Origin of the sequence: Paraburkholderia sp. MM5477-R1 (assembly GCF_050436385.1) — a bacterium.
In the GTDB taxonomy this organism is placed as follows: Bacteria; Pseudomonadota; Gammaproteobacteria; order Burkholderiales; family Burkholderiaceae; genus Paraburkholderia; species Paraburkholderia tuberum.
Genome location: NZ_JBNDMC010000009.1, coordinates 110866 through 166789, shown reverse-complemented (window position 1 = coordinate 166789; position 55924 = coordinate 110866). Strand labels below are relative to the sequence as shown.

The 55924-nt window shown below is 60.6% G+C and carries 58 protein-coding genes, 4 tRNA genes, 2 rRNA genes and 1 pseudogene (2 of these 65 running past the window's edge); 60 read left to right on the top strand and 5 right to left on the bottom strand.

Going from position 1 to position 55924, the window contains the following annotated elements; translation table 11 throughout:
* The 51 genes and pseudogenes from OKW35_RS43785 to dsbD form a co-directional block, all read left to right on the top strand.
* A 23S ribosomal RNA gene (locus tag OKW35_RS43785) occupies window positions 1-2244 on the top strand (it extends 638 nt beyond the left edge of the window).
* Between the two features lie 228 nt (window positions 2245-2472).
* Window positions 2473-2586: ribosomal RNA gene (gene rrf, locus OKW35_RS43780) — 5S ribosomal RNA — on the top strand.
* A gap of 157 nt (window positions 2587-2743) precedes the next feature.
* Window positions 2744-2829 (top strand) — tRNA-Tyr (locus OKW35_RS43775).
* Window positions 2830-2868: 39 nt separating this feature from the next.
* A tRNA-Gly gene (locus OKW35_RS43770) sits at window positions 2869-2942 on the top strand.
* Between the two features lie 16 nt (window positions 2943-2958).
* A tRNA-Thr gene (locus OKW35_RS43765) sits at window positions 2959-3033 on the top strand.
* A 62-nt stretch (window positions 3034-3095) separates the two neighbouring features.
* The gene (gene tuf / locus OKW35_RS43760; protein ID WP_129958904.1) at window positions 3096-4286 is read left to right on the top strand and encodes an elongation factor Tu; all 1191 of its coding nucleotides are present in this window, start codon (window positions 3096-3098) and stop codon (window positions 4284-4286) included.
* Between the two features lie 64 nt (window positions 4287-4350).
* A tRNA-Trp gene (locus OKW35_RS43755) sits at window positions 4351-4426 on the top strand.
* A gap of 34 nt (window positions 4427-4460) precedes the next feature.
* A complete protein-coding gene (gene secE, locus OKW35_RS43750) occupies window positions 4461-4841 on the top strand; it encodes a preprotein translocase subunit SecE (protein WP_184040841.1) in 381 nt (126 codons plus the stop codon).
* A 1-nt stretch (window position 4842) separates the two neighbouring features.
* The gene (gene nusG / locus OKW35_RS43745) at window positions 4843-5400 is read left to right on the top strand and encodes a transcription termination/antitermination protein NusG (protein WP_075303275.1); all 558 of its coding nucleotides are present in this window, start codon (window positions 4843-4845) and stop codon (window positions 5398-5400) included.
* Between the two features lie 161 nt (window positions 5401-5561).
* Entirely contained in the window at window positions 5562-5993 is a 432-nt protein-coding gene (gene rplK, locus OKW35_RS43740) for a 50S ribosomal protein L11 (protein ID WP_008922976.1), read from the top strand.
* A complete protein-coding gene (gene rplA / locus OKW35_RS43735; protein WP_184065453.1) occupies window positions 5994-6692 on the top strand; it encodes a 50S ribosomal protein L1 in 699 nt (232 codons plus the stop codon).
* A 304-nt stretch (window positions 6693-6996) separates the two neighbouring features.
* A complete protein-coding gene (gene rplJ / locus OKW35_RS43730; protein WP_062129470.1) occupies window positions 6997-7500 on the top strand; it encodes a 50S ribosomal protein L10 in 504 nt (167 codons plus the stop codon).
* 63 nt (window positions 7501-7563) lie between these two features.
* The gene (gene rplL / locus OKW35_RS43725; protein WP_018420143.1) at window positions 7564-7941 is read left to right on the top strand and encodes a 50S ribosomal protein L7/L12; all 378 of its coding nucleotides are present in this window, start codon (window positions 7564-7566) and stop codon (window positions 7939-7941) included.
* Between the two features lie 369 nt (window positions 7942-8310).
* Window positions 8311-12417, top strand: a complete 4107-nt coding sequence (rpoB, locus tag OKW35_RS43720; RefSeq protein ID WP_090802173.1) for a DNA-directed RNA polymerase subunit beta — start codon at window positions 8311-8313, stop codon at window positions 12415-12417.
* A 21-nt stretch (window positions 12418-12438) separates the two neighbouring features.
* Window positions 12439-16678: pseudogene (gene rpoC / locus OKW35_RS43715) on the top strand (DNA-directed RNA polymerase subunit beta').
* 225 nt (window positions 16679-16903) lie between these two features.
* Window positions 16904-18751 carry a DNA helicase RecQ gene (recQ, locus tag OKW35_RS43710; RefSeq protein WP_184065459.1) on the top strand — a complete coding sequence of 616 codons (1848 nt, stop codon included), beginning with the start codon at window positions 16904-16906 and terminating at the stop codon, window positions 18749-18751.
* Between the two features lie 218 nt (window positions 18752-18969).
* A complete protein-coding gene (gene rpsL, locus OKW35_RS43705; RefSeq protein WP_006053290.1) occupies window positions 18970-19350 on the top strand; it encodes a 30S ribosomal protein S12 in 381 nt (126 codons plus the stop codon).
* Between the two features lie 181 nt (window positions 19351-19531).
* Entirely contained in the window at window positions 19532-20002 is a 471-nt protein-coding gene (rpsG, locus tag OKW35_RS43700) for a 30S ribosomal protein S7 (RefSeq protein WP_006053291.1), read from the top strand.
* 131 nt (window positions 20003-20133) lie between these two features.
* A complete protein-coding gene (fusA, locus tag OKW35_RS43695) occupies window positions 20134-22236 on the top strand; it encodes an elongation factor G (RefSeq protein ID WP_090802169.1) in 2103 nt (700 codons plus the stop codon).
* 48 nt (window positions 22237-22284) lie between these two features.
* Window positions 22285-23475, top strand: a complete 1191-nt coding sequence (gene tuf / locus OKW35_RS43690; RefSeq protein ID WP_129958904.1) for an elongation factor Tu — start codon at window positions 22285-22287, stop codon at window positions 23473-23475.
* A gap of 127 nt (window positions 23476-23602) precedes the next feature.
* Window positions 23603-23914, top strand: a complete 312-nt coding sequence (rpsJ, locus tag OKW35_RS43685) for a 30S ribosomal protein S10 (protein ID WP_006998489.1) — start codon at window positions 23603-23605, stop codon at window positions 23912-23914.
* 201 nt (window positions 23915-24115) lie between these two features.
* Window positions 24116-24775 (top strand): 50S ribosomal protein L3, encoded by a 660-nt coding sequence (gene rplC / locus OKW35_RS43680; RefSeq protein ID WP_090805499.1) that lies wholly within the window; start codon window positions 24116-24118, stop codon window positions 24773-24775.
* Entirely contained in the window at window positions 24775-25395 is a 621-nt protein-coding gene (gene rplD / locus OKW35_RS43675; RefSeq protein ID WP_090802165.1) for a 50S ribosomal protein L4, read from the top strand. Before rplC ends, rplD begins: the two co-directional genes overlap by 1 nt.
* Window positions 25392-25706 (top strand): 50S ribosomal protein L23, encoded by a 315-nt coding sequence (rplW, locus tag OKW35_RS43670; protein ID WP_008923345.1) that lies wholly within the window; start codon window positions 25392-25394, stop codon window positions 25704-25706. The genes rplD and rplW overlap by 4 nt, the downstream gene beginning before the upstream one ends.
* A 2-nt stretch (window positions 25707-25708) precedes the next feature.
* The gene (gene rplB / locus OKW35_RS43665; RefSeq protein WP_184065465.1) at window positions 25709-26536 is read left to right on the top strand and encodes a 50S ribosomal protein L2; all 828 of its coding nucleotides are present in this window, start codon (window positions 25709-25711) and stop codon (window positions 26534-26536) included.
* Window positions 26537-26546: 10 nt separating this feature from the next.
* Entirely contained in the window at window positions 26547-26822 is a 276-nt protein-coding gene (gene rpsS / locus OKW35_RS43660; RefSeq protein WP_006998484.1) for a 30S ribosomal protein S19, read from the top strand.
* Between the two features lie 12 nt (window positions 26823-26834).
* Window positions 26835-27164 (top strand): 50S ribosomal protein L22, encoded by a 330-nt coding sequence (gene rplV / locus OKW35_RS43655; protein ID WP_004199272.1) that lies wholly within the window; start codon window positions 26835-26837, stop codon window positions 27162-27164.
* Between the two features lie 11 nt (window positions 27165-27175).
* A complete protein-coding gene (gene rpsC / locus OKW35_RS43650; protein WP_012434570.1) occupies window positions 27176-27982 on the top strand; it encodes a 30S ribosomal protein S3 in 807 nt (268 codons plus the stop codon).
* A gap of 2 nt (window positions 27983-27984) precedes the next feature.
* The gene (gene rplP / locus OKW35_RS43645) at window positions 27985-28401 is read left to right on the top strand and encodes a 50S ribosomal protein L16 (protein WP_008923342.1); all 417 of its coding nucleotides are present in this window, start codon (window positions 27985-27987) and stop codon (window positions 28399-28401) included.
* A gap of 10 nt (window positions 28402-28411) precedes the next feature.
* Window positions 28412-28606, top strand: a complete 195-nt coding sequence (rpmC, locus tag OKW35_RS43640) for a 50S ribosomal protein L29 (protein ID WP_007180130.1) — start codon at window positions 28412-28414, stop codon at window positions 28604-28606.
* A complete protein-coding gene (gene rpsQ, locus OKW35_RS43635; RefSeq protein ID WP_007180129.1) occupies window positions 28603-28875 on the top strand; it encodes a 30S ribosomal protein S17 in 273 nt (90 codons plus the stop codon). The genes rpmC and rpsQ overlap by 4 nt, the downstream gene beginning before the upstream one ends.
* Window positions 28876-29165: 290 nt before the next feature.
* The gene (gene rplN, locus OKW35_RS43630; RefSeq protein WP_006998478.1) at window positions 29166-29534 is read left to right on the top strand and encodes a 50S ribosomal protein L14; all 369 of its coding nucleotides are present in this window, start codon (window positions 29166-29168) and stop codon (window positions 29532-29534) included.
* A gap of 9 nt (window positions 29535-29543) precedes the next feature.
* Window positions 29544-29852, top strand: coding sequence for a 50S ribosomal protein L24 (gene rplX / locus OKW35_RS43625; protein WP_184035555.1), 309 nt, complete (start codon window positions 29544-29546; stop codon window positions 29850-29852).
* Window positions 29853-29868: 16 nt separating this feature from the next.
* Window positions 29869-30408: a 50S ribosomal protein L5 gene (rplE, locus tag OKW35_RS43620; protein WP_090802163.1), complete on the top strand. Its 540-nt coding sequence runs from the start codon at window positions 29869-29871 to the stop codon at window positions 30406-30408.
* A gap of 7 nt (window positions 30409-30415) precedes the next feature.
* Window positions 30416-30721, top strand: coding sequence for a 30S ribosomal protein S14 (rpsN, locus tag OKW35_RS43615; protein WP_090802162.1), 306 nt, complete (start codon window positions 30416-30418; stop codon window positions 30719-30721).
* A gap of 14 nt (window positions 30722-30735) precedes the next feature.
* The gene (gene rpsH / locus OKW35_RS43610) at window positions 30736-31131 is read left to right on the top strand and encodes a 30S ribosomal protein S8 (RefSeq protein WP_006052216.1); all 396 of its coding nucleotides are present in this window, start codon (window positions 30736-30738) and stop codon (window positions 31129-31131) included.
* Window positions 31132-31149: 18 nt separating this feature from the next.
* Window positions 31150-31680, top strand: coding sequence for a 50S ribosomal protein L6 (gene rplF / locus OKW35_RS43605; RefSeq protein ID WP_018420154.1), 531 nt, complete (start codon window positions 31150-31152; stop codon window positions 31678-31680).
* A gap of 12 nt (window positions 31681-31692) precedes the next feature.
* On the top strand, window positions 31693-32058 hold the full coding sequence (rplR, locus tag OKW35_RS43600) for a 50S ribosomal protein L18 (RefSeq protein ID WP_008923336.1): 366 nt from the start codon (window positions 31693-31695) through the stop codon (window positions 32056-32058).
* A gap of 14 nt (window positions 32059-32072) precedes the next feature.
* Window positions 32073-32591 carry a 30S ribosomal protein S5 gene (gene rpsE / locus OKW35_RS43595; RefSeq protein WP_075303262.1) on the top strand — a complete coding sequence of 173 codons (519 nt, stop codon included), beginning with the start codon at window positions 32073-32075 and terminating at the stop codon, window positions 32589-32591.
* An 11-nt stretch (window positions 32592-32602) separates the two neighbouring features.
* Entirely contained in the window at window positions 32603-32785 is a 183-nt protein-coding gene (gene rpmD / locus OKW35_RS43590; RefSeq protein WP_008923335.1) for a 50S ribosomal protein L30, read from the top strand.
* Between the two features lie 29 nt (window positions 32786-32814).
* Window positions 32815-33249: a 50S ribosomal protein L15 gene (gene rplO / locus OKW35_RS43585; RefSeq protein WP_075303261.1), complete on the top strand. Its 435-nt coding sequence runs from the start codon at window positions 32815-32817 to the stop codon at window positions 33247-33249.
* A 46-nt stretch (window positions 33250-33295) separates the two neighbouring features.
* Complete coding sequence (secY, locus tag OKW35_RS43580) at window positions 33296-34642, top strand: preprotein translocase subunit SecY (protein ID WP_090802158.1); 1347 nt, start codon at window positions 33296-33298, stop codon at window positions 34640-34642.
* Window positions 34643-34650: 8 nt separating this feature from the next.
* A complete protein-coding gene (infA, locus tag OKW35_RS43575; protein ID WP_004521905.1) occupies window positions 34651-34869 on the top strand; it encodes a translation initiation factor IF-1 in 219 nt (72 codons plus the stop codon).
* Window positions 34870-34889: 20 nt separating this feature from the next.
* Entirely contained in the window at window positions 34890-35006 is a 117-nt protein-coding gene (gene rpmJ / locus OKW35_RS43570; RefSeq protein WP_004199844.1) for a 50S ribosomal protein L36, read from the top strand.
* A 41-nt stretch (window positions 35007-35047) separates the two neighbouring features.
* Entirely contained in the window at window positions 35048-35413 is a 366-nt protein-coding gene (gene rpsM / locus OKW35_RS43565) for a 30S ribosomal protein S13 (protein ID WP_013589830.1), read from the top strand.
* Window positions 35414-35441: 28 nt separating this feature from the next.
* Complete coding sequence (gene rpsK / locus OKW35_RS43560; RefSeq protein WP_006052224.1) at window positions 35442-35846, top strand: 30S ribosomal protein S11; 405 nt, start codon at window positions 35442-35444, stop codon at window positions 35844-35846.
* Window positions 35847-35993: 147 nt separating this feature from the next.
* The gene (gene rpsD / locus OKW35_RS43555; protein ID WP_013090752.1) at window positions 35994-36617 is read left to right on the top strand and encodes a 30S ribosomal protein S4; all 624 of its coding nucleotides are present in this window, start codon (window positions 35994-35996) and stop codon (window positions 36615-36617) included.
* A gap of 124 nt (window positions 36618-36741) precedes the next feature.
* The gene (locus OKW35_RS43550) at window positions 36742-37719 is read left to right on the top strand and encodes a DNA-directed RNA polymerase subunit alpha (RefSeq protein WP_007730697.1); all 978 of its coding nucleotides are present in this window, start codon (window positions 36742-36744) and stop codon (window positions 37717-37719) included.
* Window positions 37720-37911: 192 nt separating this feature from the next.
* Entirely contained in the window at window positions 37912-38304 is a 393-nt protein-coding gene (rplQ, locus tag OKW35_RS43545) for a 50S ribosomal protein L17 (protein ID WP_013090750.1), read from the top strand.
* A 189-nt stretch (window positions 38305-38493) separates the two neighbouring features.
* Entirely contained in the window at window positions 38494-38826 is a 333-nt protein-coding gene (gene cutA, locus OKW35_RS43540; protein ID WP_090802155.1) for a divalent-cation tolerance protein CutA, read from the top strand.
* On the top strand, window positions 38819-40699 hold the full coding sequence (gene dsbD / locus OKW35_RS43535; protein ID WP_429555303.1) for a protein-disulfide reductase DsbD: 1881 nt from the start codon (window positions 38819-38821) through the stop codon (window positions 40697-40699). The genes cutA and dsbD overlap by 8 nt, the downstream gene beginning before the upstream one ends.
* A gap of 123 nt (window positions 40700-40822) precedes the next feature.
* On the opposite strand, the gene hemB is transcribed toward dsbD, so the two are convergent.
* Together hemB and yihA are read right to left on the bottom strand one after the other, a co-directional pair.
* A complete protein-coding gene (gene hemB, locus OKW35_RS43530) occupies window positions 40823-41821 on the bottom strand; it encodes a porphobilinogen synthase (RefSeq protein ID WP_429555302.1) in 999 nt (332 codons plus the stop codon).
* A gap of 278 nt (window positions 41822-42099) precedes the next feature.
* On the bottom strand, window positions 42100-42762 hold the full coding sequence (gene yihA, locus OKW35_RS43525; RefSeq protein ID WP_018420165.1) for a ribosome biogenesis GTP-binding protein YihA/YsxC: 663 nt from the start codon (window positions 42760-42762) through the stop codon (window positions 42100-42102).
* Window positions 42763-42982: 220 nt separating this feature from the next.
* On the opposite strand from yihA, the gene OKW35_RS43520 reads away from it, so the two are divergent.
* The 5 genes from OKW35_RS43520 to msrQ all read left to right on the top strand — a co-directional run bounded on the left by OKW35_RS43520 (window position 42983) and on the right by msrQ (window position 49098).
* Window positions 42983-43636 carry a c-type cytochrome gene (locus OKW35_RS43520; RefSeq protein ID WP_429555301.1) on the top strand — a complete coding sequence of 218 codons (654 nt, stop codon included), beginning with the start codon at window positions 42983-42985 and terminating at the stop codon, window positions 43634-43636.
* A 118-nt stretch (window positions 43637-43754) separates the two neighbouring features.
* Window positions 43755-45965 (top strand): cytochrome c biogenesis protein ResB, encoded by a 2211-nt coding sequence (locus OKW35_RS43515; protein WP_429555300.1) that lies wholly within the window; start codon window positions 43755-43757, stop codon window positions 45963-45965.
* 4 nt (window positions 45966-45969) lie between these two features.
* Window positions 45970-47184 (top strand): c-type cytochrome biogenesis protein CcsB, encoded by a 1215-nt coding sequence (gene ccsB, locus OKW35_RS43510; protein WP_429490367.1) that lies wholly within the window; start codon window positions 45970-45972, stop codon window positions 47182-47184.
* Window positions 47185-47390: 206 nt separating this feature from the next.
* Window positions 47391-48386, top strand: coding sequence for a protein-methionine-sulfoxide reductase catalytic subunit MsrP (gene msrP / locus OKW35_RS43505; RefSeq protein WP_429555299.1), 996 nt, complete (start codon window positions 47391-47393; stop codon window positions 48384-48386).
* 10 nt (window positions 48387-48396) lie between these two features.
* Window positions 48397-49098, top strand: coding sequence for a protein-methionine-sulfoxide reductase heme-binding subunit MsrQ (gene msrQ, locus OKW35_RS43500; RefSeq protein ID WP_429555298.1), 702 nt, complete (start codon window positions 48397-48399; stop codon window positions 49096-49098).
* A 111-nt stretch (window positions 49099-49209) separates the two neighbouring features.
* Here msrQ and lysA read toward each other — a convergent pair whose 3' ends face one another.
* Together lysA and lptM are read right to left on the bottom strand one after the other, a co-directional pair.
* Entirely contained in the window at window positions 49210-50472 is a 1263-nt protein-coding gene (gene lysA, locus OKW35_RS43495; RefSeq protein ID WP_429555297.1) for a diaminopimelate decarboxylase, read from the bottom strand.
* 9 nt (window positions 50473-50481) lie between these two features.
* Window positions 50482-50826: an LPS translocon maturation chaperone LptM gene (gene lptM / locus OKW35_RS43490; RefSeq protein ID WP_090802141.1), complete on the bottom strand. Its 345-nt coding sequence runs from the start codon at window positions 50824-50826 to the stop codon at window positions 50482-50484.
* A gap of 35 nt (window positions 50827-50861) precedes the next feature.
* Between lptM and cyaY the strand changes: the two genes are divergently transcribed.
* Window positions 50862-51182: an iron donor protein CyaY gene (gene cyaY, locus OKW35_RS43485; RefSeq protein ID WP_429555296.1), complete on the top strand. Its 321-nt coding sequence runs from the start codon at window positions 50862-50864 to the stop codon at window positions 51180-51182.
* A 94-nt stretch (window positions 51183-51276) separates the two neighbouring features.
* Here the strand turns inward: cyaY and OKW35_RS43480 are convergent, their stop codons facing one another.
* Window positions 51277-53673: a penicillin-binding protein 1A gene (locus tag OKW35_RS43480; RefSeq protein WP_429555295.1), complete on the bottom strand. Its 2397-nt coding sequence runs from the start codon at window positions 53671-53673 to the stop codon at window positions 51277-51279.
* Between the two features lie 270 nt (window positions 53674-53943).
* Here OKW35_RS43480 and pilM point away from each other — a divergent pair, with 270 nt between their 5' ends.
* The 3 genes in view from pilM to OKW35_RS43465 are tightly spaced (each overlapping or abutting the next) and all read left to right on the top strand, a layout consistent with a single transcriptional unit that may run on beyond the window.
* Window positions 53944-54933, top strand: coding sequence for a pilus assembly protein PilM (gene pilM / locus OKW35_RS43475; protein WP_429555294.1), 990 nt, complete (start codon window positions 53944-53946; stop codon window positions 54931-54933).
* Window positions 54930-55616, top strand: a complete 687-nt coding sequence (locus OKW35_RS43470) for a fimbrial assembly protein (RefSeq protein WP_429408117.1) — start codon at window positions 54930-54932, stop codon at window positions 55614-55616. Before pilM ends, OKW35_RS43470 begins: the two co-directional genes overlap by 4 nt.
* Window positions 55613-55924, top strand: the start of a protein-coding gene (locus OKW35_RS43465; protein ID WP_429555293.1) for a hypothetical protein. The gene runs 627 nt beyond the window's last position; the window shows 312 of its 939 coding nt (coding positions 1-312); it begins with the start codon at window positions 55613-55615; its stop codon lies beyond the right edge, outside the window. The genes OKW35_RS43470 and OKW35_RS43465 overlap by 4 nt, the downstream gene beginning before the upstream one ends.

The following is a 55924-nucleotide window of genomic DNA, read 5'->3' as shown; positions in this document are numbered from 1 at the left end:
CGAACAGGGCGTCCAGTCGCTGGGTGTAGACCCGAAACCAGGTGATCTATCCATGGCCAGGTTGAAGGCACGGTAACACGTGCTGGAGGACCGAACCCACTAACGTTGAAAAGTTAGGGGATGAGCTGTGGATAGGGGTGAAAGGCTAAACAAACCTGGAAATAGCTGGTTCTCTCCGAAAACTATTTAGGTAGTGCCTCGTGTCTCACCTTCGGGGGTAGAGCACTGTCATGGTTGTGGGGTCCATTGCGGATTACTACGCCATAGCAAACTCCGAATACCGAAGAGTGCAATCACGGGAGACAGACATCGGGTGCTAACGTCCGGTGTCAAGAGGGAAACAACCCAGACCGCCAGCTAAGGTCCCCAAATATGGCTAAGTGGGAAACGAAGTGGGAAGGCTAAAACAGTCAGGAGGTTGGCTTAGAAGCAGCCACCCTTTAAAGAAAGCGTAATAGCTCACTGATCGAGTCGTCCTGCGCGGAAGATGTAACGGGGCTAAGCCATATACCGAAGCTGCGGATGCACAGTAATGTGCATGGTAGGAGAGCGTTCCGTAAGCCTGCGAAGGTGCACTGGAAAGTGTGCTGGAGGTATCGGAAGTGCGAATGCTGACATGAGTAGCGATAAAGGGGGTGAAAGGCCCCCTCGCCGTAAGCCCAAGGTTTCCTACGCAACGTTCATCGGCGTAGGGTGAGTCGGCCCCTAAGGCGAGGCAGAAATGCGTAGCTGATGGGAAGCAGATTAATATTTCTGCACCATTGTGAAATGCGATGGGGGGACGGATCGCGGAAGGTTGTCCGGGTGTTGGAAGTCCCGGTCCTTGCATTGGAGAAGGCGCTTTGGCAAATCCGGGCGCAGAATTCAAGGGTGCGAGGCGAGCCACTTCGGTGGCGAAGCAACTGGAAGGGGTTCCAGGAAAAGCCTCTAAGCTTCAGTTTCACAGTGACCGTACCGCAAACCGACACAGGTGGGCGAGATGAGTATTCTAAGGCGCTTGAGAGAACTCGGGAGAAGGAACTCGGCAAATTGGTACCGTAACTTCGGGATAAGGTACGCCCTCATAGCCTGACTGGCCTGCGCCAGAAGGGTGAAAGGGTTGCAATAAACTGGTGGCTGCGACTGTTTAATAAAAACACAGCACTCTGCAAACACGAAAGTGGACGTATAGGGTGTGACGCCTGCCCGGTGCCGGAAGATTAAATGATGGGGTGCAAGCTCCTGATTGAAGTCCCGGTAAACGGCGGCCGTAACTATAACGGTCCTAAGGTAGCGAAATTCCTTGTCGGGTAAGTTCCGACCTGCACGAATGGCGTAACGATGGCCACACTGTCTCCTCCCGAGACTCAGCGAAGTTGAAGTGTTTGTGATGATGCAATCTCCCCGCGGCTAGACGGAAAGACCCCATGAACCTTTACTGCAGCTTTGCATTGGACTTTGAACCGGTCTGTGTAGGATAGGTGGGAGGCTATGAAGTTGGGACGCCAGTCTCAATGGAGCCGTCCTTGAAATACCACCCTGATCTGTTTGAGGTTCTAACCTTGGCCCGTGATCCGGGTCGGGGACAGTGCATGGTAGGCAGTTTGACTGGGGCGGTCTCCTCCCAAAGGGTAACGGAGGAGTACGAAGGTACGCTAGGTACGGTCGGAAATCGTGCTGATAGTGCAATGGCATAAGCGTGCTTGACTGTGAGACTGACAAGTCGAACAGGTGCGAAAGCAGGTCATAGTGATCCGGTGGTTCTGTATGGAAGGGCCATCGCTCAACGGATAAAAGGTACTCTGGGGATAACAGGCTGATACCGCCCAAGAGTTCATATCGACGGCGGTGTTTGGCACCTCGATGTCGGCTCATCTCATCCTGGGGCTGTAGCCGGTCCCAAGGGTATGGCTGTTCGCCATTTAAAGAGGTACGTGAGCTGGGTTTAAAACGTCGTGAGACAGTTTGGTCCCTATCTGCCGTGGGCGCTGGATATTTGAAGGGGGCTGCTCCTAGTACGAGAGGACCGGAGTGGACGAACCTCTGGTGTACCGGTTGTCACGCCAGTGGCATCGCCGGGTAGCTATGTTCGGAAGAGATAACCGCTGAAAGCATCTAAGCGGGAAACTCGCCTTAAGATGAGATATCCCCGGGGCTTCGAGCCCCTTGAAGGGTCGTTCAAGACCAGGACGTTGATAGGTCAGGTGTGCACGTACAGTAATGTACTGAGCTAACTGATACTAATTGCCCGTAAGGCTTGATCCTATAACAGGTGTGTCTCGACCCGCGGTAGTGCTTCAGCACTTACGCGGGTCCGATCCCCGAAGGGGATTGGTGTGAACTCCCGCGGGAGCTCACAGAAACGCCCGGTTGGGATTCAGTGTTGTGCCAGAAACAACACAACCCCCACACACCCGAATCCTTTACGCTTCTTCCCGATTGGCTGTGGCGCAACCGGTTGACTCCAGCCCTGCGACGCAGCAACCCGTCATGCCTGATGACCATAGCGAGTCGGCCCCACCCCTTCCCATCCCGAACAGGACCGTGAAACGACTCCACGCCGATGATAGTGCGGATTGCCCGTGTGAAAGTAGGTAATCGTCAGGCTCCCCCCCCAGTCAGAAACCCCACCCGCCGCGGTGGGGTTTTTGCGTTTACGGACGGCTAACAGTCAATCACTATATAAATGAGAGCGTTGGGATCGGAACGGTCAAGCAGCCCTTGACAAAGAGACATTGTTCCCCCACAATCGTCAGTTCTCTGCGGAGGGGTGCCCGAGTGGCTAAAGGGGGCAGACTGTAAATCTGTTGGCTTACGCCTACGTTGGTTCGAATCCAACCTCCTCCACCAGAATGCAAGATGTAGCAGTTGTTGGGAATCCATGATCCTGCGGGTGTAGCTCAATGGTAGAGCAGAAGCCTTCCAAGCTTACGACGAGGGTTCGATTCCCTTCACCCGCTCCAGCAACACAGAGGTAGCGCCCATGTGGCTCAGTGGTAGAGCACTCCCTTGGTAAGGGAGAGGTCGGCAGTTCGATCCTGCCCATGGGCACCAGAAGTAATCGGTGATTGTTTGCGCCCGGCGCAACGTACGGAAAATCCTCTTAGGAGTCGAAAATGGCCAAGGGTAAATTCGAGCGGACCAAGCCGCACGTGAACGTGGGCACGATCGGTCACGTTGACCACGGCAAGACCACGCTGACGGCAGCGATCACGACGGTCCTGACGCAGAAGTTTGGCGGCGAAGCGAAGGCGTACGACCAGATCGACGCGGCGCCGGAAGAAAAGGCGCGTGGCATTACCATCAACACCGCGCACGTCGAGTACGAAACGGCTAACCGCCACTACGCACACGTCGACTGCCCGGGCCACGCAGACTACGTGAAGAACATGATCACGGGCGCGGCGCAGATGGACGGCGCAATCCTGGTGTGCTCGGCTGCCGACGGCCCGATGCCGCAAACGCGTGAGCACATCCTGCTGGCGCGTCAGGTTGGCGTTCCGTACATCATCGTGTTCCTGAACAAGTGCGACATGGTGGACGACGCCGAGCTGCTGGAACTCGTCGAGATGGAAGTTCGCGAACTTCTGTCGAAGTACGACTTCCCGGGCGACGACACGCCGATCATCAAGGGTTCGGCCAAGCTGGCGCTGGAAGGCGACAAGGGCGAGCTGGGCGAGGTAGCGATCATGAACCTGGCCGATGCGCTGGACACGTACATCCCGACGCCGGAGCGCGCGGTTGACGGTGCGTTCCTGATGCCGGTGGAAGACGTGTTCTCGATCTCGGGTCGCGGCACGGTAGTGACGGGTCGCGTCGAGCGCGGCGTGATCAAGGTTGGCGAGGAAATCGAGATCGTCGGTATCCGCGCAACGGCCAAGACGACCTGCACGGGCGTGGAAATGTTCCGCAAGCTGCTCGACCAGGGTCAGGCAGGCGACAACGTTGGTATCCTGCTGCGCGGCACGAAGCGTGAAGACGTGGAGCGTGGCCAGGTTCTGGCCAAGCCGGGTTCGATCAACCCGCACACGCACTTCACGGCTGAAGTGTACGTGCTGAGCAAGGACGAAGGCGGCCGTCACACGCCGTTCTTCAACAACTACCGTCCGCAGTTCTACTTCCGTACGACGGACGTGACGGGCTCGATCGAGCTGCCGAAGGACAAGGAAATGGTGATGCCGGGCGACAACGTGTCGATCACGGTGAAACTGATCAACCCGATCGCGATGGAAGAAGGTCTGCGCTTCGCAATTCGCGAAGGTGGCCGTACGGTCGGCGCTGGTGTCGTCGCCAAGATCATCGAGTAACGCCAGAGAGTTCTCGATAATCGGTTGTATCGGGGTTGGCGGTGTCGTCAACCCCAAATGGTTTAGGGGTATAGCTCAACTGGCAGAGCGTCGGTCTCCAAAACCGAAGGTTGGGGGTTCGATTCCCTCTGCCCCTGCCAACTATCGCGCCGTAGTGGCGCTTGTTAAGGTGTTATGGCGAATCCTTCCGTCGAAACTGTAAATACATCCGGCGACAAGTTGATGTTGATCGCAGGTGTGTTGCTGGTCTTGGCCGGGTTCGTGGGGTTCTTCTGGCTTAATGGCCAGGAATGGTACATCCGCGGAGCCGCCTTGGCTGTTGGTGCGATCGCGGGTGTCGCAGTCGGTCTTCTCTCGGCGCCTGGCAAGGGTTTCATCGCTTTCGCCAATGACTCATACAAAGAGGTCCGCAAGGTAGTTTGGCCGAGTCGCAAAGAGGCGACCCAAACAACACTCGTGGTCTTCGGCTTCGTAGTCGTGATGGCTATCTTCCTCTGGGTTTGTGATAAATCCATTGAGTGGGCGATTTTCTCGGCGATTCTGGGTTGGAAATGATATGAGTGATACTCCGGCATCCCCGAGCGGCAAACGTTGGTACGTAGTGCACGCATATTCCGGTATGGAGAAGAGCGTGCAACGAGCGCTTCAGGAGCGCATCGAGCGGGCTGGTATGCAGGATCAGTTCGGCCAGATCCTCGTTCCAACGGAAGAGGTTGTTGAGGTAAAGGGCGGTCACAAATCAGTAACCGAACGTCGTTTCTTCCCGGGCTATGTTTTAGTCGAAATGGAAATGACAGACGAAACGTGGCATCTCGTGAAAAATACGGCGAAGGTGACCGGCTTCGTCGGCGGGGCGCGTAATCGGCCGAGCCCGATCTCCCCTAGGGAAGTTGAAAAGATCATGTCGCAGATGCAGGAGGGCGTGGAGAAGCCGCGTCCGAAGACCCTGTTTGAGGTAGGCGAGATGGTGCGCGTGAAAGAAGGCCCGTTCACAGATTTCAACGGCAGCGTCGAAGAAGTGAACTACGAAAAGTCGCGAGTCCGTGTTTCCGTTACAATCTTCGGCCGCGCAACGCCGGTCGAGTTGGAATTCGGCCAAGTCGAAAAGTTGTAGTCTAGATTTTACGGAACGCACCGCTAGGTGCGTTCCGTATTTCGCGCTTACGGTCCGCGTAATGGCCGTTGAGGAGCGTAACTAGCCAGTTTGTCGGCGAACACGCGCTACTACTCACTGAGCGTCCGCCCGTAAGGCGGCGTTCCACAGAGGTTCTCGAAATGGCAAAGAAAATTATCGGCTTTATCAAGCTGCAGATTCCTGCAGGTAAAGCCAATCCGTCGCCGCCGGTTGGTCCGGCGCTGGGTCAGCGCGGCCTGAACATCATGGAGTTCTGCAAGGCGTTCAACGCGCAGACTCAAGCGATGGAACCGGGTCTGCCGATTCCTGTCGTGATCACGGCATTCGCGGACAAGAGCTTCACGTTCGTTCTGAAGACGCCGCCGGCTACGGTTCTGATCAAGAAGGCAGCGAAGCTCGACAAGGGTTCGAGCAAGCCGCATACCGACAAGGTCGGCAAGATCACCCGCGCTCAAGCTGAAGATATCGCCAAGACCAAGATGCCCGATCTGACGGCTGCTGATCTGGACGCAGCGGTTCGTACGATCGCTGGTAGCGCCCGCTCGATGGGCATCACCGTGGAGGGCGTGTAAATGGCTAAGCTTTCGAAGCGTCTGCAAGCATTTGCAGCCAAAGTGGATCGTCAGAAGCTGTACCCGATCGAAGACGCTCTGTCGCTCGTGAAGGAATGCGCAAGCGCGAAGTTCGACGAGTCGATCGACGTCGCCGTGCAACTCGGCATTGACGCAAAGAAGTCGGATCAAGTGGTTCGCGGCTCGGTCGTGCTGCCCGCTGGTACCGGTAAGTCGGTCCGCGTCGCTGTGTTCGCGCAGGGCGAAAAGGCTGAGCAGGCTCGTGCCGCTGGTGCTGACGTCGTCGGTATGGAAGATTTGGCCGAACAGGTCAAGGCCGGGAACCTGAACTTCGACATCGTGATCGCTTCGCCGGACACGATGCGTATCGTCGGTACGCTCGGGCAGATTCTCGGCCCGCGTGGCCTGATGCCGAACCCGAAGGTTGGCACGGTCACGCCGGACGTCGCGACCGCGGTCAAGAACGCCAAGGCTGGTCAGGTGCAATTCCGTGTCGACAAGGCCGGCATTATCCACGCAACGATCGGCCGCGCTTCGTTTGAACCGGTAGCACTGCGCAACAACCTGAATGCGCTGATCGAAGCGCTGCAGAAGGCGAAGCCGGCAACGAGCAAGGGCGTGTATCTGCGCAAGGTCGCTCTGTCGAGCACGATGGGTGTTGGTGTTCGTGTCGACCAGACGTCGATCGCTGCCCAGTAATGAATTTTCGCCGCTCCGGCGCGAGTTGGGGCGGCTTTTAAGGGCTTTGGGCGGTTGCGAGGTGGCAGTCTGCATCGCGCGACCGGTTGTCAAAGACCGTTGGTGGGCACGCAGCAAGTAGGCGGGCCCTTAATGTAAAGCCAACGCAGATGGCGAACCCGAAAAGGTTTTGTAGTGATGAAGCCGTTGGATGTCTGTAGCGATACGGATTTTTGACGGTCGAAATACTCCTGACTGGTCGGACGCCGTTATTGAATGCGGTACACAAGGCGCACGCTGCGTGTATCGAATCTGGAGGTTAACCGTGCCACTAAACAAAGAAAGCAAGCAGGCCGTCGTCGCTGAGGTTGCCGCGCAAGTCGCGAAAGCTCAGACCGTGGTTCTGGCTGAGTATCGTGGAATCGCGGTTGGCGATCTGACCAAGCTGCGCGCGAAAGCGCGTGAGCAACAGGTTTACCTTCGCGTGTTGAAGAACACGCTGGCGCGTCGCGCCGTCGAGGGTACCCCGTTTGCTCCGCTGGCAGAGCAGATGACTGGCCCCCTGATCTACGGCATCTCGGAAGATGCGATTGCTGCTGCTAAGGTCGTCAATGACTTCAGCAAGAGCAATGACAAGTTGGTCATCAAGGCTGGTTCCTACGAAGGCAAGGTGATGGACAAGGCTGGCGTGCAAGCGCTGGCAAGCATCCCGAGCCGCGAAGAACTGCTCTCCAAGCTGTTGTACGTTATGCAGGCACCTGTTTCTGGCTTCGCGCGCGCTCTGGCCGCGCTGGCAGAAAAGAAGCAAGGCGAAGAAGCCGCTGCGTAATGCACTTCAGTCGAGCGTGATTGATCGCTGGCTGTATCCGAATTCAATTTAGGAGTATTTCAAATGGCAATCGCAAAAGAAGACATCCTCGAAGCCGTAGGCTCGATGTCGGTTCTGGAACTGAACGAGCTGGTCAAGGCATTCGAAGAAAAGTTTGGCGTCTCGGCAGCTGCTGTTGCAGTGGCTGGCCCGGCAGGTGCAGCCGGCGGCGCTGCTGCTGCTGAAGAGCAGACCGAATTCACGGTCATCTTGGCTGAAACCGGTGCAAACAAGGTTTCGGTCATTAAGGCTGTTCGCGAACTGACGGGTCTCGGCCTGAAGGAAGCGAAGGATCTGGTCGACGGTGCACCGAAGCCCGTTAAGGAAGCGGTGCCCAAGGCTGCTGCTGAAGAAGCCAAGAAGAAGTTGGAAGAAGCCGGCGCGAAGGTTGAAATCAAGTAAGCTTCAACGCGCTGTGCGAAGGCTGGCGGTTTTTCACCGCCGGCCTTTTTGTGCTTTGTGGAGGACGCGTTTTTGCGGGCGTATGCCGGCAGGAATGTGATTCCCAGAAGCCAAAGAAAAACGCCCACGGTAATTTTGACCGGCATTTCTCTTTGTCTTCTGAAGCGACTGCAGAAGGCAAGTTTGGTCGGGTAGCGGGCAACACAGGCATCCGCTGCCGTCAGCCAGCGGTTGGTAGCGGCCAACCACCAAGCTTCTAGGCTCGTTCAAGCCATCGGACGGCCATCGGGTCTCAGTCGGTGAACACTCGGGTTGTCTCATCAAGGTATCCTGCCTCGACAACTATGCCCGCCGTGATTCGGAGATCGTATGCAATATTCCTTCACCGAGAAGAAGCGTATTCGCAAGAGTTTTGCGAAGCGCCCCATCGTTCACCAAGTACCTTTCCTGCTGGCAACCCAGCTTGAATCATTCAGCACGTTTCTGCAAGCAGATACGTCATCTACGCAACGCAAGCCGGAAGGCTTGCAGGCCGCGTTTACTTCCGTTTTTCCGATCGTTTCGCACAACGGCTTCGCGCGCCTTGAGTTCGTCAGCTACATGCTGTCGCCGCCGGCATTCAACATCAAGGAATGCCAGCAGCGCGGTCTGACGTACTGCTCGGCGCTGCGCGCCAAGGTGCGTCTGGTGCTGCTCGACAAAGAATCACCGAGCAAGCCGGTCGTCAAAGAAGTGAAGGAACAGGAAGTGTACATGGGCGAAATCCCGCTCATGACGCCGACCGGTTCGTTCGTCATCAACGGCACGGAACGTGTGATCGTTTCGCAGCTGCACCGTTCGCCGGGTGTTTTCTTCGAACACGACAAGGGCAAGACGCACAGCTCGGGCAAGCTGCTGTTTTCGGCACGTATCATTCCCTACCGTGGCTCGTGGCTCGACTTCGAGTTCGACCCGAAGGACGTGCTGTACTTCCGCGTCGACCGTCGTCGTAAGATGCCGGTTACGATCCTGCTAAAGGCAATCGGCCTGACGCCGGAACAGATCCTCGCAAACTTCTTCGTGTTCGACAATTTCACGCTGATGCCGGAAGGCGCGCAGATGGAATTCGTGCCGGAGCGTTTGCGCGGTGAAGTCGCGCGCTTCGATATCACGGACCGCGATGGCAACGTGATCGTCCAGAAGGACAAGCGGATCAACGCCAAGCACATTCGCGACCTCGATAACGCGAAGACCAAGTTCATCTCGGTGCCGGAAGATTATCTGCTCGGCCGCGTGCTCGCGAAGAACGTGATCGACGGCGATACGGGTGAAGTCATCGCGAACGCCAACGACGAAATTACCGAATCCGTGCTCGAGAAGCTGCGCGAAGCGAAGATCAAGGACATCCAGACGCTCTACACGAACGATCTGGACCAAGGTCCGTACATCTCGTCGACGCTGCGTATCGACGAAACGGCCGACAAGATGGCCGCACGTATCGCGATCTACCGCATGATGCGTCCGGGCGAGCCGCCGACCGAAGAAGCGGTCGAGGCACTGTTCAACCGTCTGTTCTACAGCGAAGAAGCGTACGACCTGTCGAAGGTGGGTCGTATGAAGTTCAACCGGCGCGTCGGCCGTGATGAAATCGTCGGTCCGATGACGCTGCAGGACGACGACATTCTCGCGACGATCAAGATCCTCGTCGAGCTGCGCAACGGCAAGGGCGAAGTGGACGACATCGACCACCTCGGCAACCGTCGTGTGCGCTGTGTCGGCGAACTCGCTGAGAACCAGTTCCGCGCGGGCCTCGTGCGTGTCGAACGTGCTGTGAAGGAACGCCTCGGCCAGGCCGAAAGCGAAAACTTGATGCCGCACGACCTGATCAACTCGAAGCCGATCTCGTCGGCGATTCGCGAGTTCTTCGGGTCGTCGCAGCTGTCGCAGTTCATGGACCAGACCAATCCGCTGTCGGAAATCACGCACAAGCGTCGTGTTTCCGCACTAGGCCCGGGCGGTCTGACTCGTGAGCGCGCAGGCTTCGAAGTCCGCGACGTGCACCCAACTCACTACGGCCGTGTGTGTCCGATTGAAACGCCGGAAGGTCCGAACATCGGTCTGATCAACTCGCTCGCTCTGTACGCGCACCTGAACGAATACGGCTTCCTCGAAACGCCGTATCGCAAGGTGGCGGACGGCAAGGTGACCGACCAGATTGACTATCTGTCGGCGATCGAAGAAGGCCGTTACGTGATCGCTCAGGCGAACGCGGCGGTGGCCGACGACCGCACGCTGACCGACGAACTCGTGTCGTCGCGTGAAGCGGGCGAAACGCTGATGGTCACGCCGGACCGCATTCAGTACATGGACGTGGCGCCGTCGCAGATCGTGTCGGTCGCAGCTTCGCTGATTCCGTTCCTCGAGCACGACGACGCGAACCGCGCATTGATGGGCTCGAACATGCAGCGTCAGGCCGTCCCGTGTCTGCGTCCGGAAAAGCCGGTCGTCGGTACGGGCATCGAACGCACTGTGGCGGTCGACTCGGGCACGACGGTTCAGGCACTGCGTGGCGGTGTGGTTGATTACGTCGACGCGGGCCGTATCGTGATTCGCGTGAACGACGACGAAGCGGTCGCGGGTGAAGTCGGCGTCGACATCTACAATCTGATCAAGTACACGCGTTCGAACCAGAACACGAACATCAACCAGCGTCCGATCGTGAAGATGGGCGACAAGGTTGCGCGCGGCGACGTGCTGGCTGACGGCGCATCGACCGATCTGGGCGAGCTCGCGCTCGGCCAGAACATGCTGATCGCGTTCATGCCATGGAACGGCTACAACTTCGAAGACTCCATCCTGATTTCGGAGAAGGTCGTTGCGGACGACCGTTACACGTCGATTCACATCGAAGAACTGAACGTCGTTGCACGCGACACGAAGCTCGGACCGGAAGAAATCACGCGCGACATCTCGAATCTCGCCGAAGTGCAGCTTGGCCGTCTCGACGAGTCGGGCATCGTGTACATCGGCGCGGAAGTCGAGGCGGGCGACGTGCTGGTTGGCAAGGTCACGCCGAAGGGCGAAACCCAGCTGACGCCGGAAGAAAAACTGCTGCGCGCGATCTTCGGTGAGAAGGCGTCGGACGTGAAGGACACGTCGCTGCGCGTGCCGTCGGGCATGAGCGGCACTGTGATCGACGTGCAGGTATTCACGCGTGAAGGCATCCAGCGCGACAAGCGCGCGCAACAGATCATCGACGATGAACTGAAGCGCTATCGTCTCGACCTGAACGACCAGCTGCGTATCGTGGAAGGCGATGCGTTCCAGCGTCTCGCACGCATGCTCGAAGGCAAGGTGGTGAACGGCGGTCCGAAGAAGCTCGCGAAGGGCACGAAGATCGACCGCGCTTACCTCGAAGATCTGGACCACTATCACTGGTTCGACATCCGCCTCGCGGATGAAGAAGCAGCGGCCCAGCTCGAAGCGATCAAGAACTCGATCGAAGAGAAGCGTCACCAGTTCGACCTCGCGTTCGAAGAGAAGCGCAAGAAGCTCACGCAAGGCGACGAACTGCCGCCGGGCGTGCTGAAGATGGTCAAGGTGTATCTGGCGGTGAAGCGCCGTCTGCAGCCTGGCGACAAGATGGCAGGCCGTCACGGTAACAAGGGTGTCGTGTCGAAGATCGTGCCGATCGAAGACATGCCGTACATGGCCGACGGCCGTCCGGCTGACGTCGTTCTGAACCCGCTCGGCGTGCCGTCGCGGATGAACGTGGGTCAGGTTCTCGAAGTGCATCTGGGTTGGGCCGCGAAGGGTCTCGGCTGGCGTATCGGCGAAATGCTGCAGCGTCAGGCGAAGATCGCTGAACTGCGCGAATTCCTGATCAAGATCTACAACGAATCGGGCCGCGCCGAAGAGCTGGACAGCTTCAGCGACGACGAAATCCTCGAACTGGCGAAGAACCTGCGCGAAGGCGTGCCGTTCGCAACGCCGGTGTTCGACGGTGCGACGGAAGAAGAAATGTCCCGCGCGCTGGACCTGGCGTTCCCGGACGACATCGCTGAAAACCTCGGCATGACGCCGTCGAAGAACCAGGTGCGTCTGTTCGACGGTCGCACGGGCGAGATGTTCGAACGTACGGTGACGGTCGGCTACATGCACTACCTGAAGCTGCACCACCTGGTCGACGACAAGATGCACGCGCGTTCCACGGGCCCATACTCGCTCGTCACGCAGCAGCCGTTGGGCGGTAAGGCGCAGTTCGGTGGCCAGCGTTTCGGTGAAATGGAAGTGTGGGCGCTCGAAGCGTACGGCGCATCGTACGTGCTGCAGGAAATGCTGACGGTGAAGTCGGACGACGTGACGGGCCGGACCAAGGTTTACGAGAACCTGGTCAAGGGCGATCACGTGATCGATGCCGGCATGCCTGAGTCGTTCAACGTGTTGGTGAAGGAAATCCGGTCGCTGGGTATCGACATCGACCTGGACCGGAACTAATCGGACTACTGGAGAGAAGCGATGAAAGCTTTGCTCGATCTATTCAAGCAAGTCCAACAACCTGAAGTTTTCGACGCGATCAAGATCGGTCTGGCCTCGCCGGACAAGATCCGTTCGTGGTCGTTCGGTGAAGTCAAGAAGCCGGAAACCATCAACTACCGCACGTTCAAGCCGGAGCGCGATGGTCTGTTCTGCGCGAAGATTTTCGGTCCGATCAAGGACTACGAATGCCTTTGCGGCAAGTACAAGCGCCTGAAGCACCGCGGCGTGATCTGCGAGAAGTGCGGCGTCGAAGTGACGCTCGCGAAGGTGCGTCGTGAGCGAATGGGCCACATTGAGCTGGCCTCGCCGGTCGCGCACATCTGGTTCCTGAAGTCGCTGCCGTCGCGTCTGGGCATGGTGCTCGACATGACGCTGCGCGACATCGAGCGCGTGCTGTACTTCGAAGCATACGTGGTGATCGATCCGGGCATGACGCCGCTCAAAGCGCGGCAGATCATGACCGAAGAGGATTACTACAACAAGGTCGAGGAATACGGCGACGAATTCCGTGCCGAGATGGGCGCGGAAGGTATTCGCGAACTGCTGCGCGCGATCAACATCGACGAGCAGGTCGAGCTGCTGCGCACGGAGCTCAAGAACACCGGCTCGGAAGCGAAGATCAAGAAGTACGCGAAGCGCCTGAAAGTGCTCGAGGCGTTCCAGCGTTCGGGCATCAAGCCGGACTGGATGGTCCTCGAAGTGCTGCCGGTGCTGCCGCCGGAACTGCGTCCGCTCGTCCCGCTCGACGGCGGCCGTTTCGCGACGTCGGACCTGAACGACCTGTATCGCCGCGTGATCAACCGTAACAACCGGTTGAAGCGTTTGCTCGAGCTGAAGGCGCCTGAAATCATCGTCCGCAACGAAAAGCGGATGCTGCAGGAAGCCGTCGACTCGCTGCTCGACAACGGCCGTCGCGGCAAGGCGATGACCGGTGCGAACAAGCGTCCGCTGAAGTCGCTCGCGGACATGATCAAGGGTAAGGGCGGTCGCTTCCGTCAGAACCTGCTCGGTAAGCGTGTCGACTACTCGGGCCGTTCGGTGATCGTGGTCGGCCCGACGCTGAAGCTGCATCAGTGCGGTCTGCCGAAGCTGATGGCGCTCGAACTGTTCAAGCCGTTCATCTTCAACAAGCTCGAAGTGATGGGTGTCGCTACCACCATCAAGGCCGCGAAGAAGGAGGTCGAGAACCAGACACCGGTGGTGTGGGACATCCTCGAAGAGGTGATCCGCGAACATCCGGTCATGCTGAACCGTGCGCCGACGCTGCACCGTCTCGGCATCCAGGCTTTCGAGCCGGTGCTGATCGAAGGTAAGGCAATCCAGCTGCACCCCGCTCGTTTGCGCGGCGTTCAACGCCGACTTCGACGGTGACCAGATGGCCGTTCACGTGCCGCTGTCGCTCGAAGCGCAGATGGAGGCGCGCACGCTGATGCTCGCGTCGAACAACGTACTGTTCCCGGCTAACGGCGATCCGTCGATCGTGCCGTCGCAGGATATCGTGCTCGGCCTGTACTACGCGACGCGTGAAGCGGTGAACGGCAAGGGCGAAGGCCTGACGTTCACGGGCGTGTCGGAAGTGCTGCGCGCGTACGAGAACAAGGAAGTCGAACTGGCCTCGCGCGTCAACGTGCGGATCACCGAAATGGTCCACAACGAAGACAAGTCGGAAGGCGGGCCGGCGTTCGTACCGAAGATCACGCTGTATGCGACCACGGTTGGCCGCTCGATCCTGTCGGAAATCCTGCCGCCGGGTCTGCCGTTCTCGGTGCTGAACAAGCCGCTGAAGAAGAAGGAAATCTCGCGTCTGATCAACACCGCGTTCCGCAAGTGCGGTCTGCGTGAAACGGTGATTTTCGCCGACCAACTGATGCAGTCGGGCTTCCGTCTGGCAACGCGTGCTGGTATTTCGATTTGCGTCGACGACATGCTCGTACCGCCGCAGAAGGAAACCATCGTTGGCGACGCCGCGAAGAAGGTGAAGGAATACGACCGTCAGTACATGTCGGGTCTCGTCACTGCGCAGGAGCGCTACAACAACGTGGTCGACATCTGGTCGGCGACGTCGGAAGCGGTCGGCAAGGCAATGATGGAGCAGCTGTCGACGGAACCGGTCACGGACCGCGACGGCAACCAGACGCGTCAGGAGTCGTTCAACTCCATCTACATGATGGCGGACTCAGGCGCTCGTGGTTCCGCGGTTCAGATCCGTCAGCTGGCCGGTATGCGCGGTCTGATGGCGAAGCCGGACGGCTCGATCATCGAGACGCCGATTACGGCGAACTTCCGCGAAGGTCTGAACGTGTTGCAGTACTTCATCTCGACCCACGGTGCACGTAAGGGTCTGGCTGATACGGCACTGAAGACCGCGAACTCGGGTTACCTGACGCGTCGTCTCGTCGACGTGACGCAGGATCTGGTCGTCGTCGAGGAAGATTGCGGTACGTCGAACGGCGTGGCGATGAAGGCGCTCGTGGAAGGCGGTGAAGTGGTCGAAGCGCTGCGTGACCGTATCCTGGGTCGCGTGGCCGTGGCTGACATCGTCAACCCGGAATCGCAGGAAACGCTGTTCGAAGCGGGCACACTGCTCGACGAAGACGCGGTCGAAGACATCGAACGCCTCGGCATCGACGAAGTGCGCGTGCGCACGCCGCTGACCTGCGAAACGCGCTACGGTCTGTGCGCGGCCTGCTACGGTCGCGACCTCGGCCGCGGCTCGATGGTGAACGTCGGCGAAGCGGTCGGCGTGATCGCGGCGCAGTCAATCGGTGAACCGGGCACGCAGCTCACGATGCGTACGTTCCACATCGGTGGCGCGGCGTCGCGTGCGGCGGTGGCATCGTCGGTCGAAGCGAAGTCGAACGGTACGGTGCGTTTCACGTCGACGATGCGTTACGTCACGAATGCGAAGGGCGAGCAGATCGTCATCTCGCGTTCGGGTGAAGCGATGATCACCGACGATCACGGCCGCGAGCGCGAGCGTCACAAGGTGCCGTACGGCGCCACGCTGCTGCAGCTCGACGGTGCGCAGATCAAGGCTGGCACGCAACTGGCCACGTGGGATCCGATGACGCGTCCGATCATCACCGAGTACGGTGGTACGGTGAAGTTCGAGAACGTCGAGGAAGGCGTGACGGTCGCGAAACAGATCGACGACGTGACGGGTCTGTCCACGCTTGTCGTGATCGACGTGAAGCGTCGTGGTTCGCAGGCGTCGAAGACGGTGCGTCCGCAGGTCAAGCTGCTCGATGCGAACGGCGAGGAAGTGAAGATCCCGAACACCGAGCACTCGGTGCAGATCGGCTTCCAGGTCGGCGCTCTGATCACCGTGAAGGACGGTCAGCAGGTGCAGGTCGGCGAAGTGCTCGCACGTATCCCGACCGAATCGCAGAAGACGCGTGACATTACCGGTGGTCTGCCGCGTGTGGCGGAACTGTTCGAAGCACGTTCGCCGAAGGACGCGGGTATCCTGGCGGAAGTCACGGGTACGACGTCGTTCGGTAAGGACACGAAGGGCAAGCAGCGTCTCGTTATCACGGACCTCGAGGGCAACCAGCACGAGTTCCTGATCGCGAAGGAAAAGCAGGTTCTGGTGCACGATGGTCAGGTCGTCAACAAGGGCGAAATGATCGTCGACGGACCGGCGGATCCGCACGACATCCTGCGTCTGCAGGGCGTCGAGGCGCTGTCGCGCTACATCGTGGACGAAGTGCAGGACGTGTACCGTCTGCAAGGCGTGAAGATCAACGACAAGCACATCGAAGTGATCGTGCGTCAGATGCTGCGCCGCGTGCAGATTTCGGACAACGGCGATACGCGTTTCATCCCGGGCGAACAGGTCGAGCGGTCGGACATGCTCGACGAGAACGACCGTATGATCGCGGAAGACAAGCGTCCGGCAACGTACGAAAACGTGCTGCTCGGTATCACGAAGGCGTCGCTGTCGACCGATTCGTTCATCTCCGCGGCGTCGTTCCAGGAAACGACCCGCGTGCTGACCGAAGCGGCGATCATGGGCAAGCGCGACGACCTGCGTGGCCTGAAGGAAAACGTGATCGTCGGCCGCCTGATTCCGGCCGGTACGGGTCTCGCGTTCCACAAGGCGCGCAAGAGCAAGGAACTGGCCGACCGCGAGCGTTTCGATCAGATCGCAGCGGAAGAGTCGTTCGAATTCGGTACGCCGGAAACGCCGGCTGCCGAACAGCAACACTCGGGCGAGTAAGTGCTGGCGGCGCAAGCCGCCTTGCCTCACGAGCCACGAAGGCCGCTCAGTTTCGACTGAGCGGTTTTTTTTTGCTCTTTTTTGCGCGTGCATGGGTGCGACGTGCCGGAGCAGTCCTAGGCCCGATGGCTAACGTTGTCGCAAAGCGCGGGCGCGGCACGAATGGGTTGGTAAAATCCGTCTCACCGCCTGCGTGCCGTTCCTTTCGCCGTCTCTCTCAAATACATGTCCCGACCGCTCGAAATCCTCAATGAAGTCTTTGGTTATCCCGCGTTCAGAGGGCAGCAGGGCGAAATTGTCGAGCACGTCGCCGACGGTGGCGATTGCCTTGTGCTGATGCCGACGGGCGGCGGCAAATCGCTGTGCTATCAGATCCCGTCGCTGGTGCGGCGCGAATGCGGCTTTGGCGCCGGCATCGTGGTGTCGCCACTGATCGCGCTGATGCAGGATCAGGTGGCCGCGCTGACCGAAGTCGGCGTGCGGGCCGCGTACCTGAACTCAACGTTGTCGAGCGCGGAGGCGGTGGCCACCGAGCGGGCGCTCCGCGACGGCGACATCGATCTGCTCTACGTCGCACCGGAGCGGCTGATGACGCCGCGCTTCCAGGAACTGCTCGAACGCACGCGCATCGGTCTTTTCGCGATCGACGAAGCGCACTGCGTGTCGCAATGGGGACACGATTTCCGGCCCGAATATATTCAGTTGTCGGTGCTGCACGAGCGCTTTCCGAATGTCCCGCGCATCGCGCTGACGGCGACCGCCGACGCGATCACACGCGACGAAATCATCCACCGTCTCGCGCTCGAAGACGCGCGCGTGTTCGTGTCGAGTTTCGATCGGCCGAACATCCGCTATCGCATCGCCGAAAAAGACAACGCGCGCACGCAACTGCTCGACTTCATCCGCGCCGAGCATACGAAAGCCGACGGTACGACCGACGCGGGCGTCGTTTATTGCCTGTCGCGCCGCAAGGTCGAGGAAACCGCGGAGTGGCTGAAGGAAAAGGGCATGCGCGCGCTGCCGTACCACGCCGGCATGGAGTTCGAGGTGCGCCAGAAACATCAGGAGATGTTCCAGCGCGAGGAAGGCATCGTGATGTGCGCGACGATTGCGTTCGGCATGGGCATCGACAAACCCGACGTGCGGTTCGTCGCGCATCTGGATTTGCCCAAGAGCGTGGAAGGGTACTACCAGGAGACCGGCCGCGCGGGCCGCGACGGACTGCCGTCGAACGCGTGGATGGCCTACGGGCTCGGCGACGTCGTGCAGCAGCGCAAGATGATCGACGAATCCGAAGCAGACGACGCGCACAAGCGCGTCCAGACAGGCAAGCTCGACGCGCTGCTCGGTTTGTGCGAAACGGCGACTTGCCGGCGGGTGCGCCTGCTCGCGTACTTCGGCGAAACGAGCCAGCCGTGCGGCAACTGCGACAACTGCCTCGAGCCGCCGCCGACCTGGGATGCAACGCGCGAGGCTCAGATGGCGCTGTCGTGCGTGTTTCGCGCGCAGCGTGCGAGCGGCTTTCATTTCGGAGCCGGACACCTGATAGATATTTTGCGTGGCAACCGCAGCGAAAAAATCCTGCAGCGCGGCCACGAGAAGCTGACCACGTTCGGTATCGGCGCGGCGCTCGGTGAGCCGGAGTGGCGTGCGATCTTTCGCCAACTCGTCGCGTTCGGTTACTTGACGGTCGACCACGAGGGCTTCGGTTCGCTCGTGCTGACGGAGGCGAGCAAGCCGGTGCTCAAGGGCGAGCAGAAGGTGACGATGCGTCGCTACGTCAAGCCGACACGCACGCGTCAATCGTCGGGTCGTACGAGCGAGCGCGCCGATCCGACCATTGGCATGGGCCCTCGCGAGCGGGCCCGCTGGGAGCGTCTACGCATGTGGCGCACAGAAACCGCGAAGAGCGACGGAGTGCCGGCTTATGTGATTTTCCATGACGCGACGCTCGCGGAAATCGCCCGTCTCGGCCCCAATTCAATCGACGATCTGCGCGGGATTCCGGGCATGGGGGCGCGTAAACTGGACCGTTTCGGCTACGAATTGCTGCACGTCGTAGCGGCAGACTGACGTCGTCTGGCTGTTTAGCCGGATTGACAGGGGCGAAACACCGCAACCTGTTGACTCCCTTAGTATTTTCGGAATATTATGTTAGGTTCCGGTTCTTGGAATGCCTACGCGCAACTTCAGTTCGTGCGTGAGCGGGCCAGCCGGAAGTTCGATGCGCGGGCGTTTCCGCTTTGCCCGGAAACCGATGCGTCGATTTTGTTCAATTTCAGGAATAATCAATGCCAACCATCAATCAACTGGTTCGCAAAGGCCGCACGTCGGAAACGACGAAGAGCAAGAGCCCGGCTTTGCAGGACTGCCCCCAGCGTCGGGGCGTGTGCACCCGTGTGTACACCACGACGCCGAAGAAGCCGAACTCGGCACTCCGGAAGGTCGCCAAGGTTCGTCTGACGAACGGCTTCGAAGTCATTTCGTACATTGGTGGCGAAGGCCACAACCTGCAGGAACACTCGGTCGTGCTGATTCGCGGCGGCCGTGTGAAGGACTTGCCGGGTGTGCGTTACCACATGGTTCGCGGCTCGCTGGATACCCAGGGCGTCAAGGATCGTAAGCAGGCTCGCTCGAAGTACGGTGCGAAGCGTGCCAAGGCTGGCAAGTAATTTAGCCGGTCGATCGTAGTTTCAGGTCGCCTGCAAAGGCGGTAATAGCGATGGTGCCGGAATCACCGGTGCTATCGAGTAAGTGGTCACCCGACCAGGCTGGTTAGTCTTACGGATGAATCGGGTTAGTTGGTGGCCGCGGGGCTGTAAACAGCTCCAACTGAAAAGTAAAGGAAGAAACATGCCGCGTCGTCGCGAAGTCCCCAAGCGGGAAGTGTTGCCGGATCCGAAGTTTGGCAACGTTGATGTAGCAAAATTCATGAACGTGCTGATGCTCTCCGGCAAGAAGTCGGTTGCCGAGCGTATCGTGTACGGCGCTTTCGAACAGATCCAGACCAAGGGTGGCAAGGACCCGCTGGAAGTGTTCACGGTGGCGCTCAACAACGTCAAGCCGGTGGTCGAAGTGAAGAGCCGCCGCGTTGGTGGTGCGAACTATCAGGTTCCGGTCGAAGTGCGCCCGTCGCGTCGTATGGCATTGGCGATGCGTTGGCTGCGTGAAGCCGCGAAGAAGCGCAGCGAGAAGTCGATGGCCCTGCGTCTGGCAGGTGAGCTCTCCGAAGCGGCCGAAGGCCGTGGCGGCGCGATGAAGAAGCGCGACGAAGTTCACCGGATGGCAGAAGCCAACAAGGCGTTCTCGCACTTCCGTTTCTAAGCTTCCCCACCCCGGGTTTAGCGGAAAACGGAAAGAAATTCCGGGCGGGTGCGCTTCAAAGGCGCCTCGCCCGTTTGTGTTACAGCGCGATGGGCATCTCTCGCATCGCGTCATCCCAATAGAGGATCAAAGTGGCTCGCAAGACTCCTATCGAGCGCTACCGTAACATCGGTATTAGCGCTCACATCGACGCCGGCAAAACGACGACGACCGAGCGCATTCTGTTCTACACGGGCGTGAACCACAAGATTGGTGAAGTTCACGACGGCGCTGCCACCATGGACTGGATGGAGCAGGAACAGGAGCGCGGCATCACGATTACTTCCGCTGCTACCACGGCATTCTGGAAGGGCATGGCGGGCGACCGCGCCGAACACCGCATCAACATCATCGACACCCCGGGTCACGTCGACTTCACGATTGAAGTCGAGCGCTCGATGCGCGTGCTCGACGGCGCGTGCATGGTGTACTGCGCTGTGGGCGGCGTGCAGCCCCAGTCGGAAACCGTGTGGCGTCAGGCTAACAAGTACAAGGTTCCCCGTCTCGCGTTCATCAACAAGATGGACCGTACCGGCGCGAACTTCTTCAAGGTCTACGACCAGCTCAAGCTGCGTCTGAAGGCGAACCCGGTTCCGGTCGTCGTGCCTATCGGCGCGGAAGAGAACTTCACGGGCGTCGTCGATCTGATGAAGATGAAGGCGATCATTTGGGACGACGCGTCCCAAGGCACCAAGTTCTCGTACGAAGACATCCCGGCAGAGCTCGTCGACACATGCAACGAATGGCGTGAAAAGATGGTCGAAGCCGCGGCGGAAGCGAACGAAGACATGATGAACAAGTACCTCGAGTCGGGTGAGCTGACCGAAGAGGAAATCATCAAGGGTCTGCGCGACCGTACGATCGCTTGCGAAATCCAGCCGATGCTGTGCGGCACCGCGTTCAAGAACAAGGGTGTGCAGCGCATGCTGGACGCCGTGCTCGACTTCCTGCCGTCGCCGATCGACATCCCGCCGGTTACCGGCGAGCTGGAAAACGGTGAAAAGGGTGAGCGCCGCGCTGCTGACGACGAAAAGTTCTCGGCACTGGCATTCAAGATCATGACCGACCCGTTCGTCGGCCAACTGATCTTCTTCCGTGTCTACTCTGGCGTTGTGAATTCGGGCGACACCCTGCTGAACGCGACCAAGGACAAGAAGGAACGTCTGGGCCGTATTCTGCAGATGCACGCGAACCAGCGCGAAGAAATCAAGGAAGTGCGCGCAGGCGACATCGCCGCTGCGGTCGGCCTGAAGGACGCGACCACGGGCGACACGTTGTGCGATCCGACGAGCCCGATCGTGCTCGAGCGCATGGTTTTCCCGGAACCCGTGATTTCGCAGGCTGTTGAGCCGAAGACGAAGCCGGACCAGGAAAAGATGGGTCTGGCCCTGAACCGTCTGGCGCAGGAAGATCCGTCGTTCCGCGTTCAAACGGACGAAGAATCGGGTCAAACCATTATTTCGGGCATGGGCGAGCTCCACTTGGAAATTCTGGTCGACCGGATGAAGCGTGAGTTCGGCGTCGAAGCAACGGTTGGCAAGCCGCAGGTGGCTTACCGCGAAACGATTCGCGGCAAGGCGGAAGACGTTGACGGCAAGTTCGTCAAGCAGTCGGGTGGTCGCGGCCAGTACGGCCACGCGGTCATCACGCTCGAGCCGAACGAGCAAGGCAAGGGCTACGAGTTCCTGGACGAGATCAAGGGCGGTGTGATTCCGCGTGAATACATCCCGGCAGTCGACAAGGGTATCCAGGAAACGCTGAAGGCCGGCGTGCTGGCGGGCTTCCCGGTCGTGGACGTGAAGGTTCACCTGACGTTCGGTTCCTACCACGATGTCGACTCGAACGAAAACGCGTTCCGCATGGCCGGTTCGATGGCGTTCAAGGAAGCGATGCGCAAGGCACAGCCGGTCATTCTCGAACCGATGATGGCTGTCGAAGTCGAAACGCCGGAAGACTACATGGGCAACGTGATGGGCGACCTCTCTGGCCGTCGCGGTATTGTTCAGGGCATGGATGACATGGTTGGCGGCGGCAAGATCGTTCGCGCCGAAGTGCCGCTGTCGGAAATGTTCGGCTACTCGACGTCTCTGCGTTCGCTGACGCAAGGCCGTGCAACGTACACGATGGAGTTCAAGCACTATGCTGAAGCTCCGCGTAACGTGTCGGAAGCGATCATCAACGCGAAGTCGAAGTAATCGCGCGGCAAAGTCATTCAACGATTAACTTTCTGAAAGAAGAGAAACATGGCTAAAGGTAAATTCGAGCGGACCAAGCCGCACGTGAACGTGGGCACGATCGGTCACGTTGACCACGGCAAGACCACGCTGACGGCAGCGATCACGACGGTCCTGACGCAGAAGTTTGGCGGCGAAGCGAAGGCGTACGACCAGATCGACGCGGCGCCGGAAGAAAAGGCGCGTGGCATTACCATCAACACCGCGCACGTCGAGTACGAAACGGCTAACCGCCACTACGCACACGTCGACTGCCCGGGCCACGCAGACTACGTGAAGAACATGATCACGGGCGCGGCGCAGATGGACGGCGCAATCCTGGTGTGCTCGGCTGCCGACGGCCCGATGCCGCAAACGCGTGAGCACATCCTGCTGGCGCGTCAGGTTGGCGTTCCGTACATCATCGTGTTCCTGAACAAGTGCGACATGGTGGACGACGCCGAGCTGCTGGAACTCGTCGAGATGGAAGTTCGCGAACTTCTGTCGAAGTACGACTTCCCGGGCGACGACACGCCGATCATCAAGGGTTCGGCCAAGCTGGCGCTGGAAGGCGACAAGGGCGAGCTGGGCGAGGTAGCGATCATGAACCTGGCCGATGCGCTGGACACGTACATCCCGACGCCGGAGCGCGCGGTTGACGGTGCGTTCCTGATGCCGGTGGAAGACGTGTTCTCGATCTCGGGTCGCGGCACGGTAGTGACGGGTCGCGTCGAGCGCGGCGTGATCAAGGTTGGCGAGGAAATCGAGATCGTCGGTATCCGCGCAACGGCCAAGACGACCTGCACGGGCGTGGAAATGTTCCGCAAGCTGCTCGACCAGGGTCAGGCAGGCGACAACGTTGGTATCCTGCTGCGCGGCACGAAGCGTGAAGACGTGGAGCGTGGCCAGGTTCTGGCCAAGCCGGGTTCGATCAACCCGCACACGCACTTCACGGCTGAAGTGTACGTGCTGAGCAAGGACGAAGGCGGCCGTCACACGCCGTTCTTCAACAACTACCGTCCGCAGTTCTACTTCCGTACGACGGACGTGACGGGCTCGATCGAGCTGCCGAAGGACAAGGAAATGGTGATGCCGGGCGACAACGTGTCGATCACGGTGAAACTGATCAACCCGATCGCGATGGAAGAAGGTCTGCGCTTCGCAATTCGCGAAGGTGGCCGTACGGTCGGCGCTGGTGTCGTCGCCAAGATCATCGAGTAACATCGACGATTGCTGTAGCAGTCTGTAGCGCCCGGGCTCGGGCACTCGCTCTGCGCGAGCGTCCGAGCCTACGTTCTTTTTCTAATCGGCGGTGCAATATCGCCTCGCTCTTTTCAAGGAATTTGTCATGCAGAACCAGAAAATCCGCATTCGCCTGAAGGCTTTCGACTATCGCCTGATCGACCAATCGGCAGCTGAAATCGTCGATACGGCAAAGCGGACTGGCGCGATTGTTCGTGGTCCCGTACCCCTGCCGACCCGCATTCAACGCTTCGATATCCTGCGTTCGCCGCACGTCAACAAGACCTCGCGTGACCAGCTCGAAATCCGCACCCACCAGCGTTTGATGGACATCGTTGACCCGACGGACAAGACCGTCGACGCGCTCATGAAGCTGGATCTCCCGGCTGGCGTGGACGTTGAAATCAAGCTGCAGTAAGGCTTCCAGCCGTTGCCCGGCCACCCGGGCAACGCTAAGTCATTGATTGCTTGCGGAAAACGAAAAGGCTCGCTATACTGTTGAGCTTTTCGCGCATTTGCGTAAAAAAGTCGGCGTCCTGCAGCATGGTTTCATGCCCGAAGCGGTGCCGGCATTTTGTAAATTAGCCCCGACCAATCGCAGTCGGGAATGGAGAAAACGATGAGCCTTGGACTCGTAGGTCGCAAGGTTGGTATGACCCGTATCTTCACGGCTGAAGGGGATTCAATTCCCGTCACCGTGCTGGACGTGTCCGACAACCGCGTGACGCAGATCAAGACTGTTGAAACCGACGGCTACACGGCCGTGCAGGTTGCCTTCGGTACGCGCCGTGCATCCCGCGTGACGAAGCCGTTGGCAGGTCATCTCGCCAAAGCCGGTGTTCAAGCCGGTGAAATCCTCAAAGAATTCCAGATCGATGCCGCTAAGGCTGCCGAACTGTCGAGCGGCGCCGTGGTTGGTCCCGAGCTGTTCGAAGTGGGCCAGAAGGTCGACGTGCAAGGCGTGTCGATCGGTAAAGGCTACGCCGGTACCATCAAGCGTTATAACTTCTCGTCTGGCCGTGCATCACACGGTAACTCGCGCTCGCACAATGTGCCGGGCTCGATCGGTATGGCGCAGGATCCGGGTCGTGTTTTCCCGGGTAAGCGCATGACCGGTCACATGGGTGATGAGAAGGTAACGGTGCAAAACCTCGAAATCGCTCGTATCGATGCTGACCGCAAGTTGCTGCTGGTCAAGGGCGCCGTTCCGGGTGCGAAGGGTGGCAAGGTATTCGTTACGCCGGCCGTGAAGACGCGTGCCGTGAAAGGAGCGAAATAATGGAACTTAAGCTCCTGAATGCCAATGGTCAGGAAAGTGCAGGCGTTAGCGCGTCGGACGTCGTGTTCGGCCGCGACTACAACGAAGCCCTGATTCACCAGGTGGTGGTTGCGTACCAGGCGAATGCCCGTAGCGGCAACCGCGCGCAGAAGGATCGTGAGCAGGTCAAACACACGACCAAGAAGCCGTGGCGCCAGAAGGGTACGGGCCGCGCCCGTGCCGGTATGTCGTCGAGCCCGCTGTGGCGCGGCGGTGGCCGTATTTTCCCGAATTCGCCGGAAGAAAACTTTTCGCACAAGGTCAACAAGAAGATGCATCGTGCAGGTCTCTGCTCGATCTTCTCGCAGCTGGCCCGCGAAGGCCGCATCTCGGTGGTCGATGAGTTGACGCTCGAAGCGCCGAAGACGAAGCTGCTGGCCGAAAAATTCAAGGCGATGGGTCTCGATTCCGTGCTGGTGATTACCGACACGGTTGACGAAAACCTGTACCTCGCGTCGCGCAACCTCGCCCACGTGGCGGTTGTGGAGCCGCGTTACGCCGACCCGCTGTCGCTGATCTACTTCAAGAAGATCCTGATCACGAAGGCTGCGGTCGCCCAGATCGAGGAGTTGCTGTCATGAGCGAGATTCGCAAGAACGATCATCGTTTGATGCAGGTCCTGCTCGCGCCGGTGGTCTCCGAAAAGGCGACGCTGGTGGCCGACAAGAACGAACAGGTTGTGTTCGAAGTCGCGCCGGATGCCACGAAGCAGGAAGTGAAAGCTGCAGTCGAGCTGCTGTTCAAGGTGGAAGTCGATTCCGTCAACGTGCTGGTCGCGAAGGGCAAAGCCAAGCGCTTTGGTCGCTTCATGGGCAAGCGCAAGGACGTGAAGAAGGCGTACGTCTGCCTGAAGCCCGGCCAGGAAATCAACTTTGAAGCGGAGGCCAAGTAATCATGGCAATCGTGAAAGTTAAGCCGACTTCGCCGGGTCGCCGCGCGATGGTCAAGGTGGTCAACAAGGAACTGCACAAGGGCAAGCCGTTCGCAGCGCTGCTCGACACGCAGTCGTCGACCGCCGGCCGTAACAACAACGGTCACATCACCACGCGTCACAAGGGTGGTGGTCACAAGCATCACTATCGTGTCGTCGACTTCCGTCGCACGAAGGATGGTATTCCCGCAAAGGTCGAGCGTCTCGAGTACGACCCGAACCGTAGCGCGAACATCGCGCTGGTTCTGTACGCAGACGGCGAGCGCCGCTACATCATCGCTCCGAAGGGTATTGCCGTCGGTCAACAGCTGATGTCGGGTTCGGAGGCGCCGATCCGCGCAGGTAACACGCTGCCGATCCGCAACATCCCGGTCGGTACGACGATTCACTGCATCGAAATGCTGCCGGGCAAGGGCGCGCAAATGGCGCGTTCGGCGGGTACGTCGGCGATGCTGCTGGCTCGCGAAGGCATCTACGCGCAGGTTCGTCTGCGTTCGGGCGAAATCCGCCGCGTTCACGTTGAATGCCGCGCAACGATCGGTGAAGTAGGCAACGAAGAGCATAGCCTCCGTCAAATCGGTAAGGCTGGTGCGAACCGCTGGCGCGGTATCCGCCCGACGGTGCGTGGCGTTGCAATGAACCCGGTCGACCACCCGCACGGTGGTGGCGAGGGCAAGACTGCGGCAGGCCGCGATCCGGTGAGCCCGTGGGGCACGCCGACGAAGGGCTATCGCACCCGCAGCAACAAGCGCACGACGAGCATGATCGTCCAGCGCCGTCACAAGCGTTAAGGAGTAGGCAATGGCACGTTCTATTAAGAAAGGTCCGTTCTGCGACGCCCATTTGCTGAAGAAGGTTGAGGCGGCTGCAGCATCGCGTGACAAGAAACCGATCAAGACCTGGTCGCGTCGCTCGACGATCCTGCCGGACTTCATCGGCCTGACGATCGCCGTTCACAACGGCCGTCAACACGTTCCGGTGTATGTCACGGAAAACATGGTCGGCCACAAGCTTGGCGAGTTCGCACTGACCCGTACGTTCAAGGGACACGCGGCCGACAAGAAGGCCAAGAAATAAGGGGCAATCAAGATGGAAGTGAAAGCAATTCATCGCGGTGCCCGCATCTCGGCGCAGAAAACGCGCCTTGTGGCTGACCAGATCCGCGGTTTGCCGGTCGACAAGGCGCTGAACGTTCTGACGTTCTCGCCGAAGAAGGCTGCGGGGATCGTGAAAAAGGTCGTGCTGTCGGCGATCGCGAATGCGGAGCACAATGAAGGCGCCGATATCGACGAGCTCAAGATCAAGAGCATCTACGTCGACAAGGCAGCATCGCTGAAGCGTTTCACCGCGCGCGCTAAAGGCCGCGGTAACCGCATCGAGAAGCAATCCTGTCACATCACTGTGACGGTCGGGAATTAAGGGGTCATACGATGGGACAGAAAATTCATCCGACTGGCTTCCGTTTGGCCGTCAGCCGCAATTGGGCTTCACGTTGGTACGCGAACAACAACAATTTCGCGGCGATGTTGCAGGAAGACATCGGTGTTCGTGAATACCTGAAGAAGAAGCTGAAGAACGCGTCCGTCGGCCGCGTTGTGATCGAGCGTCCTGCAAAGAACGCGCGTATCACGATTTTCAGCTCGCGTCCGGGTGTCGTGATCGGCAAGAAGGGTGAAGACATCGAACTGCTGAAGTCCGAGCTGCAAAAGCGCATGGGCGTTCCGGTTCACGTCAACATCGAAGAAATCCGCAAGCCGGAAACGGACGCGCAACTGATCGCTGATTCGATCACGCAACAGCTCGAGCGCCGGATCATGTTCCGCCGCGCGATGAAGCGTGCGATGCAGAACGCGATGCGTCTGGGTGCTCAAGGCATCAAGATCATGAGCGCTGGCCGTCTGAACGGTATCGAAATCGCCCGTACGGAATGGTATCGCGAAGGTCGCGTGCCGCTTCATACGCTGCGTGCGGATATCGACTACGCAACGTCGGAAGCAAAGACGACGTACGGCATCATCGGCGTGAAGGTGTGGGTCTACAAGGGCGACACGCTCGGCCGCAACGACGCACCGGTGGTCGAAGAAGTCGCCGAAGAAAAGCGTCCGCGCCGCAATGCACGTCCGGGTGGCGATCGCCGTCCGCGTCGTGATGGCGAAGGTGGTGGCCCGGCAGGTGCACGCCGTGGCGCTCCCCGACGTGCTGGCGGTGCCGGCGGCGACGGGAAGACTGGAGAATAACGATGCTGCAACCGAAACGCAGAAAGTATCGCAAAGAGCAGAAAGGTCGTAACACCGGCGTTGCTACCCGCGGCAACGCGGTGTCGTTCGGTGAGTTCGGCCTGAAGGCTGTCGGTCGTGGCCGTCTGACCGCGCGCCAGATTGAAGCGGCGCGTCGTGCAATGACGCGTCACATCAAGCGCGGTGGCCGCATCTGGATCCGGATCTTCCCGGACAAGCCGATCTCGACCAAGCCGGCGGAAGTGCGTATGGGTAACGGTAAGGGTAACCCGGAGTACTACGTCGCTGAGATTCAACCGGGCAAGATGCTGTACGAAATGGACGGCGTAACCGAAGAACTGGCGCGCGAAGCGTTCCGTCTGGCTGCAGCGAAGCTGCCGCTGAAGACGACGTTTATCGTGCGTCAGCTCGGCGCCTAAGGAGCAAATGATGAAGGCTTCCGAACTTCACCAGAAAGATCAGGCCGCGCTCAACAAGGAGCTGTCGGACCTGTTGAAGGCGCAATTCGGCCTGCGCATGCAACTCGCGACCCAGCAGCTCACGAACACGAGCCAGCTGAAGAAGGTCCGTCGCGACATCGCGCGTGTGCGGACCGTCCTGACTGAGAAGGCGAACCAGAAATGAACGATAGCGTAAAAACCTCGCTCAAGCGGACGCTGGTCGGCAAGGTCGTCAGCAACAAGATGGACAAGACGGTTACCGTGCTGGTCGAGCACCGCGTGAAGCACCCGATCTACGGCAAGTACGTCGTGCGGTCGAAGAAGTACCACGCGCATGACGACGCGAACACGTACAACGAGGGTGACCTCGTTGAAATCCAGGAAACTCGTCCGATTTCGAAGACGAAGGCTTGGGTTGTGGCTCGCCTGGTCGAGGCTGCTCGCGTCATCTAATGTCGCAAAGCTGTAGAAGTAGTTGAAATCGCAGTAAGTTTCGCTTGCAAGACCGAGATTATTTGATATAATTTCGGTCTTCCCTCTTTGTGGGAGCCCCGTCGCGGGCGAAGTTGGTGGGGGAAGCGGTTCGGGCGCCAGCCCAGACCGACGGATTCACCGGATTGCGATGGCGGGTTTCGTTTGCCGTCGCTGCTGTTCTAACCCAAGCAGCCGATCGGCTGACGGGACCAAGACTGACCGGGAAGCGCCATGGTGGCGTGACCGGATTAAGTTGGGAAAGATAAACCATGATCCAGACCGAAACTCGGCTTGAAGTGGCCGACAACACGGGTGCACGTGAAGTCATGTGCATCAAGGTGCTCGGCGGCTCGAAGCGTCGTTATGCCAGCATTGGCGACATCATCAAGGTGACTGTCAAAGAGGCAACGCCGCGCGGGCGCGTGAAGAAAGGCGAAATCTACAACGCCGTGGTGGTTCGCACCGCCAAGGGCGTGCGTCGTCAGGACGGCTCGCTGATCAAGTTCGACGGCAACGCGGCTGTGTTGCTCAACACCAAGCTCGAACCGATCGGTACCCGTATTTTTGGGCCTGTCACGCGCGAGTTGCGTAGCGAACGATTCATGAAGATCGTTTCGCTGGCGCCTGAAGTGCTGTAAGGAGTCGCGATGAACAAGATTCGCAAGAGTGACGAAGTTATCGTCATCACCGGCAAAGATAAGGGCAAGCGTGGCGTGGTGCTGGCCGTTCACGGCGAGACCGTGACTGTCGAGGGCATCAACCTCGTCAAGAAGCACGTCAAGCCGAACCCGATGAAGGGTACGACGGGCGGCGTGGAAGCCAAGACGATGCCGCTGCAAATTTCGAACGTCGCATTGGTGGACGCGAATGGCAAGCCATCGCGTGTAGGCATCAAGGTCGAAGGGGGCAAGAAGGTCCGTTTCCTGAAGACGACCGGTGCCGTACTGAGCGCCTGACGCTGCGGAGTAAAAAATGGCTCGTTTGCAAGAGTTTTACAAAGAGAAGGTTGTACCCGGCCTCATCGAGAAGTTCGGTTACAAGTCCGTGATGGAAGTGCCGCGCATCACCAAGATCACCCTGAACATGGGCCTTGGCGAAGCCGTTGCTGACAAGAAGATCATCGAAAACGCCGTTGGCGATCTGACGAAGATCGCGGGCCAGAAGCCGGTGATCACGAAGGCACGCAAGGCAATCGCTGGCTTCAAGATCCGTCAGGGCTATCCGATCGGTGCAATGGTCACGCTGCGTGGCCAGGCAATGTACGAATTCCTGGACCGTTTCGTGACGGTTGCGCTCCCCCGTGTGCGCGACTTCCGTGGCGTGTCGGGCAAGGCGTTCGATGGTCGCGGCAACTACAACGTCGGTGTGAAAGAGCAGATCATTTTCCCCGAAATCGACTACGACAAGATCGACGCACTGCGTGGGCTGAACATCAGCATCACGACGACTGCGAAGACTGACGACGAAGCAAAGGCTCTGCTCGCCAGCTTCAAGTTCCCGTTCAGAAACTGAGGTTACCGTGGCTAAACTGGCACTGATCGAACGTGAAAAGAAGCGTGCTCGCCTCGCCGCCAAGTACGCTCCCAAGCGTGCAGCATTGAAGGCAATCATTGGCGATACGAGCAAGTCGGAAGAAGAGCATTACGCAGCACGCCTGGAACTGCAGCAACTGCCGCGAAACTCTAACCCGACCCGTAAGCGCAACCGTTGCGCAATTACCGGTCGTCCGCGCGGCACGTTCCGTAAATTCGGGCTGGCGCGTAACAAGATTCGCGAAATCGCGTTCCGCGGCGAGATCCCTGGCCTGACCAAGGCGAGCTGGTAATAGGAGAAACATAAATGAGCATGAGTGATCCTATCGCCGATATGCTGACTCGCATCCGCAATGCGCAGATGGTCGAGAAGGTTTCGGTGACTATGCCCTCGTCGAAAGTCAAGGTTGCGATTGCGCAGGTCCTGAAGGACGAAGGTTATATCGACGATTTCGCAGTGAAGTCCGAAGGTGCGAAGTCGGAATTGAACATCGTGTTGAAGTATTACGCTGGCCGTCCGGTCATCGAGCGCATTGAACGCGTCTCGAAGCCTGGTCTGCGTGTGTACCGCGGCCGTAACGACATCCCCGTGGTCATGAATGGCCTGGGCGTGGCAATCGTGTCGACGCCGAAGGGCGTGATGACGGACCGCAAGGCACGTGCAACGGGCGTTGGCGGCGAAGTCATCTGCTATGTCGCTTAAGGCCGAAAGGAGAGAAACATGTCTCGAGTAGGTAAGAGCCCAATCGCGCTGCAAGGCGCGGAAGTGGCCCTGAGCGCCGACAGCATTACTGTCAAGGGTCCGCTGGGTACGATTTCGCAGGCTGCCAACAGCCTCGTGAAGGTAGTGAACGACAGCGGCACGCTGAAGTTCGAGCCGGTCGATGAAAGCCGCGAGGCGAATGCGATGTCGGGCACGATGCGCGCGCTGGTTGCGAACATGGTGCACGGCGTGACGAAGGGTTTCGAGCGCAAGCTGACGCTGGTTGGCGTCGGTTACCGCGCACAAGCGCAAGGCGACAAGCTGAACCTGTCGCTGGGTTTCTCGCACCCGGTGGTGCACCAGATGCCGGCTGGCGTCAAGGCAGAAACCCCGTCGCAAACCGAAATCGTGATCAAGGGGATCAACAAGCAACAAGTCGGTCAAGTCGCTGCAGAAGTGCGCGGCTACCGTCCGCCGGAGCCCTACAAGGGCAAGGGCGTGCGTTACGCCGATGAGGTTGTGATCCTCAAAGAAACGAAGAAGAAGTAAGGGTGCGCAATCATGGATAAGACTCAATCTCGCCTGCGCCGCGCTCGTCAGACGCGTATAAAGATCGCTGAGCTGCAGGTCGCGCGTCTCGCCGTGCATCGCACGAACACGCACATCTATGCGCAAGTGTTCTCGCCGTGCGGCACCAAGGTGCTCGCTAGCGCGTCGACGCTCGAAGCCGAAGTGCGTGCGCAACTGGCCGATCAATCGGGAAAGGGCGGCAACGTTGCTGCTGCCACCCTGATCGGCAAGCGCATTGCAGAAAAGGCTAAGGCTGCCGGCATCGAATCCGTCGCCTTCGACCGTTCGGGTTTCCGTTACCACGGCCGCGTGAAAGCGCTGGCTGACGCGGCGCGCGAAGCCGGACTCAAGTTCTAAGGGAAGAATTCGTCATGGCAAAGATGCAAGCTAAAGTTCAGGCTGACGAACGCGACGACGGCCTTCGTGAAAAAATGATCGCGGTTAACCGCGTGACCAAGGTCGTGAAGGGTGGCCGTATTCTCGGCTTCGCTGCACTGACCGTGGTTGGCGACGGTGATGGCCGCGTCGGTATGGGCAAGGGCAAGGCGAAGGAAGTACCGGTCGCTGTCCAGAAGGCGATGGAACAGGCTCGCCGCAACATGTTCAAGGTGCCGTTGAAGAACGGTACCTTGCAACACGAAGTGCACGGTAAGCACGGCGCATCGACGGTCCTCCTCGCTCCGGCGAAGGACGGTACCGGCGTCATCGCAGGCGGCCCGATGCGCGCCGTGTTCGACGTGATGGGCGTGCAGAACGTTGTGGCCAAGAGCCACGGCTCGACGAACCCGTACAACCTCGTTCGTGCGACGCTCGATGGTCTGCGCAAGCAGTCCACGCCGGCCGACATCGCTGCGAAGCGTGGCAAGTCCGTCGAAGAAATTCTGGGCTAAAGGTGGACACCATGTCTGATAAAACTGTCAAGGTCCAGCTCGTCAAGAGCCTGATCGGCACCCGTGAATCGCACCGTGCAACGGTGCGTGGCCTGGGCCTGCGCCGACTCAACTCGGTTAGCGAGTTGCAGGATACGCCGGCTGTGCGCGGCATGATCAACAAGGTTTCGTACCTCGTTAAGGTCATCAGCTAAGCGGCTGACCAGGACTCAAGGAGTTGATAATGGAATTGAATAACCTGAAGCCGGCCGAAGGCGCGAAGCACGCAAAGCGCCGCGTTGGTCGCGGCATCGGCTCCGGCCTCGGCAAGACCGCTGGCCGTGGTCACAAGGGTCAGAAGTCGCGTTCGGGCGGCTTTCACAAGGTTGGCTTTGAAGGCGGTCAAATGCCGCTGCAACGTCGCCTGCCGAAGCGTGGCTTCACCTCGCTGACGAAGGAATTCGTCGGTGAAGTACGTCTCTCGGATCTGGAGAAGCTGCCGGTCGACGAAATCGATCTGCTGGCTCTCAAGCAAGCCGGCCTCGTCGGCGAGCTGATCCGTAGCGCCAAGATCATTGCAACGGGCGAGCTCAAGCGCAAGGTCGTTGTGAAGGGTCTGGGTGCGACGAAGGGCGCACGTGCTGCTATCGAGGCAGCCGGTGGCTCTTTTGCCGAGTAACGCGCGAGTTAATTGCCGTCACTAGCACTTGCATCGGAGAAGGTACTTGGCTAACAGCCCGAGTCTCGCAAAACCCGGTCGCAGCGCGGCGAAGTTTGGCGATTTGCGCCGGCGAGCAGTGTTCCTGCTGCTGGCGCTAGTCGTCTACCGTATCGGCGCGCATATTCCGGTGCCGGGTATCGACCCGGACCAACTGGCGAAACTGTTCCAAAGCCAGTCGGGCGGCATCCTTGGCATGTTTAACATGTTCTCGGGTGGCGCACTTTCGCGGTTCACGATTTTCGCGCTGGGGATCATGCCGTACATTTCGGCGTCGATCATCATGCAGTTGCTGGCGATTGTTTCGCCGCAGCTCGAAGCGCTGAAAAAGGAAGGGCAGGCAGGTCAGCGAAAGATTACGCAGTACACGCGGATCTTCACGGTTGTGCTGGCGACGTTCCAGGCGTTCGGTATTGCCGTCGCTCTGGAAAATCAGCCGGGCCTCGTGATCGATCCGGGGATGGTATTCCGCTTGACGACGGTCGTGACGCTGGTGACCGGCACGATGTTCCTGATGTGGCTGGGTGAGCAGATCACGGAGCGCGGGCTTGGCAACGGTATCTCGATCATCATATTCGGCGGTATTGCGGCGGGTTTCCCGAACGCAATCGGTGGTCTCTTTGAACTGGTGCGAACCGGCTCGATGAGCATCATCTCGGCGATTATCGTCGTCGCGCTGATTGCTGCTGTGACCTATGTGGTGGTGTTCATCGAACGCGGCCAGCGCAAGATACTTGTGAATTATGCGAAGCGGCAGGTGGGCAACAAGATTTACGGCGGCCAGTCTTCGCATTTGCCGCTGAAGCTGAATATGTCGGGCGTGATTCCACCGATCTTCGCATCGTCGATCATTCTCTTCCCGGCAACTATCCTGAACTGGTTCAGTTCGGGCTCGCGTACCAGCTGGTTCGCAGACACGTTGCACAACGTTGCCGAAGCCCTGAAGCCCGGTCAACCGGTGTACGTGTTGCTGTACGCGTTGGCGATCGTCTTCTTCTGCTTCTTTTACACTGCACTGGTGTTTAACAGCAGGGAAACGGCCGACAACCTGAAAAAGAGCGGCGCTTTCGTCCCAGGTATCCGCCCGGGCGATCAGACGGCGCGATATATCGACCGCATCCTCACGCGTTTGACGCTTGCCGGTGCGATCTACATCGTGTTCGTTTGCCTGCTGCCTGAATTTCTGGTGCTACGCTGGAACGTGCCGTTTTATTTTGGTGGAACGTCGCTGCTGATCATTGTCGTCGTCACAATGGATTTCATGGCGCAGGTGCAGTCGTACGTTATGTCGCAACAGTATGAATCGCTGCTGAAGAAAGCTAATTTCAAAGGCGGCGGCGTCCCGATGCGTTGAAAGGACTTATGGCCAAAGACGATGTTATCCAGATGCAGGGCGAAGTAATCGAGAACCTGCCTAATGCTACCTTCAGGGTGAAGCTGGAAAACGGCCATGTCGTGTTGGGACACATATCCGGCAAAATGCGGATGCACTACATCCGGATCTTGCCGGGCGACAAGGTGACGGTTGAATTGACGCCTTACGATCTGTCGCGTGCGCGGATCGTGTTCCGGGCGAAGTGATTTGAAAAAAGGGTAATATCATGAAAGTGATGGCATCGGTTAAGCGCATTTGCCGCAATTGCAAGATTATCAAGCGCAAAGGCGTTGTGCGCGTGATTTGCAGTTCTGATCCGCGCCACAAACAGCGTCAAGGCTGAACGCCGCGCTTTTGCTTGCGCTTTTTGTTTGAGGAAAAACAATGGCTCGTATCGCAGGGGTTAACATCCCGAATCACCAGCATACTGAAATCGGCCTGACGGCTATTTACGGTGTCGGTCGCACGCGCTCGCGCGACATTTGCGTCGCTGCTGGTGTGGCATTTTCGAAGAAGGTCAAAGACCTGACTGACGCAGACCTCGAAAAGCTGCGTGAAGAAGTCGGCAAGTTCATCGTTGAAGGCGATCTGCGCCGTGAAACGACGATGAACATCAAGCGCCTGATGGATCTCGGCTGCTATCGTGGCGTGCGGCATCGTAAGGGTCTGCCCCTGCGCGGCCAGCGTACGCGTACGAATGCCCGTACGCGCAAGGGTCCGCGTCGTGCAGCGCAATCGCTGAAGAAGTAAGCGGAACTGACAGTTACAGGAAAACGTAATGGCTAAGGCTTCGAACAACTCCGCGGCGCAACGCGTTCGCAAGAAGGTCAAGAAGAACGTCGCCGAGGGCGTGGTTCACGTTCACGCGTCGTTCAACAACACCATCATCACGATCACCGACCGTCAAGGCAACGCGCTTGCCTGGGCAACGTCGGGCGGTCAGGGCTTCAAGGGTTCGCGTAAGTCGACTCCGTTTGCAGCTCAGGTCGCAGCTGAATCAGCTGGCCGCGTGGCGATGGAATACGGCGTGAAGAACCTCGAAGTGCGGATCAAGGGCCCCGGTCCTGGCCGGGAATCGGCGGTGCGCGCGCTGCATGGTCTTGGCATCAAGATCACCGCGATCTCCGACGTGACGCCGGTCCCGCATAACGGCTGCCGTCCGCCGAAGCGTCGTCGTATCTAAGACGCTGGTATTTCGAGCGCCTGTTCCCGCCTTGCGCGGTGGCGGGCTGCGCGTGTTATTGAATTGACTAAGCCCACCGTTCGACTCAAAGGGTTCGGACTAGCGCGAGTGGAAGCATTCGCGTGATAAATCACAGAAGGAATCAACGTGGCACGTTATATCGGCCCCAAGGCCAAGCTGTCCCGCCGGGAAGGCACTGACCTCTTCCTGAAGAGCGCGCGCCGTTCGCTCGCTGACAAGTGCAAGCTTGACAGCAAGCCCGGCCAGCACGGCCGTACCTCGGGCGCACGTACGTCCGACTATGGCACTCAGCTGCGCGAGAAGCAAAAAGTAAAGCGTATCTACGGTGTCCTCGAGCGCCAGTTCCGTCGCTACTTCGCTGAAGCAGACCGCCTGAAGGGCAACACGGGTGAGAACCTGCTGCAACTGCTCGAATCGCGTCTGGACAACGTCGTGTATCGCATGGGCTTTGGCTCGACGCGCGCTGAAGCACGTCAGCTCGTTGGCCACAAGGCAATCACGGTGAACGGCGTCGTAACGAACATCCCGTCGATGCAGGTGAAGGCTGGGGACGTCGTCGCCGTGCGCGAACAGAAGCGCAAGCAGGCTCGCATCATTGAGGCGCTGTCGCTCGCTGAGCAAGGCGGCATGCCGAGCTGGGTCGCGGTCGACGCGAAGAAGTTCGAAGGTACCTTCAAGCAGAAGCCGGAACGCAGCGACATCGCTGGCGACATCAACGAAAGCCTGATCGTCGAATTGTATTCGCGGTAATCGGATTGACGGCCGGGGCGCCCTGATTGCGTTGCGCAAGGGGGCGTCTCGGCTGTTTATTTTCAGGTTGTTACCGGTCAGCCTTATCGGTGTAACGAGCCGAGGGTATTGAAAAGGAAAACCTATGCAAACCAGTTTGTTGAAGCCCAAGATTATTGCAGTTGAATCGCTTGGCGAAAGCCACGCGAAAGTGGTCATGGAGCCGTTTGAACGCGGTTATGGCCACACCTTGGGCAACGCGCTTCGGCGCGTGCTGTTGTCGTCGATGGTGGGCTATGCCCCGACCGAGGTGACGATTGCAGGCGTCGTGCACGAGTATTCGACGCTCGACGGTGTACAAGAGGATGTGGTCAACCTGTTGTTGAACCTGAAGGGCGTCGTCTTCAAGCTGCATAATCGTGACGAAGTGACGGTTACGCTGCGGAAGGAAGGCGAAGGCGTGGTCACGGCCGGCGATATCGAACTCGCACACGATTGCGAAGTCATCAATCCCGATCACGTGATTGCGCATCTGTCGAAGGGCGGCAAGCTCGACGTGCAGATCAAGGTCGAAAAGGGCCGCGGCTATGTGCCGGGCAATGTGCGTCGTTACGGTGAAGAGTCGGCCAAGATCATCGGCCGGATCGTGCTGGACGCCTCGTTTTCGCCGGTTCGTCGCGTGAGCTACGCGGTCGAAAGCGCTCGCGTCGAGCAGCGCACCGACCTCGACAAGCTCGTGATGAACATCGAGACCAACGGTGTGATTTCGCCGGAAGAAGCGATCCGACAATCGGCGCGCATTCTGGTCGATCAGTTGTCGGTGTTCGCGGCGCTGGAAGGTACCGAAGCAGCGGCGGAAGCGCCGTCGCGCGCACCGCAGATCGATCCGATCCTGCTGCGTCCGGTCGACGATCTCGAACTGACGGTTCGTTCCGCGAACTGCCTGAAGGCCGAGAACATCTACTACATCGGCGACCTGATCCAGCGTACCGAGAACGAACTGCTCAAGACTCCGAATCTGGGTCGCAAGTCGCTGAACGAGATCAAGGAAGTTCTGGCATCGCGTGGGCTGACGCTCGGCATGAAGCTCGAAAACTGGCCGCCGGCTGGTCTCGACAAGTAAGCGGACAACTCGGTCGGGTGTGGACCCGCGAATTGCACCGCTGTACTGTACTGGCAAAGGCGCGGATTTTCCTTTAAAATCCGCGTCTTGTCTTTTGTCACTACCGGCCCGTGCGCTCACTGTTTGTAGTCGATGCTGCAGAACGAGTGCGATAGAAGAGCTGGACCAAAACTTTGAACTGAAGGAATTAACATGCGTCACCGTCATGGTCTGCGGAAACTGAACCGCACGAGCAGCCACCGTTTGGCAATGCTCCGTAACATGTCCAACTCGCTGATCGAGCACGAAGTCATCAAGACCACGCTGCCGAAGGCCAAGGAACTTCGTAAAGTCGTCGAGCCGCTGATCACGCTCGGCAAGAAGCCGTCGCTCGCAAACCGTCGTCTGGCGTTCAACCGCCTGCGCGATCGTGACTCGGTCACGAAGCTGTTCGACGTGCTCGGCCCGCGCTACGCAAACCGTCCGGGCGGCTACCTGCGCGTGCTGAAGTTCGGCTTCCGCGTCGGTGACAATGCGCCGATGGCACTGGTCGAACTGCTCGACCGTCCGGAAGTCGAAGAAACGGAAGTGCAAGAAGCTGAGTAAGCTTTCTGCTTCGACAAAAAGCCAGGCGCATCGCCTGGCTTTTTTGTTTTCTGCGGCGGATTTTTCATTGATAGCGAAAGCCGCTTCGCAGTGACCAAATGTCGCGGCCGCACCGCGTGGCGCCCTGCAGGGCGACAGGGCCAGGTGATACGATATCGGGATCGAAATCCTGCGCCGCCGGAGCTTGGTGTGAGTGTGAATGTGACCTTGGTGCTGACAACGGTGCCGGATGCGGCCGGCGCTCAAAAGCTCGCAGCCGACGCGCTCGCCGCTCGCCTTTGCGCGTGCGTCACCCAGCTAGGCAGCGTGCAGTCGAGCTATCACTGGCAGGGCGCGATCGAAACCGCGCAGGAAATCCAGCTGCTGTTCAAGACCAGCGCCGCTCGCGCGCTCGAACTGGAGCAATACATTCAGGCTCACCATCCCTACGGCACGCCGGAAATCCTCTCATGGCAAGCGACGGCCTCCGCCGCCTACGGCCAGTGGATCACTGCTGAAACCCAACGCCCTGTTCATGTTTAACGGTCTCGACCGGCGCGCGCGCGCTGCGCTGCGCACCGCATTCTTTCTGCTCGGCTGGGTGTTCCTCGCGCAAGTCGCCACGCTCGCGCGCGCCGCGGACGACTTCCTCGACCCGTCCGTCGCGTTCCGGTTCAGCGCGACCGAGGCCCCCGGCCAAGTCGTCGTCACCTACAAGATTGCGGACGGCTACTACATGTACCGCGAGCGCTTCGCGTTCGCGACCCGCAACGGCACGGCGACGCTTGGCGAGCCTGAACTGCCAGGCGGTCATGTGAAGTTCGATCAGACATTCGACAAGAATGTCGAGACGTATCGCAACGAGCTGACGATTCGTATTCCGGTCAAGCAGGCTGCCGGACCGTTCGATCTTGCGGTGACGTCGCAGGGCTGCGCCGACGCGGGCATCTGCTACCCCCCGATGGAGCGCGTGTACCACGTGAGCAGCGAGGCGCTGCAGCTGGCTGGCAGCAGGGCGGCGACCCCAACCGCGCAACAATCGGCCGCCGCTGACGACGAACCTTGGTACGAACGCGCCACCAGCGCCGATTACGCGCAGTCGCTGCTGCAGCGTGGCGGTTTTTTTGCGATCGTCGGGCTTTATTTCGTTGCCGGCGCCATTCTGAGCTTGCTGCCGTGCTCGTATCCGATGATTCCGATTCTGTCGGCGATCATCATCGGTGAGGGAGCGCGCGTCACGCGCAGGCGTGGCTTCGCGCTGTCGCTCGCGTATGTAGTCGGGATGGCGCTCGTGTACACGGTGCTGGGTGTCGTGGCGGCACTCGTCGGGCAGAGTCTCGGCGCATGGCTGCAGAACCCGTGGGTGCTCGGCGCGTTCGGCGGGCTTCTGACGATTTTCGCGCTGCTGCTGATCGCCGGTGTGGATCTCGAACTGCCGCCGCGCTGGCGCGATCGCATGTCGAGCGCGTCAGCGGGACGCTCGGGTGGCAAATTTACCGCGGTCGCCGTGATGGGCGCGCTGTCGGCGCTGGTGGTCGGCGCCTGCATGACCGCGCCGCTTTTTGCGGTGCTCGCGTTCATTGCGCATACCGGCAACGCCGTGCTCGGTGGCGCGGCGCTGTTCTCGATGGGCATCGGGCTCGGGCTGCCGCTGCTGATCATTGGCCTCGGCGCGGGTACACTGCTGCCGCGCGCGGGCAAGTGGATGGACAGCGTAAAAGTGTTCTTTGGCGTCGTTCTGCTGGCCGCGGCGCTGTGGATTGTTTGGCCGGTGCTCGGCGGGGCGGCGTCGATGCTGTTGAGCGCCCTCTGGCTGCTGATCGCCGCGGTTGCGCTCGGCCTGTTTTCCAAGTCGGTTGCAGGCGCCTCGATATGGCACCGGCTTGGGCGGGCGGTCGGCGTCGTGATGGCGGTTTGGGCAGCCGCGCTTCTAGTTGGCCTCGCGGCGGGATCGTTGGATCCGCTGCGACCGCTGGCGGTGCTCGCGGCTCGCGTCGGCAATCAGGCGAGCATCGCGAAGGATGGCTCCGGCGCGGCCGCAACGGCGCCGCACAGCGAATTGACGTTCGCGCCGGTACGTTCATCGGATCAGCTCGACCAGGCCGTCAAAACGGCGGCGCAGCCAGCCATGCTCGATTTTTACGCGGACTGGTGCGTGAGCTGCAAGGAGATGGAGAAATTCACCTTCAGCGACCCGCGCGTTCAGGCGAAGCTGAAGCAGATGAATCTGCTGCGCGCCGACGTCACTGCGAACAATACCGACGACCAGGCGCTGCTCAAGCGCTTCAATCTGTTCGGGCCGCCGGGGATTATTTTTTTCGATCAGGGTGGCAAGGAAGTGTTGCGGGAGGTCGGCTACGAATCGGCGGATAAATTCCTGCGCACACTGGATCGGGCGAGTGCATCGGGGGTGTAATCGAAGGCCGCGGGGCGTTGCAAGACCGCCGCTTCGCAAACTGCAGCACAAAAAAACGGAGGCGAAACCCTAAGGTTCGCCTCCGTTTTTTTCTCGACGGCCGCGCGCTAAACCGCGCCTGGCTTACTTCTGCGAACGCAGGATCTTCGCGGCATCCAGCGCGAAATACGTCAGCACGCCGTCCGCGCCTGCACGCTTGAACGCGAGCAGCGATTCCATCATCACCTTGTCGTGATCGAGCCAGCCATTCTGCGCGGCGGCCTTCAGCATGGCGTATTCGCCGCTTACCTGGTACACGTAGGTGGGGAACTGGAACTCGTCCTTCACGCGACGCACGATGTCCAGATACGGCATGCCCGGCTTGACCATCACCATGTCCGCGCCTTCGTTGATGTCGGCCTGCACTTCGCGCAGCGCCTCGTTGGAATTTGCCGGGTCCATCTGGTAGGTCATCTTGTTGCTCTTGCCGAGGTTCGTCGCGGAACCGACGGCATCGCGGAACGGGCCGTAGAACGCCGAAGCGTACTTCGCCGCGTACGCCATGATGCGCGTGTGGATGTGGTCCTCGCTCTCGAGCATTTCGCGGATCGCACCAATGCGTCCGTCCATCATGTCCGACGGCGCGACGATGTCGACGCCGGCTTCCGCCTGCGCACGAGCCTGCTCGACGAGGATCTCGACGGTTTCGTCGTTGATCACGTAGCCGGCTTCGTCGAGCACGCCGTCCTGACCATGGCTCGTATACGGATCGAGCGCCACGTCGGTGAGCACGCCGAGCTCCGGAAAATTCTTCTTCAACTCACGCACCGCGCGCGGGATCAGGCCCGCCGGGTTGGCCGCTTCACGGCCTTCGGGCGTCTTCAGCGAGGGCTCGATCGCGGGAAACAGAGACAACACCGGCACGCCCAGTTCGACGCACTGCCCGGCGACGCCCATCAGCAGATCGACCGACACGCGCTCGACGCCCGGCATCGACGGCACGGCTTGCCGCACGTTGGTTCCCTCGACGATGAACACGGGGTAAATCAGATCGTTGGTCGTGAGGAGGTTTTCGCGCATCATGCGACGCGAGAAGTCGTCACGGCGCATGCGGCGCGGACGGTAGTGCGGGTAGAAGCTCATATCGAATCGAAGATCGTGGATAGGTGGAGTGGACAAATAGCACCTGGCTCCGCTCCCGGAAACTTTTCGAGACAATGGTATATCATACCGATCGAGCAAGGCGCCTAGCGCTGACCTCCCCGCTTCTCCTCCCTGAGCGGGTGCCTGTCGTTTTTCGATTAGGCTGTTTGACCCGCCGTTCAAGCGGCGGGTTTTTTTATGCGCGGCCGCAAACGCGCTCTGACGTGGGTTTTACAGGCATATCACGCGTGCCGCGGGATTCCTGCATTGATATGCGTTCAGCCCGCGGCCGGCGTTTCGCCTGTTTCGCCCGCTGCCTCCGGGATCAGCCAGCTCTCGATCAGCTCATGCGCTTCATCGAGCCCCGTTCGCTTGAGCGCCGAAAACAGTTGCGCGGTGAGTTCGCCGCGATAGCCCGCAGCCCGATATTCGGCCAGTCCCTTCTGCGCGGTGCGCAACGCGTTCGTGCTTTCCTGACGCGTCAATTTGTCGCATTTGGTGAGCAGCGTGTGGATCGGCTTGCCGGTCGGCGCGAACCACTCGATCATGCGCCGATCGAGATCCGTCAGAGGGCGGCGCGAATCCATCATGAGGATCATGCCGCGCAGTTGCGAGCGCGATTGCAGATACGTGGACAGCAGCGCTTCCCAGTGCGCCTTCGCCGCACCCGGCACTTCCGCATAACCGTAGCCCGGCAGGTCGACCAGATAGGCGGTCGGCTCATCCGCCTTGCCAACCGAAAAATAATTGATGTGCTGCGTGCGGCCAGGCGTCTTACTTGCGAATGCAAGTCGCTTCTGATTGCAGAGCACGTTGATCGCGGTCGATTTGCCCGCGTTCGAGCGTCCCGCGAAAGCGATCTCGGGCTGCGCGGTGGCCGGCAGGTCGCGCAGATGATTGACGGTGGTATAGAAGCGGGATTCGTGGAGCAGGAAGGGCATGGTGGAAGCCAGATTGGAGAAGCTGCGGAGCCCGCAGCGGGGACGGGGTCAAGCCCGACTGGCGTCTAAGCGATTAGCGAGTTATTGTACAATACGATGGTTTACTGAAAACCTTAGGAGGCCGCCCCACGTGCCTTGGCGGCTCCTGGCGGTCACTCGGTCGCCGTCGTCGTACTTTGCAGAACATCTAAAATCCCACAAGACGAGACAGGGTGTGCGAATGAATCGACTGTGCAAGACTCTGATGGTGCTTCATGTAACGGCAGGTCTTTCAGGTTTGGCAATTCAGGCACGAGCAGCAGATCCGGCAAAGCCGGACATCAATCGGGGGCAGGCAATCGCGGTACAGGTATGCGCGTCATGTCACGGCGCAGACGGCAACAGTGCCGGCGGCGCATACCCGAAACTGGCGGGCCAGCATCCTGAGTACCTCGTCAAGCAGCTCAGAGATTTCAAGGCGCAGCCGGGCGCCGAACAGGCCGCGCGCAACAATGCGATCATGGCGGGCATGGCCGCCGCGCTTTCCGATCAGGACATGATCAACGTCGCGGCTTACTTCTCGACGCAGACGCCCAAGCCAGGCTATGCGCACAACAAGAAGACCGTCGCGGTGGGGCAGCAGATCTATCGCGGTGGGATTGCCGACCGCGGGGTGCCGGCCTGCGCGGCCTGTCACGGGCCCACGGGGCAGGGCATTCCGATCCAGTATCCACGCCTGTCGGGGCAGTGGGCCGAGTACTCGGTGACGCAATTGACCGCGTTCACGCAAGGTCCGGGCGCTCGTAATAACAACGACGCGATGCATGCGATAGCATCGCGTCTGTCGGACAACGAAATCAAAGCGGTTGCCGACTACATCGCGGGCCTGCATTAAGCGCTTCGTCCGCGCAAATCCAACCGGCCCGGCGAGGCCGGTGAAAAACAAGAAAAGGGTGAGGGTGTCGTCGCTACGACAGCCCTTCACCCTTTTTTGCTGTTCAGTCGGAGATTGAATGAGCGTCACCACGTCGGGTCTGCAGTCGAAGTCGGGCAATCGCGTCATGCGCAGCGCCATCGAGCTCCTGAGCTCGATGCGTTTCGCCATTGCGCTGCTCGTCATTCTGTCGATCGCCAGCATCATCGGTACCGTCCTCACGCAGGACGATCCGTATCCCAACTACGTCAACCAGTTCGGTCCGTTCTGGGCGGACATCTTCCGCGCGCTGAGCCTCTACACGGTGTACAGCTCGTGGTGGTTCATGCTGATTCTCGGCTTCCTGATGGTGTCTGTGTCGCTCTGCGTGATCCGAAATGCGCCGAAGATGGTCGCCGACGCGAAGAGCTGGAAGGACAAGGTTCGAGAAGGCAGCCTGCGCGCGTTCCATCACAAGGGTGAGTTCGCGGTGCACGGCACGCGCGCGCAGTCGGCGGCGGTGCTCGCAAGGTTGTCGGCGAAGCTCGGCTACAAGTTCGTCACGCGCGAGTCGGACGGCGCGACGTTGATCGCCGCGAAGCGTGGCGCGCTGACGAAGTTCGGCTACATCTCCGCGCACCTCGCGATCGTCGTGATCTGCCTCGGCGGCCTGCTCGACAGCAATCTGCCGATCAAGCTGCAAATGTGGCTGTTCGACAAGTCGCCGATCAACTCGAACACGGTGATCAACGAGATTTCGCCCGAGCATCGGCTGTCGCAATCGAACCCGACGTTCCGCGGCTACGCGTGGGTACCCGAAGGGCAGCACGTGTCGACCGCGATCCTGAATCAGCCCAATGGTTCGCTGATCCAGGACCTGCCGTTTTCGATCGAGCTCAACAAGTTCATCGTCGATTACTACTCGACCGGCATGCCGAAGCTGTTCGCGAGCGACATCGTCGTGATCGATCACAAGACCGGCGCGCGCGTGCCGGCGCGCGTCGAGGTCAACAAGCCGTTCGAATACGACGGCGTGTCGATTTATCAATCGAGCTTCCAGGACGGCGGCTCGCAGATGCAGATGACTGCCTTCCCGATGTCCGGCCCGAGTGCAAAGCCCGCGCCGTTTGGCGGCACGATCGGCGGCAGCGCGCCGTTGAGCTCGGCCACGCCGCTGGCCGATGGCCAGACCGTCGAATTCACCGACTTCCGCGCGATCAACGTCGAAAACATCTCGAACGGCAACGGGCAGAACGATGCGCGCGGGGTTGTCGCGCAGCACTCGCTGAAGGAAGCGTTCGACGAGCGCCTCGGCTCCGGCGCGAAAACGTCGAAGCCGCTCGATCTGCACAACGTCGGCCCGTCGGTGCAGTACAAGATTCGCGGCAAGGATGGCCAGGCGCGCGAGTACAACAACTACATGCTGCCCGTCGACGTGAACGGCGAGAAAATGTTCCTCGCCGGCATGCGCTTGAATCCCGACGACCCGTTCCGCTACCTGCGCATTCCCGCCGACAGCGGCGGCACGCTCAAGGAATGGATGAATCTGCGCGCCACGCTGGAAGACCCGAACCAACGGGCCATCGCCGCTCATCAATTCGCGCAGCGTTCGGTGCCGGGTTCAAATGCGGAGTTGCAGCAACATCTGGAGGAAAGCGCCTTGCGCGTGCTGACCCTTTTTGCGGGCGCCGACAGCAGCATGAAGATGCCGAATGGCGAAACGCTCGGCGGCTTCCAGGCGGTCGCTGGGTTTATCGACCGCTCGGTACCGAAGGGCGAGCAGGAAAAGGCGGCGGGCCTGCTGCTTCGCATGCTCGAAGGCGTGACGTGGGACTTGTGGCAACTGTCGCGCCAGCGGCTCGGCGAGCCCGCCGCGCCGGCCGATGCGGACACGAGCCGCTTCATCCAGAGTTCGCTTAATGCGATTTCCGACAGCTTTCTGTATGGATCGCCGGTCTATTTGCAGCTTGACTCATTCAAGCAGGTGCAAGCTTCGGTATTTCAGTTGACGCGCGCGCCGGGCAAAAAAGTCGTGTATCTTGGCAGCCTGCTTCTCGTATTGGGCATCTTCTCGATGTTCTACGTTCGCGAACGGCGTCTGTGGTTCTGGCTCAAGGACACGGACCACGGCACGAGCGTCGTAATGGCGATGTCGAGCGCGCGTAAGACGCTAGACTTCGAGAAAGAGTTCGTCCAGACGCGGGCCGCCGTGAGCGCCGCATTGGGCGCGAAACTCATCGAAGCAGCCGATGCCAGCCCGGCCGGTCAGGCCGCCGCTGCGTCGGCAAGCTCACAGGATTCGACCCGGTAAGATCATGGACTTGACTCAGGTTTCCTCCTCTTCCTCTTCTTCTGCTTCACGCGCCGACAAGGCGTTTGCGAGCAGCACGCCCGAACTCCCGAACTTCGACGAACGGCCGTTCCTGAAACGCCTGGGTATCGTCGACTGGCTGTTCGCGCTCGTGCTTGTCGGGGGCGCCGGGTTCGCGCTGTCGCGCTATTACCCGTTCATGAACTACTACGACAAACTGGTGCTGATGTGCTCGGTGCCGGTTTTCGTCGTGCTCGGCTGGCGCTGGAAGCCGGTGCGTCCGCTGATGGTGGGAATCGCCGCGCTGTCGCTGCTCGCAATCCAGATCTACCACGGCGATCTGAGCCGCGCCGACAACGCTTTCTTCCTCAAGTATTTCCTGTCGAGCCAGTCCGCGATCCTGTGGATGAGCGCGCTCTTCGTATTCGCGACCGGGTTCTACTGGATCGCGCTGCTGTCGCGCTCGCCGACCGGCGCCGCGATCGGCTCGACGATGACGTGGGCGGCGGTGCTGATGGGCTTCGTCGGCATGATGGTGCGCTGGTACGAGTCGTATCTGATCGGCGCGGACGTCGGCCATATTCCGATTTCGAACCTTTATGAAGTGTTCGTGCTGTTCAGCCTGATCACCGCGCTGTTCTATCTGTACTACGAGCAGCACTACAACACGCGCGCGCTCGGCGCGTTCGTGTTGCTCGTGATCAGCGCAGCCGTCGGCTTCCTGATGTGGTACTCGGTCGCGCGCGACGCGCAGCAGATCCAGCCGCTCGTGCCGGCGCTGCAAAGCTGGTGGATGAAGATTCACGTGCCGGCGAACTTCATCGGCTATGGCAGCTTCGCGCTGTCGGCGATGGTCGGCGTCGCATATCTGGCGAAGGAACGCGGCGTGCTCGCGGATCGTCTGCCGGCGCTCGACGTGCTCGACGACGTGATGTACAAGTCGATCGCGGTCGGCTTCGCGTTCTTCACGATCGCGACGATTCTCGGCGCGCTGTGGGCCGCCCAAGCCTGGGGCGGCTACTGGAGCTGGGACCCGAAGGAGACGTGGGCGCTGATCGTGTGGCTGAACTACGCGGCCTGGCTGCACATGCGTATGATGAAGGGCCTGCGCGGCGCGCTCGCCGCGTGGTGGGCGCTGACCGGGCTGCTGGTCACGAGCTTCGCGTTCCTCGGCGTGAACATGTTCCTGTCGGGCTTGCATAGCTACGGCAAGCTGTAAGATCCGCCGCGCTGAACCGACTAAGAACCGCCGCGTGCTTTCGCACCGGCGGTTTTTTTATGGCCGATGGAATATTCGTTGCTCCCCGGTGTTCGCCAGTCGAGCACCTGAGCAACTACCCGCGGATGACAGACGCCCCCAAAGGGGCGATCATCAATAAGGCTCCGCAACGCGCGCGACGCGGCGGGCCGGCAAGGAGTAGCACGATGTGGATCAAGCGAAGCGACAGAATTCAACTGACCGGCGATGACATCGCGCGCAGCGAAATCGCGCCGCGGCACGTGTTCGAGAACCGGCGACGCATCCTGCAGGCGGCGGGCGCGATGGCGCTTGGCAGCCTGATCGGCGTGAGCGGCGAGGCGCTCGCGACCTACTCGTCGCCCGATCCGAAGGCGCAGAAGCTCGCGGCGAAAACCAACACCAGGTTCGTCGCGCTCGACAAGATCACGCCGTACAAGGACATCACCACCTACAACAATTTCTACGAGTTCGGCACCGATAAATCCGACCCCTCGCAGCGCGCGGGCACGTTGCGGCCGCATCCGTGGAAGGTGAGCGTCGAGGGCGAGATCAAGAATCCGAAGGTGTACGACATCGACGATCTGCTGAAGCTCGCGCCGCTCGAGGAGCGTGTGTACCGGCATCGCTGCGTCGAAGGTTGGTCGATCGTGGTGCCGTGGATCGGCGTCTCGCTGTCGGAGCTGATCAAACGCGTCGAACCGACCGGCAATGCAAAGTACGTGCAGTTCATCACGCTCGCCGATCCGTCGCAGATGCCAGGGTTGTCGGCACCCATACTCGATTGGCCTTACTCCGAAGGCCTGCGGATGGACGAGGCGATGCATCCGCTGACGCTACTGACGATGGGCCTCTACGGCCAGGTGCTGCCGAATCAGAACGGCGCGCCGGTGCGCGTCGTGGTGCCGTGGAAGTACGGCTTCAAGAGCGCGAAGTCGCTCGTGAAAATCCGCTTCGTCGAGAAGCAGCCGCCGACGAGCTGGAACACGTACGCGTCGAACGAATATGGGTTTTATTCGAACGTGAATCCGAATGTCGATCATCCGCGCTGGAGTCAAGCCACTGAACGGCGCATCGGCGAAGACGGTTTTTTCACGCCGAAACGCAAGACGCTGATGTTCAACGGTTACGGCGATCAGGTCGCGTCGCTCTATCAGGGCATGGACCTGAAGAAGAACTTCTAGGGCGAGCGCGATGGTTTCCGATACGCAAACTGTCACCCGCACCGAGCCTGCGACGCGGCGGACGGCGTCGGCGTCGGCGGCGAAGCCGCGTTCCACCGGCGGCGCGCGCTGGGTCGTGCCCACCAAAGTCGCAGTCTTCATCGCGGCGCTCTATCCTCTCGCGCGCCTCGTGCTGTTCGGCCTGACCGACCGGCTCGGCGCGAATCCGATTGAATTCATCACACGCTCGACCGGCCTGTGGACGCTCGTGTTCCTGTGCATCACGCTCGCGGTGACGCCGCTACGCCGTCTGACCGGCGTCGCCGCGTTCGTGCGTTTGCGCCGCATGCTCGGGCTCTACACGTTCTTCTACGCGACGCTGCATTTCACCACGTACCTGTGGTTCGACAAGTGGTTCGATGTTGCGGAGATTCTGAAGGACATCGGCAAGCGGCCGTTCATCACGGTGGGCTTCGCCGCGTTCGTGCTGCTGATCGCGCTCGCGGTCACGTCGCCGCGCGCGATGGTGCGCAAGCTCGGACGTCGCTGGCAGACGCTGCATCGCGCGATCTATGCGATCGGCGTGCTCGCGATCCTGCATTTCTGGTGGATGAAGGCGGGCAAGCACGACCTGCTGCTGCCGAAGATCTACGGCGCGGTGATGATCGCGTTGCTGGGATGGCGGCTGGTGGTGTGGGTACGTGAGCGGAGGATGGGAACGCGCCGACGATGATGGCGAGTTTATTGGCGTCACGCTGTTTCAAATAAAAATGGCGATGCCACCGTGGCATCGCCATTTTCGTTGCTGCGCTCGACCTTCGCGCTCTGCCGCAGGTACTGACGTTTACGCCGGCAGTATTGTTTCATCCGCAAACAGCTGCTTGACCTCTTCGCGCGCGCGAACCACATGCGCCTGTGTACCATCCACCATCACCTCGGCGGCGCGCGCACGGGTGTTGTAGTTCGAGCTCATCACAAAGCCGTACGCGCCGGCCGAGCGGATCGCGAGCAGATCGCCGGGTTCGACCGCGAGCAGCCGCTCGCGGCCGAGCCAGTCGCCGCTTTCGCAGACCGGGCCGACCACGTCGTACACATGCGCGGGGACGTCGCGCTTCACGACCGGCTCGATGGCGTGATAGGCGTCGTACATCGCGGGGCGCGCGAGATCGGTCATCGCCGCGTCGACGATCGCGAAGTTCTTGTCCTCGCCCGGCTTCAGAAACTCGAGACGTGTGAGCAGCACGCCCGCATTGCCGACCAGCGAGCGGCCCGGCTCGAAATAGACTTCGCGGTGACCGTGGCCGCGCGCTTCGATGCGATCGAGCACCGTGCGCACGAACTCACCGATTTCCGGCGGCGTTTCGTCGTCGTAGGTGATGCCCAGACCGCCGCCGACGTCGATATGGCGAATCGACACGCCGTCCTGCTCGATCTGCTCGACGAGTTCCAGCACCTTGTCGATCGCGTCGAGATAGGGCGCGACTTCGGTGATCTGCGAGCCAATATGGCAGTCGATGCCGATCACCTCGAGATTCGACATCGCCGCGGCCGCCTGGTAGGTGGCACGCGCATCTTCGAACGCGACGCCGAACTTGTTGGTCTTGAGTCCGGTGGAAATGTACGGATGCGTTTTCGCATCGACATCGGGATTCACGCGCAGCGACACCGGCGCTTTCTTGCCCATCTCGCCCGCCACCGCGTTGAGGCGGTCGAGTTCGGGAATCGATTCGACGTTGAAGCATTTGACGCCCGCCGCGAGCGCGTCGCGCATTTCGCTTGCCTGCTTGCCGACGCCCGAAAACACGGTGTTTTCCGCTTTGCCGCCAGCCGCGAGCACGCGCGCGAGCTCGCCGCCCGACACGATGTCGAAGCCCGCGCCGAGGCGCGCGAACACATTCAGCACCGCGAGATTGCCGTTGGCCTTGACGGCCACGTGCACGCTCGCGCGACGGCCCGCGCAGGCGCCCGCATAGGCGTTCCACGCAGCGGTGAGCGCGGCGCGTGAATAGACGTAGAGCGGCGTGCCGAACTGCTCGGCGAGGGAAACGGCGGACACGCCTTCGGCGTGCAATACGCCGTCGACGTAGTCAAATGCGGATCGAGTCATGCGAAAGTCTTATTGAACGGAAGGGACGGCAGAGGCGGGCAGCGGCACTGCGGGAGCCGATGCCGCCGAAGCGGGCGGCGCCGCGAGCTGGTCTTCGGGGGCGAGCGTGAGCGGCGTGCCCGAGGTGTCCGGGATCGAACCCGTGTCGGCCGCGCTGCCGCTAGCCGGTTGCGTTCGATCGGTCGATGGCGTTTGCGTGCGGTGAGCCGGCGGGGCAGGCATCGGCGGTACGGTCGGCAGATAGAGTGAGCCGCGTTGGCCGCAGCCGGTAAGCGCACAACCTGCGAGAATGACTAAAACCGCTACAATCGCGCGGCCGGGCGCTGCCGCGCGCATCCGAGTTACGACTCGCATGACTGTCCCTGAATGAATAATCGATGGAGTTTAGCATGTCCGATAGTGATTACCTGACCCGTGCGGAAGCCGTGCTGGCCGCCATCGAGAGCGCGCTCGACGACATCGACGCCGACATCGAGCTCGAGCGCAGCGGCAACGTTTTGACGCTCGAATTCGAGAACCGCACGAAGATCATCGTCAACCTTCAGCCGCCGATGAGCGAGATCTGGATCGCGGCGAAGGCCGGCGGTTTCCACTTCCGTTTCGTCGACGGTGAATGGCGCGACACGCGCAGCGACGCGGAGTTTTTCGCGGCGCTGTCGCAGTATGCGACGCAGCAGGCTGGCGAGCCGGTGCGGATCGCCGCGCTATGAGCGCGGTGTAATAAGCGCGAGACGCTCTCAAAACAAAACCGCCGCGTAACGAACGCGGCGGTTTTTTCTTTTCTAGCGGGACATCGACGCAGCCTCAGTGCCCGCGGAACAGATTCATGATGTCCTGCTTTTCCTGTTCGCCAACCTGTTCCGGCGCGGCGGCTGCCGCGCTCGCCTCCGCATCGAGCGTCGCCTGACTGACGCCGACCGTCGCGATGAAACCGTGGCCCGGCGTGAACTCGTCGAAATAAAGCTCCGAGCCGATTTCGCTGACGTCGTCGGGGCGTGGCATCTTGTACTCGGGCACCCCCTTCAGCGCGCGTCCCATGTACTCGATCCACACCGGCAGCGCCAGGCCGCCGCCGGTTTCCTTGTCGCCGAGGCTGCGCGGGTTGTCGTAGCCGATCCACGCGATCGCGGTGAGCGTGTGCTGATAGCCGGCGAACCACGCGTCGCGGGAATCGTTGGTCGTGCCGGTCTTGCCGGCGAGATCGGTGCGCTTGAGCACGTTGCTCTTCGCCCCGGTGCCGTGCTGCGCGACGCTTTGCAGCAGGCTGTTCATCACGTAGGCGTTGCGCGGTTGGATCGCGAACGGCGCGCTTTGCCCGGCCACGAGCGGCTGCGCGTGCGCGACGACGATGCCGCGCTGATCGGTGACCTCCGCGATCAGATACGGATTGATCCGGTAGCCGCCGTTGGCGAACACCGAGAACGCGCCGGCCATTTGCAGCGGCGTCACGAGACCCGCGCCGAGCGCCATCGGCAGATAGGCGGGATGGCGGTCCGCGTCGAAGCCAAACCGCGTGATGTATTGCTGCGCGTACTTCGGGCCGATCTGGTTCAGGATGCGGATCGACACGAGGTTCTTCGATTTCTGCAGCGCGGTGCGCATCGTCATCGGACCGTCGAAGCCGCCCCCGTAGTTTTTTGGCTCCCACGCCTGGCCGCCGGTTTCGGCGGCGCTGAAGAAGAGCGGCGCGTCGTTGATGATCGTGGCGGGCCCGAGGCCCTTTTCGAGCGACGCCGAATAGATGAACGGCTTGAAGCTGGAGCCCGGCTGACGCCACGCCTGCGTCACGTGATTGAACTTGTTCTTGTTGAAGTCGAAGCCGCCGACCAGCGAGCGGATCGCCCCGTCCTGCGGCACCACCGAGATGAACGCGCCTTCCACCTGGGGCAATTGCGTGATCGACCAGTCGCCCTCGTCGTTCTTCACGAGCCGCACGATCGCGCCGGGCCGGATGCGCTGATTCGGCTGCGCGCGAGGGCCGAGCGCGAACTGCGCATAGCGCAGGCCGTCGCCCTGAATGGTCGCGACATTGCCGTCGATGAACGCCGCCTGGACCTGCTTCGGGCTCGCCGCCGTGACGACGGCCGCGATGATTTCGCCATTGTCGGGATGTTCGAGCAGCGCGTCGTCGATGGCCTGCTCGCGCTCGTCGGCGTCGGCCGGCAGATCGATGAACGCCTCCGGGCCGCGATAGCCGTGACGGCGCTCGTAGTCCATCAGGCCTTTGCGCACCGCGTGGTAGGCGACGTCCTGATCGGCCGAGTCGATCGTGGTCACGACGTTCAGGCCGCGCGTGTAGGCTTCCTCGCGATACTGCGCGTACATCATCTGCCGCACCATTTCCGCGACGTATTCCGCGTGCACGCTGTACTCCTTGCCCATGCCCTTCACGACGAGCCGCTGCCGGCTCGCCTCGTCGTACTGTTCCTGAGTGATGTAGTGCAATTCGTACATGCGCTGCAGGATGTACTCCTGGCGCACCTTCGCACGCTTCGGATTGACGACCGGGTTATACGCGGAGGGCGCCTTCGGCAGACCGGCGAGCATTGCCGATTCGGCGAGCGTCAGGTCCTTCAGATCCTTGCCGAAGTACACGCGCGCGGCACTCGCGAAACCGTACGCGCGCTGACCGAGATAGATCTGATTCATGTACACCTCGAGAATCTGATCCTTGCTCAGCTTCGACTCGATCTTGTACGCGAGCAGCATCTCGTAGATCTTGCGCGTGTACGTCTTCTCGCTGGACAGAAAGAAATTGCGCGCGACCTGCATCGTGATCGTGCTCGCGCCTTGCGTCGCATGTCCGTTGGTCAGCGCGACGATGCCGGCTCGCGCGATGCCGGTGAGGTCGACGCCACCGTGCTCATAGAAGCGCGCGTCCTCGATCGCGAGGATCGCTTTCTTCAGGCTGTCGGGTACGTCCTGGATGTGCACGATGTCGCGCCGCTCCGCGCCGAATTCGCCGATCAGCACGTGGTCGGCCGTATAGATTCGCAGCGGCACTTTGGGCTGATAGTCGGTCAATGCATCGAGTGACGGCAGGTTTGGCGTCGCGACGACGAGCGCATAGCCGAGCACCAGCGCCACGCATACGATGCCCGCCACGATCAACCCGACAAAGCCGAGGATCAGCTTCAGCCATAACGGACGTTTGCGCTGTTTCGGCGCGGGCGGCGGGGACGCAGGAGACGTGGCTTGCATAGGAGTACCGGAAAAACAGTCCCGCGATTATAGCCGCCAGGGTTTTTCTGCTTTCGACAAGCTTACGAGTAACGCGCAATCGGCACACGCCAGACGGCGCGGGAATGACTTCGCTGTAGTCCCAACTGTAGTCGCTTTGATGTCGCTCGGGGCGGCTTCGCATCCGCGTTAGCCATTCGGCTGAATGTCGTTAGGACGTGCGTCTGCCGACAATGATCCCTCGTTACTCGCGTTCGAATGGTTCGTCGCGTGAGTCAGAGGGAGGGCGGTATGGCCTATAAAAATTCGTGGCTTCAGGCGGTGCGGGAGGGCCGGCAGCGTTTCGCCGCCGGCATCGATATCGGTTCGCAAAACGTGCGTCTCGTCGTGGTGAGTCAACGCGCCCGGGGCGCGCTGCATCTCGAACATATGAGCACGGTGCCGTTCGCGGCCGGCACCATGGCGGGCGCCGAGATCGTCGATCGGCAGGCCGTCGCGCGGGCGTTGCGCGATGCGTTCGCCGGTTTGCCGCGCGTATGCGCGACGCACGCGCTGCGCTGCGCGATGGCCGTGCCTTCGTCGGCCACGCTGACGACGACAGTGCCGCTCGCGCGGCTCGCCGCTCAGAGCGACTGCGAGGCGGAGGACGGCGGCGTTGCGCTCGCCGGACTTGCGCCCGCGGTGATGGAAGAGGCGGAGCGCATCGCCGGCCTCGAGCGTCATGCGCTCGCGGTCGACTGGTACGTCGACGAGACGCCGTCGCCGGTGCGCTCGGTCAAGATCGCCGCGACCGCGCGTCAGCATCTCGAAGCGCGGATCGAATGCGCCGCGACCGCAGGGATTTCGCTGTCCGCGATCGATGGCGAACCGCACGCGGCATTGCGCGCGCTGCGCCACGCGGCCAGTCGCGAGCTCGACCCGAACGAGCCGTACGCGGCGGTGTGGGTCGGTACGGACGGCGTGTACGGCTGGAGCGTCGTCGATGGCGCGAGCATCGGCGAGATGCGCTACCCGGCGCCCGAGCATGCCGATCTCGCGGACGCGTTGCGCGATCTCATGCGCGGGCCGGAGTTCGACTGCGCGCTGATCGGCGGAGAAATCGATCTGCTCGACGGCGTCGGCTTTTCACTCGCCGATATTGGCGACGTGCTCGGCTGCTCGGCGCTGCCGTTCGAATGCGCGCTGCTCGGCAGCCACGCGCGGCCGCTCGACGACGCCTTGCTGCACGAGCCGGCTGGCGCGGTCGCGTTTGGGCTCGCGTTGCGCGGGGTGCTGGAATGAAGGCCGTTCTGTCGTTTTCGTCTGGCGTCGCCGCGAGTGCCGATCAGCGCGCCGCTGTACCGTGGCTGGGCGGCTTCAATCTGCTGCCGTATCGCCAACGCAACGCGCGACTCGCGCGGCGCCGCTGTATGCGCGACTGGGCTGTAGCCGCCTGTGTCGGTGCCGCGGGTGTGTCGCTCGTCGCCGGTTGGCAGAGCGTCGCCGCAGCGCGGCTCGATGCGCGGCGCGCGGCGGCCGGGCAGGCGCTGACTCCGCTCGCCGTGCCGCTCGCGGAGCACGCGAAGCTGTCGCGGGCCGAACAGGATGAGCGCGAAGCCGCGGCGCGCGCCGCGAGTCTCGCGAGGCCGCTCGCACATCTGCGCGATCTGCTCGACGCGCTGAGCTTCGAACCCGGCGATCGCGTCGTGTTGCGGCAGCTGCGCCAGCGCGAGTACGAGACTGAATTGCTGGCGACTTCGAGTGACCATATCGCATCGGCTGAGTGGCTCAAGCGGCTCGGCGCGATCCACGGCGTGCAGGGCGCGGAGATGCGCGATCTGCATCGGCCGACGGGGAAGGGCGGCGCGTCGACGGAACAGGCGATAGGCGGACCCGTGGAGTTCGATGCGCGCCTGCGCTGGGGCGATCCGCCGCACAAAGCGACGCGCGCCCTGAAGGCCGCAGCAACGGGAGGTGCGCGATGAGCACGACCTTTTTCGAGGCGGGTGGTGCGGCGCATGGGTCCGCGGGTTTTTCGCGCTGGGTCAAGCGGGCGCGTATGCCGCTCGAGGCGTGGAGCCGGCGCCGTCGCTGGCTCGTCGCGGCGACGCTTGCCGCGCTCGTGTTCGGCGTCGGCGCGTACGGCTGGAACGCGGCTGATCTCGCCGGACTGGAAGCGAGCCGCGCGGCGCTCGCGGTCAGCACGCAGCGTCTCGCACACGCGCGGCACACGCTCGCACAGCTGCCGTCGCTGCGCCGTGCAGCCGCGGCGATGCCGGCCACGGCGTCGAGC

What these genes read in the sequence shown, in the direction of transcription:
- rplN (WP_006998478.1), top strand. Translation starts at nt 29,166, where the DNA reads ATGATCCAGACCGAAACTCGGCTTGAAGTGGCCGACAACACGGGTGCA.
- rpsC (WP_012434570.1), top strand. Translation starts at nt 27,176, where the DNA reads ATGGGACAGAAAATTCATCCGACTGGCTTCCGTTTGGCCGTCAGCCGC.
- tuf (WP_129958904.1), top strand. Translation starts at nt 22,285, where the DNA reads ATGGCTAAAGGTAAATTCGAGCGGACCAAGCCGCACGTGAACGTGGGC.
- OKW35_RS43470 (WP_429408117.1), top strand. Translation starts at nt 54,930, where the DNA reads ATGAAGGCCGTTCTGTCGTTTTCGTCTGGCGTCGCCGCGAGTGCCGAT.
- msrP (WP_429555299.1), top strand. Translation starts at nt 47,391, where the DNA reads ATGTGGATCAAGCGAAGCGACAGAATTCAACTGACCGGCGATGACATC.
- rplP (WP_008923342.1), top strand. Translation starts at nt 27,985, where the DNA reads ATGCTGCAACCGAAACGCAGAAAGTATCGCAAAGAGCAGAAAGGTCGT.
- OKW35_RS43550 (WP_007730697.1), top strand. Translation starts at nt 36,742, where the DNA reads ATGCAAACCAGTTTGTTGAAGCCCAAGATTATTGCAGTTGAATCGCTT.
- OKW35_RS43515 (WP_429555300.1), top strand. Translation starts at nt 43,755, where the DNA reads ATGAGCGTCACCACGTCGGGTCTGCAGTCGAAGTCGGGCAATCGCGTC.
- msrQ (WP_429555298.1), top strand. Translation starts at nt 48,397, where the DNA reads ATGGTTTCCGATACGCAAACTGTCACCCGCACCGAGCCTGCGACGCGG.
- rpsG (WP_006053291.1), top strand. Translation starts at nt 19,532, where the DNA reads ATGCCGCGTCGTCGCGAAGTCCCCAAGCGGGAAGTGTTGCCGGATCCG.
- lysA (WP_429555297.1), bottom strand. Translation starts at nt 50,472, where the DNA reads ATGACTCGATCCGCATTTGACTACGTCGACGGCGTATTGCACGCCGAA.
- rplD (WP_090802165.1), top strand. Translation starts at nt 24,775, where the DNA reads ATGGAACTTAAGCTCCTGAATGCCAATGGTCAGGAAAGTGCAGGCGTT.
- rplO (WP_075303261.1), top strand. Translation starts at nt 32,815, where the DNA reads ATGGAATTGAATAACCTGAAGCCGGCCGAAGGCGCGAAGCACGCAAAG.
- OKW35_RS43520 (WP_429555301.1), top strand. Translation starts at nt 42,983, where the DNA reads ATGAATCGACTGTGCAAGACTCTGATGGTGCTTCATGTAACGGCAGGT.
- rpsQ (WP_007180129.1), top strand. Translation starts at nt 28,603, where the DNA reads ATGAACGATAGCGTAAAAACCTCGCTCAAGCGGACGCTGGTCGGCAAG.
- rpoB (WP_090802173.1), top strand. Translation starts at nt 8,311, where the DNA reads ATGCAATATTCCTTCACCGAGAAGAAGCGTATTCGCAAGAGTTTTGCG.
- hemB (WP_429555302.1), bottom strand. Translation starts at nt 41,821, where the DNA reads ATGAGCTTCTACCCGCACTACCGTCCGCGCCGCATGCGCCGTGACGAC.
- rplF (WP_018420154.1), top strand. Translation starts at nt 31,150, where the DNA reads ATGTCTCGAGTAGGTAAGAGCCCAATCGCGCTGCAAGGCGCGGAAGTG.
- rpmD (WP_008923335.1), top strand. Translation starts at nt 32,603, where the DNA reads ATGTCTGATAAAACTGTCAAGGTCCAGCTCGTCAAGAGCCTGATCGGC.
- rpsM (WP_013589830.1), top strand. Translation starts at nt 35,048, where the DNA reads ATGGCTCGTATCGCAGGGGTTAACATCCCGAATCACCAGCATACTGAA.
- rpsL (WP_006053290.1), top strand. Translation starts at nt 18,970, where the DNA reads ATGCCAACCATCAATCAACTGGTTCGCAAAGGCCGCACGTCGGAAACG.
- infA (WP_004521905.1), top strand. Translation starts at nt 34,651, where the DNA reads ATGGCCAAAGACGATGTTATCCAGATGCAGGGCGAAGTAATCGAGAAC.
- rplR (WP_008923336.1), top strand. Translation starts at nt 31,693, where the DNA reads ATGGATAAGACTCAATCTCGCCTGCGCCGCGCTCGTCAGACGCGTATA.
- recQ (WP_184065459.1), top strand. Translation starts at nt 16,904, where the DNA reads ATGTCCCGACCGCTCGAAATCCTCAATGAAGTCTTTGGTTATCCCGCG.
- rpsH (WP_006052216.1), top strand. Translation starts at nt 30,736, where the DNA reads ATGAGCATGAGTGATCCTATCGCCGATATGCTGACTCGCATCCGCAAT.
- rplX (WP_184035555.1), top strand. Translation starts at nt 29,544, where the DNA reads ATGAACAAGATTCGCAAGAGTGACGAAGTTATCGTCATCACCGGCAAA.
- lptM (WP_090802141.1), bottom strand. Translation starts at nt 50,826, where the DNA reads ATGCGAGTCGTAACTCGGATGCGCGCGGCAGCGCCCGGCCGCGCGATT.
- rpmC (WP_007180130.1), top strand. Translation starts at nt 28,412, where the DNA reads ATGAAGGCTTCCGAACTTCACCAGAAAGATCAGGCCGCGCTCAACAAG.
- pilM (WP_429555294.1), top strand. Translation starts at nt 53,944, where the DNA reads ATGGCCTATAAAAATTCGTGGCTTCAGGCGGTGCGGGAGGGCCGGCAG.
- rpsJ (WP_006998489.1), top strand. Translation starts at nt 23,603, where the DNA reads ATGCAGAACCAGAAAATCCGCATTCGCCTGAAGGCTTTCGACTATCGC.
- cyaY (WP_429555296.1), top strand. Translation starts at nt 50,862, where the DNA reads ATGTCCGATAGTGATTACCTGACCCGTGCGGAAGCCGTGCTGGCCGCC.
- rplL (WP_018420143.1), top strand. Translation starts at nt 7,564, where the DNA reads ATGGCAATCGCAAAAGAAGACATCCTCGAAGCCGTAGGCTCGATGTCG.
- OKW35_RS43480 (WP_429555295.1), bottom strand. Translation starts at nt 53,673, where the DNA reads ATGCAAGCCACGTCTCCTGCGTCCCCGCCGCCCGCGCCGAAACAGCGC.
- rplK (WP_008922976.1), top strand. Translation starts at nt 5,562, where the DNA reads ATGGCAAAGAAAATTATCGGCTTTATCAAGCTGCAGATTCCTGCAGGT.
- yihA (WP_018420165.1), bottom strand. Translation starts at nt 42,762, where the DNA reads ATGCCCTTCCTGCTCCACGAATCCCGCTTCTATACCACCGTCAATCAT.
- rplV (WP_004199272.1), top strand. Translation starts at nt 26,835, where the DNA reads ATGGAAGTGAAAGCAATTCATCGCGGTGCCCGCATCTCGGCGCAGAAA.
- rplA (WP_184065453.1), top strand. Translation starts at nt 5,994, where the DNA reads ATGGCTAAGCTTTCGAAGCGTCTGCAAGCATTTGCAGCCAAAGTGGAT.
- nusG (WP_075303275.1), top strand. Translation starts at nt 4,843, where the DNA reads ATGAGTGATACTCCGGCATCCCCGAGCGGCAAACGTTGGTACGTAGTG.
- ccsB (WP_429490367.1), top strand. Translation starts at nt 45,970, where the DNA reads ATGGACTTGACTCAGGTTTCCTCCTCTTCCTCTTCTTCTGCTTCACGC.
- rplW (WP_008923345.1), top strand. Translation starts at nt 25,392, where the DNA reads ATGAGCGAGATTCGCAAGAACGATCATCGTTTGATGCAGGTCCTGCTC.
- tuf (WP_129958904.1), top strand. Translation starts at nt 3,096, where the DNA reads ATGGCCAAGGGTAAATTCGAGCGGACCAAGCCGCACGTGAACGTGGGC.
- rpsS (WP_006998484.1), top strand. Translation starts at nt 26,547, where the DNA reads ATGGCACGTTCTATTAAGAAAGGTCCGTTCTGCGACGCCCATTTGCTG.
- rplQ (WP_013090750.1), top strand. Translation starts at nt 37,912, where the DNA reads ATGCGTCACCGTCATGGTCTGCGGAAACTGAACCGCACGAGCAGCCAC.
- rpsE (WP_075303262.1), top strand. Translation starts at nt 32,073, where the DNA reads ATGGCAAAGATGCAAGCTAAAGTTCAGGCTGACGAACGCGACGACGGC.
- secE (WP_184040841.1), top strand. Translation starts at nt 4,461, where the DNA reads ATGGCGAATCCTTCCGTCGAAACTGTAAATACATCCGGCGACAAGTTG.
- rpmJ (WP_004199844.1), top strand. Translation starts at nt 34,890, where the DNA reads ATGAAAGTGATGGCATCGGTTAAGCGCATTTGCCGCAATTGCAAGATT.
- rplB (WP_184065465.1), top strand. Translation starts at nt 25,709, where the DNA reads ATGGCAATCGTGAAAGTTAAGCCGACTTCGCCGGGTCGCCGCGCGATG.
- rpsK (WP_006052224.1), top strand. Translation starts at nt 35,442, where the DNA reads ATGGCTAAGGCTTCGAACAACTCCGCGGCGCAACGCGTTCGCAAGAAG.
- dsbD (WP_429555303.1), top strand. Translation starts at nt 38,819, where the DNA reads ATGTTTAACGGTCTCGACCGGCGCGCGCGCGCTGCGCTGCGCACCGCA.
- rplE (WP_090802163.1), top strand. Translation starts at nt 29,869, where the DNA reads ATGGCTCGTTTGCAAGAGTTTTACAAAGAGAAGGTTGTACCCGGCCTC.
- rplC (WP_090805499.1), top strand. Translation starts at nt 24,116, where the DNA reads ATGAGCCTTGGACTCGTAGGTCGCAAGGTTGGTATGACCCGTATCTTC.